Consider the following 57,019-nt stretch of genomic DNA (forward strand, 5'->3'; position numbering starts at 1 on the left):
TTTAACTCGGGATACTAGTTCGCAACCGTTCGTCTGGAGCAAGTCGGCTGACGAGACTCTGGCAGCCTCGAATGGTTTTGTACGCGGGTCCAGAAGACCGTGGAATGAACGCCACGAATATCGATACCGATGCAATCGATGAAGTCGCCCTGGCTCTGCTCTACCTGACACTACATGACCGAGACCGTGCATGGAAGGGCTTCGACCGGGATGTGCTGAACCGCCATGAACGAGGCTTCATCGAAGATCCAGTCAACAAGACGAAATCCGTGATCTTTACCGACGAAGGTCTGCGCGGATCCGAGCGGCTTTCTTGCCAGCAGTTCTTCATTCCGGAAGGAAACGGGCATTGATTCAATTTCTGACTCACGACACAAGCCGCGCGAGAGAATATGCGGCCAGAAGGGGGCGTAGTGTCTTCCGACGCAAATGCAGCCGGGCGATTTCAGCGTGAATATGAGGCGCTGCCGGCCACCCTTGTTGAGAGAGTTCAGATGCCGCCCATACAATAGAACAGCATTCCTTGGACTAGTTGCGATATGAACGGTCCCGTCGATCGAGAAAGCGCAGCATCGCGGGCCATTCCATTTCGCCATAGGGGCGGCGCGTTTCCGGCTTGTAGAGGTGCGCGGTCTTGTCGATCACGTCTTGCGGCGGCAAATGAAGCTCCGTATTGCACGCCATCGCATCGACTTGCGCGCGGCACGCATTTTCCAGCCAGTAAATCGCGTTGAAGGCTTGCGGTATGGACGCGCTTGCAACGAGCAGGCCATGATTGCGCAGAATCATCGCTTCGGCGTTGCCCAGATCTTCAGCGAGCGTCTTGCGTTCTTCAAGGTCGATTGCCACGCCCTGATAGTCGTGATACGCAACAGGACTGAAACGCATCGCCGTTTGCGTGAGCGGCAAGAGCCCGCACGACAGTGCCGACACAGCCAGTCCGCCTCGGCTATGCGTATGGATCACGCAATTCACGTCATGCCTCGCCGAGTGCACCGCGCTGTGAATCACGTAACCGGCTGCATTGACGCCGTAAGTGCCTTCGTTCGGATTGAAGAGCACGTTGCCGTCGATGTCGATCGTGATGAGGCTCGACGCCGTGATCTCCTCGTACATGTAGCCATACGGATTGATCAGCAGGCGCGTGTCGTCGCCGGGAATGCGTGCCGTGATGTGGTTGTACACGAGATCGCTCAAGCCGAAATAGGGCATCAGCCGGTAGCATGCGGCCAGGTCGACTCGCGTATTCCACTCCGCTTCGGAAACCGTCGACTTCACGTCGGACGGCACGTTGTGCTCCATCAGCATGGGTCGTCTCCAGAATTCATCGGATAACACGGCTCATTGCGGGTCGAACCCGTAGAGCGCGACGGGGTTGTCCACGAGGATGCGTTGCTGCGCGTGCAGTGACGGCGCCCAACGCATCAGCGCGTCGAGCAGCTCGCCGTCATCGGGCATCGTACCTTCGAGATTAGGATGAGGCCAATCGGTGCCCCACACGCAACGTTCGGTCGCCACGTGCGCGAAGAGTGTCGCAAGCGCGTCGACATCGCGAAACGGATAGCCCTCGTTCGAGCAACGATACCCGCATAGCTTCAACCATGCACGGCCACCATCGAGCAGCGCACGCAACGCGGTGACGGCGCGATGCGCCGTGCCCCACGTCGCCGGTATCTGCCCCATGTGATCGATGACGACGTCGGTGGGCAGGCGGCGCAGTATCGGCAGCAGATCGGGCAGATCGGCGCCGTTTGCATAGATCTGTGTGTGCCAGCCGAACGGCGCAATCTTCTCCGAAAGTTGCGTCAGATGTTCGATGGGCGGACCGCCCGGCGTTACGAGATTGACCCGCACGCCACGCACGCCGTCTTCGTGCATCTGCCGCAACGCCGCATCGCCGATAGTCGGATCGATCACCACGATTGCGCGGCTGCGGTGCGCGCCGAAGTGCGCCACGGCATCGAGCGTGCAACGGTTGTCGGTGCCGTAGAAGCTGGGCTGCACGATGACGACGCGCTGCACGCCGAGCACCTCCTGCACATGTCCGTACTGGCGCAGCGACGCTTCGGGCGGCGTATAGGCGCGGCCTTCGCTCAATGGAAAGCGTTCGAACGGACCGGCGATATGAATATGGCAGTCGCATGCGCCGGGCGGCGCTTTGTGCCCGGGCGTGCTGATCGTCGTGCGTGGTGCCTGGCAGGTTGCGGACATGAAGGGTATGGGTATCAGGACGGGGTATAGCTCTTGGCCGCGCCGCCTTCGGGCTGCTGGGACGGCTCGACATCGTCGGGCAACGGCCTGCCGAGCGTTTCGGGCAACAGCAGCACGGCGAGGAACATGACGGCATAAGCCGCGATGCCGAACGCCGCGATCGCGTTACCCAGTCCTATCACGCTGGTCAACTTGCCGACGAGAGCCGGAAAGAGCGCGCCGATGCCACGGCCGAAGTTGTAGCAGAAGCCTTGCCCCGCAGCGCGGATGCGCGTCGGAAACAGCTCGGTCATGTACGGTCCCATCGGCGAGAACATCATGAACGCGCAGAGGCCGAGCGGAAAACCGAGCACGAGCATTGCGCGGTTGCTGATCGGCATCAGCATGTAGGCGCCGAGTATCACGGCCGAGCCGATCGCGCTGAGCATGAAAGTCCGCTTGCGCCCGATCGAATCGGCCAGATACGCACCGAGAATGAAGCCGACGAACGCGCCGACGATCATCACCGTCGTATAGCCCGTCGTGCCGATGACGGAGAGTCCGCGAGTCGTCTTGAGGTACGTCGGCAGCCAGATCAGGAACGTGTACGAGCCGCCGATCGATCCCGTTGCCAGCGCGGAGACTCTGAGCGTCGTCGCGAGATAGTCGGTGCGAAAGATGGCGAGCAACTGGCGCAGCATGCCGCGGTTGGGCCGCTCGCGTCGTCCTTTAGTGAAGACGCCCGATTCGGGTACGTGCCGGCGCACCCAGAACACCAGCAGCGCGGGCGCGAGGCCGATCCAGAAGAGCGCGCGCCACGCAAGATGCTCCGGCATGGTCGAGAAGAACAGGCCGAACAGCAGCGCCGCCAGGCCCCAGCCCACAGCCCATCCGCTCTGCACGATGCCGACTGCACGGCCGCGATAGACGCCTCGCACCGTCTCGCCGATCAGCACGGCGCCCGCCGCCCATTCGCCGCCAAAGCCGAAGCCTTGCAGCGCGCGGCAGATGAACAACTGCTCGTAGTTCTGCGTGAAGCCCGACGCGAACGTGAAGATCGCATACCAGAGGATCGTGGCCTGCAGTACCGCAACGCGGCCAAAGCGGTCGGCGGCGAGTCCGCTGAGCCATCCGCCGATGGCCGATGCGAGCAGCGTCACTGTCCCGAGTACGCCGGCTTCGGCTGCCGTGATGTGCCAGCTGATCAGCAACGTCGGAATGACGAAGCTGTAGACCTGCACGTCGAGCGCATCGAGTGTCCAGCCCAGGAAACAGCCGGCCATGGTGCGCCGCTCAGTCTTGTCGAGCTCCGTCATCCACATGTCTGTCTCCTGATCGTGCGCCGGCTTGCGTCGCCTTGAGCATCGCAGAACGTTCGTCATCCGAATCGTTTCGACGGTTTCTGCAACGGGCATGAGATCGGTGCTCCTGCCGCATCGACGCTTGCTTTTCGCTATTTCGAAAGCGCTTTCGAATTTTAGAATGTTTGGATCGAAATATAGGAGCCGGTTTTTGACGTGTCAAGGAACGCTGACGCCGCGCCGGATAGGGCCCAAGTCCTGTCGAAGCGCCTGCCGTAGCGCTTTGCGGGCATCGAGCGACACGCACCAGGGCTTTCCACTAGCTCGCGATGCTGGCATAGGCGGTCAATTTCCCTATACTTGTTTTCGAAATGTCAAATCATTTTTCGAACATACGAAATGAAACCGACCGATCGCGCGCTGGGCATTTTCGAAGCATTCGAGAGCGAAGGGCGTCCGCTGACGCTCAGCGAACTCGCCGAAGCGGCAGGCCTGCCCGTGAGCACGAGTCACGGCATCGTGCGCGTGCTGCTCGAACGCGGCTATCTGTATCTGACGAGCCGAAGGAAGGACCTGTTTCCCACGCGCCGCCTGTACGACATGGCGGCGAAGATCATTGCGAACGATCCGTACCTCGAACGCATCGAGCCGCAGCTTCAGACGCTGCGCGATGCGACGCAGGAAACGGTCATCGTCGGCAAGCGGCAGCACGACGAGATCGTCTATCTGCGCGTGCTGGAAGGGCCGCAGACGATTCGCTACAGCTCGGCGGCGGGCGAACTGAAGCCGCTGCATTCGACTTCGATCGGCAAGGCGATGCTGAGCCGGGTCGACGCAGGCGAACTGCGGCGCTTCCTCGCGCAGGCCGCGCTGTCGAGCGTCACGGACAACACGCTCACCTCGGCCGACGCACTGTTCGACGACATCGCGCAGTCACGCGAGCAGGGCTACTTCGTGACACGGGGCGAGAGCGTCAGCGACGTGTTCGCGGTCGCGGTGCCTATAGACGTGAACCGCGACGTGCTGGGCATCGCCATCGCCGGGCCGCGTCACCGGATGGAAGATCAGATCGAGCGGATCGGCGCCGTGCTGCTCGAAGCGAAGCGCGCGGTCGAAGCGGGCGGGCACTGACGCTAGAGTGCAAATGAACGTGCAAGCGAACACACAACCGAACGTGCTAGCGGACGTGCGCAACGGCGTCCTTCACGTGACGATCAACCGCCCGGACAAACGCAACGCGCTGAACCGGGCGACGCTCGACGCCTTGCGCGACGTCTTTGCCGGTGCCGCGCACGACGCCGCATTGCACGCGGTCGTGCTGACGGCAGCGGGCGAACGCAGCTTTGCGGCGGGCGGCGATTTGCGCGAGTTCGACGCGCTGCGCAGTGAGGCCGATGCGGCCGCGCTGTTCGATCACGCGGCAGCCGCGCTCGACGCGATCCGCGCGGCGCCCGTGCCCGTGATCGCCGCGTTGAATGGCACGGCGCTGGGCGGCGGCGCGGAACTGGCGGTCGCGTGCGACTACCGCGTCGCGGCGGCGCATGCGTGCATCGGCTTCGTGCAGGCGACGCTCGCCATCACGACGGGCTTCAGCGGGTCGGCCGATCTGTTCGCGCTGCTCGGCCCGGCGCGCGCAATGCGTGTGCTCGCCGAGGCGCGTTTGATGGACGCGAAAGAAGCGCTGGCGCTTGGCCTGATCGATGACGTGTGCGAGCGAGAGCAGTCGCTGGACGAACGCGTCGCGCAGTTCGCGCAGCCGTTTGCCGGCCGCGCGCCGCATGTGGTTCGCGCAATGAAGCAGATTGCTGCCGCGCATCGCCATGCATTGGCGCAGGCGATGCGCGACGCGGAGCGCGCAGCCTTCGTGGCGACATGGACTGCGCCCGCGCACTGGGAGCAGGCGCAAAAGTTTCTCGACCGGCAGCGCGCATCGACAACCGACCCAAAGGCGTAGACGGTGCTGCATGCGCCGTTCCGCCATTGCAAAGAAAGGAGCCTCCAAGTATGAAGTCAAGTGCAGCCGAACTCGACGAAGCGATGGCCATGCCGCATCCCGACCGCACGCCATCGGGACTGCATGTGCCCGTCGTGGTCGGTCCCGGCGAAGCGAACGGCACGAACGGCACGAACGGCGCGAACGGCAATGACGGGATCGGCGCGCCGGGACAGTTTCCGTTCACGCGCGGCATTTTCGCGGACGGCTATCGCGGGCGCCTCTGGACGATGCGCCAGTACTCGGGATTCGGCACGGCGGAGGAATCGAACGAACGCTACCGCTTCCTGTTGCAGCAAGGTCAGACGGGGCTCTCAGTCGCGCTCGACCTGCCGACGCAGTGCGGCCTCGACCCCGATGATCCGATGGCGCGCTCCGAGATCGGCAAGGTCGGCGTATCGCTTTCGAACCTCTCCGAGATGGAGCTGCTGTTCCAGGGCATCGACTTGAGCCGCATTTCGACGTCGTTCACGATCAACGGCACGGCGGCGATGATCTACGCGATGTACGTCGCCTGCGCGGACAAGAAGGGCGTGCCGCGCGACAAGCTGACGGGCACGATCCAGAACGACATCCTGAAGGAGTACGTGGCGCGCGGCACGTGGATTTTTCCCGTGCGTCCGTCCATGCGCCTGATCGCCGATTCGATTCTGTACTCGAACGACGTGTCGCCGCGCTTCAATCCGATTTCGATTGCGGGCGCGCACATGCGCGACGCGGGCTGCACGGCCGTCGAGGAAATGGCATACACGCTCGCCAACGGCCTCGCGTACGTGGATGCCGTCGTCGCGCGCAGCGGCGACGTCGCGAAGTTCGCGCGGCGCCTGAGCTTCTTCTTCTATGTGCACATGGATCTCTTCGAAGAGGTCGCGAAGTTTCGCGCGGGGCGCCGGGCGTGGGCGCGGCTCATCAAGGAGCGCTACGGCGTCGATGACGAGAAGGCGCAGATGTTCCGCTTCGGCGTCGTGTGCGGCGGCTCGTCGCTGACGTCCGCGCAGCCGTACAACAACGTCGTGCGCGTCGCGATCGAAACATGTGCGGCCGTGATGGGCGGCGCGCAATCCGTCTTCACCTGCGCCTACGACGAAGCGTTCCAGATTCCAACCGAATTCTCCGCCGAGCTTGCGTTGCGAACGCAACAGATCATCGGCTACGAAAGCGGCATCGCGCGCACGGTCGATCCGCTCGGCGGCTCGTACTTCGTCGAGGAACTCACCGACCGTACGGAAGCGCGCATCGGCGAACTGATGGACGAGATCGACGCCTATGGCGGCGCGGTGAAAGCGATCGAAGACGGCTGGCTGCAACTGCGCATCGCGAAGAGTGCGCTGCAGCGCAAGCGCGAGACGGATGACCGCGAACGGCTCGTCGTCGGCCAGAACTGTTTCCGGCGCGAGAACCAGGTCGAGCAGCCGGGCGAACTGTTTCATCTGAATCCGCAGGCGAGCGCGACCGTCGTCGAGCGTTTCGAGCGGCTGCGCGATACGCGCAACCAGACGGAAGCGCAGAAGTCGCTCGATGCATTGAGCGCGGCGGCCGCGCGCGACGAGGGCAACCTGATGCCATATCTCGTCGATTGCTGTCATGCGTACGCGACTGTCGGCGAAATGGTTGCGCGGTTGAAAGAGCAATGGGGCGAATTCGAGGAGCCGGTCCATCTATGAACAGCACGAGCAGCAGTTCCGCCAACCCGGCTGGCCATGCCGCCGCGACGTCCCGCAGCGCGCACGCGCCACTCAAGGGCAAGCGCATTCTCGTTGCGAAGCCCGGGCTCGATGGACACGATATCGGCGCCAAAGTGATCGCACTCGCGTTTCGGGATGCCGGCGCGAGTGTGATCTACACGGGTCTGCGCAAAAGCCCGGAGTACATCGCGCGGATTGCCGTCGATGAAGACGTCGATGCCGTTGGCCTGTCCATTCTGTCGGGCAGCCACAACGAACTCGTCGCGCGCACGGTCGAACTGCTCTCGGATCGCGGCGCGGGCGAAATTCCCGTGTTCGTCGGCGGCACGATACCCGCCGACGATCGCGCGGCGTTCCTGAAGGCGGGCATTCGCGGCGTGTTCACAAGCGACATGCCGCTCGACACCGTGATCGACGCCGTTGCAAAGGTGCTCGGATGAACGCCCCCGGATTCGCCGTGCCCGGAGACTCGCCGAAGCGCGGCGCGCGCGGTGGGCCGCTCGCAGGCATCCGCGTGATCGAGATCGGGCATATGTTGATGGGCCCGTACTGCGGCATGCTGCTCGCCGATCTCGGCGCCGAAGTGATCAAGATCGAGCCGTCCGATGGCGACATCGGGCGTTCGATCAGTCCGCACGCGATTGGGCCGCACAACGCGTATTTCGCGAGCCTGAACCGCAACAAGCAGAGCGTAGTGCTTGATCTCGCGAGCGAGTGCGGCAAGCAGGCACTCGCAACGATGGTGCGCGACGCACACGCGCTCGTGACGAATCTGCGGCCGTCCGCGATCCGCAAGCTCGGCCTGACCTACGACCGGCTGCGCGAGCATAACGAGCGGATCGTCTGTGTCGCGCTGACAGGCTTCGGCCTCGACAGTCCGAACGCCGAACTGCCCGCCTACGACTACGTGATCCAGGCGCTCACGGGCATCATGCATCTGACGGGCGACCCCGACGGTCCGCCGACCAAGGCCGGCTTCTCCACCGTCGACAACTCGACGGGCATCATGGGCGCCGTGGGTCTGCTCGCAAAGATTGTCGAAGGGCGGGGCGGCCAGGTCGATATCGCGATGTTCGACGTGATGGTCTCGCAGCTCAACTATGTCGCGGGCGCCGTGCTCAACGGCGGCGAACAGCCGGCGCGGCACGCGCTTTCATCGCATCCGTACATCGTGCCGGCGCAACTGTTCAGAACGCGCGACGACTGGCTGATGCTCTTCATCACACACGACAACTTCTGGCGCATCTTTGCGGAACGCGTCGGGCATCCCGAATGGATCACGCAAGCGGGCTTCGCGACGATGGCCGAGCGGCGCGCACATCGCGCAACCGTGATCGATGCGCTATCGGCGATGTTCGCGGGCGAGACCACGCAGCATTGGCTCGACAGGCTGGCGTCGTCGGGCGTGGTGGTGTCGCGGCTCGCGTCGATCGGCGAAGCGCTCGAAAGCGCGCAGGCGCAGGCGCGCGGACTCGTCGTCGAGATCGAATCCGAAACGGGGCCGCTGAAGATGGTCGGCAACCCGATCCATATCGACGGCGTACGCACATGCTACAGCCCGCCGCCGCTGCTCGGCGAGCACACGGCGGCGTGGTGCGGCGAGGTGTCGACATGAGCGGTCGGGATGGCGCATCGGCAGTGAGTGTCGCCGGCAGCGGGCGCCGCCGGTTGGCGCGCGACCTGTCGAAGATCGCGCGCGCGAGCGTCGCCGAGTCGTTACAGATTCTGCGCGAGCGCGGCGCAAGGCCCGCGCGCCGCATCGGCTTCACGGGACCGCCGGGCGCGGGCAAGAGCACGCTGATCGGGCGCGTGGCGAAAGCGCGCGCGGCGCGCGGCGAACCTATCGCGATCATCGCCATCGATCCGAGCAGCCCCGCGACCTCGGGTGCGTTGCTCGGCGACCGCGTGAGGATGGACGCGGTGCTCGCCGACACCGACGTCTTCATCCGTTCGCTGCCGAGCGGCTGGTCCGCCGACGGCCTGTCCGACAATCTCGCCGACGTGCTCGCTGCCGTCGAAGGCGATGGCTTCAGCGAAATCCTGCTGGAGACGGTCGGCGTGGGGCAAGTCGAAAACGGTGCGCGTGCACTTGTCGATACGCTCGTGCTGACGATGGGCCCGCAATCAGGCGATCAGATCCAGGCGATGAAGGCGGGCGTGCTGGAAACAGCCGATATCGTCGTCATCAACAAGTGCGATCTGCCGGGCGCCGAGCGCATGGCGCAGGACATCCGCAACGTGCTCGAACGCAACCGCGCGAACGGACACCGCATCGCGCCTGTACTGTTGACGCGGGCGAACGACGACGCGTCGATCGCGCAACTGTCGTCCGCGATCGACGAACACACGCAATGGCGCACAGCACACGTGGATGCCGCCCACGCCGAAGAGATGCGCAAGCGCTTTCATGTGCGCAGCCTCCTGACGCGCCGCGTGGCGGAGCTCATCGACACATTGCCCGAGGATGCGCGGGCCGCATCGGTTGCGCAGCTTTATGCGTGCATCGCGAAGCAGATAGGCGATACGGAATGATGCCGACGTAGCGGGACATCATTCCGCACAACGACAAACCAACACGGAAGGAGACGCGGATGAAACGACTTCGTTATCTGATGACGACGCTGATGTCTTGTGGATCTGCACGCCGTGGCTCGCAAAGAGCTGCGCGACCCGGCGGTCATCGGCTTTCGCACCTTCGAAAGCGCTCTGTTCGAGGCTCTGCCCCACGTCCGTCATGATCTTCTGCTGCGCGGGCGTCAGCTTGTTCCAGGTCTTCATGCTGATCGCGATCGGCTCGATCGTGTAGTAGATGCTGTATTGCTCCGGCGAATCGTAGTATTTGGCCACCTCATAGAGACGGTACGAGCCGAACGTGCCCGACGACGTCCACAGACCATCGAGCAGCCCCAGTTGCATCGCGTTATACGTCTCCGACGAAGCCATCGATCGTGTTCGCGCGCCGCGAGCTGACCCACGATCTGTCCGTCGACGAACTCGTGCTCGGGAGAGACAAGTGACCCAGCTATTCATCGGCGCCGGCATGTTCGGCGGGCTGCTCGCGGTGTTGTCGTTCGGTGTGCCGATCGCGTTCGCGCTGTTGTTCGTCGCGCTGGTGTCGCTGTTCGTCACGGGCGGCGGCTGGGATGCGCTGAACCTGATTCCGAGCACGTACTGGGGATCGGTGGCGACATTCACGCTGACTTCCGTGCCGATGTTCATGTTCATGGGCGCGATCGTGTCGGCGTCCGGCATGGGCGCGCGGCTTTATAGCGCGCTCGCGACAATCCTCGATGGCGTGCCTGGCGGTCTCGCCGTCGCGACGACACTCGCGTGCGGCGTGATGGCGGCCGTATCGGGGTCGAGTGTCGCGACGGCGGCGGCGATCGGCGGGTTCGCCGTCTCCGAGATGCGGCGGCATGGCCTGCCGGCGTCACAGGCATGCGGTTCGGTGGCGGCAGGCGGAACGCTAGGCATCCTGTTGCCACCGAGCATTCCACTCATCGTCTACAGCGTGATCGCCGAGCAATCGATTGGGCGCCTGTTCGTCGCGACGCTGGTGCCGGGCGCGATCATGGCGGCGGCATTCGGCGTCTATCAGATGGCGCTCGCGCTGCGCCGCAAGTCGCGCGGCGAACGCCGCACGCGCCCGCTCGCGCCGCTCAGCGCGCGCATCGTCGCGCTGAAGGATATCGGGCCGTTCGCGCTGCTGATCCTGATCATTCTTGGCTCGCTGTACCGAGGGCTCGCCACGCCGCAGGAAGCGGCATCGCTGGGCATTATCGCGAGCCTGATTCTGGCGGGCGTCGTCTACCGCGAGCTGAACTGGCGGAAGTTTCACGAGATTCTCATCAACGCGGCGCAAAGCAGCGTGATGATCCTGGCCGTGATTTCATCGGCGATCGTGTTCGGCTATGTGATGACGACGAGCCAGGTGGCCGCGTCGCTGACACAGTCGGTTGCGGGCGCCCACGTCGCGCCGTGGGTGCTGTTCATCAGCATCAACCTGCTGCTGATCTTTCTCGGCTGTTTCATGGAGACCATCGCGATCATCGTCGTGACGATGCCCGTTCTCGTCCCTGTGGTGCAGGCGTATCACTGGAACCTGATCTGGTTCGGCGTCGTCGTCGTGATCAACATGGAGATGGCGCTGATCCATCCGCCCGTCGGGCTCAACCTGTTCGTCGTGCAAAGCGTGGCACCCGACGTGCCGCTGCGGCGCATCGTGCTCGGGACGCTGCCCTATGTGTTCATCATGGCGTGCATGCTTGCGCTGATTGGCGTGTTCCCGCAGCTCACAATGTTTCTGCTCGATGGAACATGATGGCGTAGCCACTCGCTGTCGCGACAGCCGCAGTGGAGACGCACGGCGTCATTGGATGCTGCGTTTACAGTCGAGGACGGGTTCAGGTTGGGCTGAATTCGATACGCGATGAGCCGTATTAGAACGGGTATCGGAATGGCTTATCCGTCATGGTGACCCGTTGAGTCTGCGTAAATTCATGTGCGTTCGCCCTGCTGCAAGGCTTTGCTGAAATAGTTGTGCGCTGTTGTTGGTGTTCGCAATTACTGCTAGCCGTGATCACAGATTATGCTAGCGGCGTGATCCTTCGAAAGCTCCGCCTGGCAAAATCTTTGCGTATGCCGCCATGTCTTGAGAGGATGCAGTCCGGCAGCCAGCGCGTCGCGCACCGTGTCGGGTACGGTGTGCGTCAACTCGGCGCGCCATGCACCTAGCCCATGGCTGCGAAACCCTCTTGCAGCGCGGCGATCTGTTGGGCGAAACGGGTTGCATCGCGTGCCTTTAGTTCGACAGGCTTTTACACCCTGTCTTCAATATCAATACGCTGCCGGTAAGAACACCGCAGATATTGCGTTGGCGCTGGACGCTCTCGAAGCAATGTTTGCCCATCGGGCTGACAAATTTTGTCTCATAACCAGCGACTTCGATTTTGCCTATCTCCGTCGGAAGCTAAGGGAGCGGGGATCGACGGTCTGTATTGTTGGCGAACCAAAGACGCCAGAAGCGCTTCGCAATTCTAGCGATCAATTTTTTGAGTGGGCGCCAGTTTCGACAGCGAATGATGAGATTTCCGTCGGCATGCCAACTCAGCCGAGCGCGGAGCATTCAATGCAGCCGGCAATCAGGCGGCGACCGAAATTTGTGGTCGAAGCGGTGGCGTTGCTTGCGAGTAATACGCCTGAAGGCCGTGTGCACCTGGCTGCGCTAGCGCAATAACCGAGGCCTCGTCGGCCGGTACCAGCTAACAGCGGCGGTCGACCGACATGGACGTATGTCCGTTGGACTTTCAGAAGCAGACGCGGTCACGACGACCCGAAGGGCAACTCAGGGTCCTTCACCTTCCCGTCGTCAAGATCCCGCCGCCGTCCGACTCCGTCTGAGTGTTCGGTGGGCTCTCCACGCGTTCAATCTGCACGTGCATCGACCGTGCGTCTGTCAATCCCAAGGTCTTCGCCGCGGCATAAGAGAGATCGATAATTCGGTTTTTGACGTATGGTCCGCGATCGTTGATGCGCACGACAACCGACTTTCCGGTTGCCAACGATCTGACGCGCACATAGCTGCCGAGCGGCAATGTTCGATGGGCAGCCGTTAATGCGCCGCCATCATAGCGCTCGCCGTTCGCGGTCAGACGCCCCTGGAACGTTGCCGAATACCATGACGCTTCGCCGGATTGCAACATCTCGTGTCGCATGTGACAGGAATCAACTCTGCACGCAGCATGTTGGGACGCAATCTGTCCGCAAGCAGCGAACAAAGCGCAGATTCCCAAAATTCCCAAATAGCGGAGTGCTAGCACCATAGACCACATGTCAGTCAATGAGGCGTGGTTTTAACGTTATAAAAAAGCTCAAGCAAGTCGCGAGCCGGTTCAGGTCGCCGTCGGCCGCGCCGGCGGGCGTTCACCAAAATCAATATTGCCCCACTCCCAGCGGAAGATCACGCTTTTGCTGAAGGATGTGCATAAGCCTGTCGCGCCGCGCTGGGCGCATCGATCTTCTTGTTCGTGAGAAGGGCGTGAACGGAGGCGGTCCCGTGCGGACCGTCCGTGACGGACGCTATTGTAGCTGTCGAGATTCACGTCACTCTGAACTTTGTTCACTCAAGTCTGACGTCAATCGATGTCGCGTCGAACACGAGGGCGAGGCGGCACGGCGGGACGAACAGTTTCGGCTGCTGATCGGCGGGCAAAGGGGAACGGTGGCTTGGCCGGCTCAGTTCGGGCCATGCAGGGTCATCCGCCCGGACCGTCCCACAGACATTGACGCGTCCGGCCCTCATGCATAAGTGGCCGTCAGATTGGCGACGATGCAAATCGCTTCATCGTCCAATGCAGGCGATTGTGCCTTGCCCAATTCCATTTGAACGTGTGCGTGAGAACGTGAACTATCTTAGGGTTTCCGAGCTTGTTGCATCGCACCTGCCTTTACTAGAAAAAAAGAGTCTCGGCACTCAGTGACGGACAGCACTGTCGGGCCGCCTGGCGCCACTTTCGACGAGTGTGCGTGAAGTATGCCCTTCGCTCTGCGGAGGAGGTCATCATGAATCGCAAGCAGCTAATTAGCGCATGCGTGCTCGCGACCCTTGCAGCCGCTCCCGCGCTTGCCACGGGACAGGGCGGCGAAAAGTACGGCACCGTGAGGTTCCCCACTTCATGCAGCGCTGCGGCACAAGTCCAGTTCGAGAAGGCATTGGCGATGCTGCATTCTTTCTTTTACCCTGCGACGCTCAAGGCGTTTGAGGCCGTAATCAAGACCGATCCACAATGTGCGATTGCGTACTGGGGCCTTGCGATGGCCCAGCCTCCAAATCCGCTGGTTCCGCCTTTCGACGAGGCGCAACTTAACCGCGGATCGGACGCAGTAGAGAAGGGCCTGGCGCTGAGACCCGGGACCGAACGGGAGCGTGACTGGCTGCTGGCAGCCGAGGCGTTTTACAAAGACTACGACAAGGTCCCCCAAAGCCAGCGCACGTTGGCATACGAGCACGCCATGGCGCGCTTGGCGCAGAAATATCCCGACGATCCGGAGGCCGCCATTTTCTACGCGCTCGCGCTCAACGAGGCTGCGCAGCCCAGTGACAAAACGTACGCCAACCAACTCAAGGCAGCAGCGATCCTGGAGAAAATTTACCGTGAGCAGCCCGACCATCCCGGTATTGCGCACTACCTGATCCACAGCTACGACTATCCACCGCTCGCGCAGCGTGGATTGCCGTTCGCCAACAAATACGCGCAGATTGCTCCGGCGGCGCCACACGCAGTGCACATGCCCTCGCACATCTACTCGATGCTCGGCATGTGGGACGCGTCCGTTAAATCGAACGAAGCGGCGCTGAAGGTGATGCGCGAAGAAACCGCCAGGAGCTGGCCGGGCGCCACCCACCCGTCGGCGCCCCATTCATGGGACTTCATGGAGTACGCGTATCTGCAGATGGGCCAGGACGCACGAGCAAGACAGGTCCGCGACGACGCCAATGCCGCCACAAAATTTCCGTTCGATCGACTGGGAACCTATACCGGGCTGGAAGCCATCCCGGCACGCTATGCGCTTGAGCGCGGCGCCTGGCAAGAAGCTGCCGCGCTGGAGCCGCGTGGCAGCCGCTGGCCGCAGGCCGAGGCAATCACGTACTTTGCCCGCGCGCTGGGCTGCGCTCGCAGCGGCAGGGCGGACATGGCGCAGACGAATATCGATATGCTCACGCAGTTGCGCGCGAAGCTCGAACAGTCAAACCAGCCTTACTGGGCTGAGCAGGTCCAGATTCAGATCCTGGCCGCTTCGGCGTGGCTGGCTCATGCCCAGGGCAACGACGATGAGGCGCTGAAGCAGATGCGCGCCGCGGCCGACCTGGAGGATGGGAGCGAAAAGAATGTTGCGATGGAGAACCGGCTTTACCCGATGCGCGAACAACTGGGCGAGATGTTGCTCGATCTGAAGCGACCTGCCGATGCGCTGAAGGAGTACGAGGCATCGATGCAAGCGACCCCGAACCGTCTGCGTGGGCTGTACGGCGCCGCGAAGGCGGCAGACATGGCGCAGGATAAACAGAAGGCGCAGCTATACTACGGGAAGCTCGTTGCACTCACGCAAGACGCGGACACGGTCAGGCCGGAAGTCCGCCTGGCGAAGCTGTATCTTGACCAGCATTAAAGTGGCCAGCATTGACCGATGTACCTGGCAAGCTGCTGTTGAGGCAGCGTCGCCTCGAGCGTCAGATACGGGTCGGTAGCGGCGTATGGCGTCGGTTGCAGCGTAGCTTCTCGATTGGCGCCTTGTCACATAAGGCGGAGAGACCTATGCATCACAGGCGAGTGGCCGGCAACGGCGTCGGTTGACAGGGGACTCATAGGTCAGGAATAAAGTTACTTTGGCTACCCGAGTTTACCAGCGGCCCCGACACTCCAGCGGGATCTTCGCCTTTCGGCCATAAAGAGCGTCGTTCGCTTTTTCCCGTGGCTCAGACACTCAGATGTCAGCTCCGTCGCTCATCTCATCGGACAGGGGGGGGCGTGTCAGCTTTCCCACATGCACCTTGAAGCCCGACTCGCCGCTCGCGTTCGCTAGAACACGCATCTGGTTCGGTGGGAGTTGTAATTTCCCCTACACGGACTACGCTACTCGGGCAGGTCACCGACGAATTCGTGATTAAAGGACTCGTTATGCTGACGGCAGAAAGGTGTTGCACATGTTTCCGCCATATGGTCCTCGTCGCAGTCTGTATTCTCGTAGCCTCGCTGGCGCGTGCCGGATATGCGCAGGTCGCGCGCATGGAAGTCATCCCGTTTGAGTCACTCACGTTGACAGACCAGGAATTCCTGGCCCGCCGCGAAGATGGCGAGCACGTCACCATCGCCGGCGAATTGCGCCTGCCACGCTCAGGAAACGAGCGGTTTCCACTTGTCACCCTGCTACACGGCTCGGGTGGCGTCAGTAATTACGTTCTGGATTGGGAGCAGGAATTTCTCGCGTTGGGCGTTGCCACCTTCGTCATCGACAGCGTCACGGCTCGCGGCATTATCAGTGTGAACGACGACCAGTCCCAGCTCGGTCGCCTGGCGCAAACTGAGGATGCGTACCGCGCGCTTGCACTGCTGGCCAAGCATCCGAGGATTGACTCCGCCCGGGTAATGCTGATGGGATTCTCCCGGGGTGGCCAAAACGCCCTTTACGCGAGCCTGACGCGTTTTCAGCGGATGCATGCTGGTGCTCCTGGCGCGCATTTCGCGGCCTATGTTGCTTTCTATCCGGATTGCAGCTACACGTACCGCGACGACGAAGACATTGTGTCTCAACCGGTGCGTGTGTTTCAGGGGACCGCCGACAATTACGCCCCCGTTGCGCCATGCCGGGCATACGTCGAGCGGTTAGAAGCCAAGGGCAAAGACATTCGCCTTCTGGAATATCCCGGCGCCAGTCATGTTTTCGATGGACGCTCGTTCAAGCCGCCGGTGACGTTGCGGCAAGCTCAGACGATGCGCAATTGCCAGTGGGAGGAAGGTGACAACGGCCAGATTTTCAACGCGAAGACCAACCAACCTTTCTCGTACAACGACCCATGTGTCGAACGCGGCGCCACCATCGCGTATGACGAGACGGCAGCGACGGCAGCCAGACAGGCGGTGGCGGAACTTGTTGCGGTCACACTCAAACCTGTACGCTTGCCAAAGTAGTTCCGTGACGATGACTTGGTAGGAGAGCGGACATATCTCCTCCATCTAAGCGAGGTTTGCTTGCGGGGTGCTCACTTAACTGGAGCAGTTAATCATGAGGCGCAAGAATGTACTCGTTCATGCAATGGCGATTGGGGTGCTCTCGTTCTCAGTGCTGCCTGCGAGCGCGGGGACAAAGGTGCTTGAATTCCAGTTGGTGACTAAGCCGATCGATCCAAGAGTGATCGAAGCTCCGAATATTGAAAACCAAACGATCATGCAGTCAAGAGCGTTTGGAGTGGGCGTATTCAAGGACGGCCGCATCGCGGTGAAAGATTTTGTCGTGGTTATCGATCTCAATAAAGGAGTCGGGTCTGGATTCGGATATAGCACCTACACGTTTGACGATGGTTCGTCCGTTACAGCGCGCTTTACGCTAGAAGCGAAACCGAATGCGGTCACGCATGGCGATTACAAGATTATTTCTGGAACAGGTGCATTTGCTGGTGCAACAGGGACAGGTACATTTGATCGCGTTCCCTCAAAATTGAACGTCAACCTTTACAATGTAAAGTTGAATATCGTGACACCCTGAGGCGCTGGTTTGTTGTTCGAAGAACGGTTACACGAACTGGGTCGAGATTATGGAGCCCAGTTCGTCGTTGATCTTGACTGACAGCAACCACTCGCGATCGGCGAGCGACAACTGTCCGAGACGTACACGTGTGTCGTTGCCAGGCTCGACTGAGGAGACCGGCATGGATCGACTTTGGCGAATCGCGGCGAGGGCTTGTGCAATCCTTTGTATCGTTGCCGGATATCCGCCGGCCGCAACGGCGCAAGATTCGGCGAGTCCGGATGTATTGCGCGTCACGCTTCTCGGGACGGGGGCGCCAGACCCGACGGTGGATCGTTTCAGTGTCAGCACGCTCATTGAGGCCGGCCATCAGAAAATACTCATCGATGCCGGGCGTGGCGTCACGATGCGGCTGAGTCAACTGAACATTCCACTTGGCAAAATTGAAGCGCTCTTTCTGACCCAGTACCATTCCGACCACACCGTCGGCGTTCCGGATCTCTGGCTGACCGGGTGGTTGCCGCCCCCCTTCGGGCAGCGCCGGTCACCGTTTCACGTGATTGGACCGACTGGCGCTGCGGAACTGATGACGAATCTCGAACGTGCGTATGCTGCCGACATCAGAATACGGATGGCCGATCAGAAGCTCTCGCGAGAAGGCGTGGATGTCAAAGTCGATGAGTTTTCGAAGGACGGCACCGTTTACGAAAACGATGGGCTTCGCGTCACCGCGTTCGAGGTCAATCAAGGCGAAGCCGTCAAGCCCGCGTACGGATACCGCATCGACTACGCGGGCCATGCTGTTCTCGTCTCGGGCGACACGAAGATGAACGAAAACGTCGTGAAATATGGCACTGGAACCGATCTGCTGGTGCACGAAGTATTCGCCGTCAAGCCCGAATTAATGAGGAGCACGGCGATTCAGCGCATCGCCGCGCATCATGTCACGCCTCAGCAGGCTGGCGTGATTTTCACCCGTGCGCACCCCAGGCTCGCGGTCTATACACACCTTTCGTTAATTGGCTCGCCAACGGTGCCGAGCGTGACGACCGATGAAATCGTGTCGCAAACACGCGAAACGTACGGCGGCCCCTTGGTCATTGGCGAAGATCTCATGGCCTTCGAAATCAGTGCCAAAGGCATCGCGATTTACCGACGTGGCAGCCACTAGTCGTGGCTGGACAGCCGTTACAGCTGTAACCCGATCGGTGCAAAAGCAGGTCATGCTCGAATGGCAGCGCGATGCTGGCTTTAAGATCGCTTGTCGTCCCCGAATCACGAAGCCGACGCTTGGAAGCAGCGAAACGATGTCTAACACGAATCCATGCAAAAGCCGAAAGTCGCGGCGATCGCGTCGGCGGAAGCAACGGCCGACCGCTGCACCTCGCTTGCAGTCCTCGCAACTTGACCAAAACTGCCATTCGAACTCGATGCGGGCCCGACGTCGGTAATGCTGACCATAGCAGCCGTTGGCTGATGGTCGCGTCAGCGGCTGCTTCGGCCGACAACTTCCCCACGAGCGGTCGTACCGAGCGACTGCTCGATCGCCGAAACCTGGCAACGCTCGTGTCGCAGGAAGCGCAAACGAAGATTGAACTGCCCGACATCGTCAACGTGCTGATCGAGGAATTGGTCCGTCGCCGTTACGGGCTTCCGCCACTGGCGCTGCTGCAGCGGGTTGCCGCGCAGGCCCGCAACGAGGTCAATGAAGCGATTTACAGCGCCATCTCAGACGCGCTCGACGAGTCGCTCGTTGCCAAAATTGACGCGCCGCTGGTCGTCCATGCCGGCAAGTCCGGCTGGGATGATTTGAAGCGGATGACGCGATTCCGGAGCGCGGCCGACTGGCCAGAATTCGCGAAGCGCTCGGCGGCGATCCGGCCGCGGCGCTCAGCCGGTGCAACGAGTACATCGCCTATGCCTCCGGTACGGTGGCTATGGCGGCATCGGCTACTATCACGTGTCGGACATGTAAATCGCGCTGTTCAGCCACTTCATCCCGTGCGGCGTTCACGAAGCCGTCTATATTCTCGACGGGCTGATCCGCAACGGCGCCGACATCAAACCCGATTCAATCCACGGCGACACCCAGGCGCAGAGTGGTCCTGTATTCGGCCTGTCCTGGCTGCTCGGGACCAATCTGATGCCTCGCATGCTAAACATCAAGGATCTTGTCATATACAAGGCGGACAGACGCCGCAAGTACGCCCACATCGATAGCCTGTGCCGCAAAACGATTGACTGGGAGCTGACCGAACGACACTATCCCGACATGATGCGCGTCGCGGTCTCGATCAAGGCCGGCAGGTGGTACCTTCGACGATCGTCCACCGTTGCCAGACGGTGAATCGTGCCTTGAGTTCACCGCGAAGGGCGCAAAGGATCGACCCCGATTGATCCCTTGCGTTCGATTTGCGCTTCGCTGAGTTCGCCTGAGTTGAGATAAATCAAGATCGGTGCAGGCAATGAGAATGAGTCGAGTCAAGTACACACCCGTTTTTTATCGTCTTTGGCTTACTGCCTCGCTGCTATCCGCACACGCGCGCCCGATCCGCTGCGCGCCGACGCGATCGACATGCCCAGCCCAAGCAACGTCAGGCAGACGACGGGCACCAGCATAGGGGCGCTCGCGTTGCCCGCGACCTTACCGACGTAGGGCATCAGGTTCTGCGCAAAAAAGCCGCCCAGGTTGCCGATCGAATTGATCGCCGCGATACTCGCCGCAGCGCGGGCACCCGTGAAGTAGCGCGGAGGCAGAGACCAGAAGCACGGATACAGCAGCGGAATGCATGCGCCGCCCAGCACAAGCGCGGCGAACCGCAGCGGCAGGCCCGGCAGCACGAGACTCAGCGCGAAGCCGATTACGCCCACGCCTGCCACCATCGCCATCGCCTTGAGCACCACGCCCTCGCGTTTGAGTTTCGCTGGCAGCCACAGCAGAAGCAGCGCGGAGAGCATCCACGGAATCATGTTGAGCAGGCCGTTGAGCGACGAATGCGAGACGCCGCCGCTTTTAAGCAGCGTCGGCAGCCAGTACGTCACGCCATAGAGCGACGTGGACATCAGCATATAGCCGCACGCGAACATCAGCACGCGCCTGTCGACCAGCGCCCGCCACGGATGCTCCGCGATGGCTTGCGTCGACGCCTCGCGACGCAGCGCCGCGATCACCAGGTTCTTCTCTTCGCTCGACAGGAACGGCGCGCGTTCGACTGACTCCGGCAGGAAACGCAACGCCACCAATGCAACGACGATCGCGGGCGCTCCCGTCGCTATGAATACCCACTGCCAGCCGGCGAAGCCAAGGCTGCCGTCGAGTGACAGCAGCAAGCCGCCAGCGAGCGATCCAAGCATGTTGGCGAGCGCACTGCCGAGTGTGAAGAAGCCGAGCATGCGGGTGCGATGACTCTGCGGAAACCACAGCGTCAGATAGAAGATCACGCCCGGATAGAAGCCGGCTTCCGCGACACCCAGCGCGAACCGGAACACATAGAAGAGCTCCATGGAACGCGTGAATGCCATCGCTACCGTGATGGCGCCCCACGTCACCATGATGCGCGCGAGCCACAGGCGCGCGCCGAAGCGATGCAGCGCAAGCGTGCTCGGTACTTCGAACAGCAGATAGCCGATGAAGAAAAGCGACGCACCCAGGCCATACGACGCTTCCGACATTCCCAGTGCATGCACCATCTGCAGCTTGGCGAATCCGACGTTCTGCCTGTCGATAAAGGCGATAAGGAACATCACGATCAACAGCGGCATGAGCCGCCAGGCGATTTTCTTCACGACGGCCTGCTCAGCGGTCTGGATTTGGCTCACAACAGATCTCCGATATGAATTCATATATATGTTTTGTTGAATGCGATCCATTAGCAATGGGTAGAAACCCCGTCATTGAGGAAGACGTGGGGTTTAAAGGGTTATCCCCGATCCGTCCGGAACGCGATTCATGAAATCATATACATGAATGTGATGGAGAAAATGATGCATGCCGATGACCGGTTGCCGCGCTACCAGCGTTTGCGCGACGAAATGGTTGCCCTGATCGCGGCACGCCACTGGAAGCCCGGCGAAGCGATTCCCACCGAGCAGGCGCTCGCGAAGAGTTATGACGTGGCCGTCGGCACGGTCCGCAAGGCTGTCGATCTGCTCGTCGCGGAAGGCCTGCTCGAGCGCTTCCAGGGCAGAGGGACGTTCGTGCGTCGCGCGAGCTTCGACAGTTCGCTGTTTCGCTTCTTCCGCTTCCAGACGCGGCAGGGCGAACGACGCATTCCGCAGAGCCGCATCTTGCGCCGCGAGGTTGTCGATGCGCCCTCCGCGGTCGCTGCCACGTTGCAGATTTCGAGTAGCGCGCGTGTGATCCAGATGTCGCGCCTGCGTCTGATCGACGATGTGCCGATGCTGGCCGAAGAAATCTGGCTGCCGTACGTCCGTTTTGCCGCGTTTGCGCAGATGGATCTCAACGAAGTCGGTGACCTGCTGTATCCCGTGTACGAGGCACAGTGCAATCAGGTTGTGGCCTCCGCCACGGAAACACTGACCGTCGAAGCGATCGATCCGCTGCATGCGCGGCTGTTGCGCATCGAACCGGGTACGCCCGCTGTCGTGATCGAGCGACTCGCGTATGGCTACGACAGGCAGCCGCTGGAATGGCGCCGCTCGCGCGGGCCCGCCAGCGAATTCATCTACCAGGCCGAGATTCGATAACTATCGGCGGCCATCAGGAACACGTCGTTTTCCATGCAGGAGCGGCGACCCAGGGAGACGGCAATGTTCAAGTGGTTCAGCGAGATTTCAGGCAACGAACGCCGGACGTTTTGGGCGTGTTTCGGCGGATGGGCGCTTGATTCGCTCGACGTGCAGATGTTCAGCCTCGTGATTCCGGCGATCGTCGCCGAATGGTCGATCAGTCGCGCGCAAGCGGGGCTCGTCAGCGGCGTCACGCTGGTCGCGTCCGCGTTGGGCGGCTGGATCGCGGGCATGCTGTCGGACCGGCTGGGTCGCGTAAAGACGCTGCAATGGACGGTCGCGTTCTTTTCCGTGTTCACATTCCTGTGCGCGTTCGCGCAAAACTATCCGCAGTTCCTCGTGCTCAAGACGCTGCAGGGGTTCGGCTTCGGCGGGGAATGGGCGGCCGGCGCAGTGCTGATGGCGGAGACGATCCGCAACGAGCATCGCGGCAAGGCAATGGGCAGCGTGCAGAGCGCATGGGCCGTCGGCTGGGGCGCGGCGGTGCTGCTCTATGCAGTGATGTTCTCGCTGTTGCCCGCCGAAACCGCGTGGCGCGCGATGTTCGGGATCGGCATCGTTCCCGCGCTGCTGATCCTTTACGTTCGACGCGGCGTGCACGAACCCGACGTGCCGGGTCGCACGGCGCGCGATGCGCGAGTGCCCCAGGACGAACCGGCACCCGGTGCGATCGTCGGCATCTTTTCTCCGCAAGTGCTGCGTATGACGCTGATCGGCGCGTTGCTCGGCGTCGGCGCGCATGGCGGCTACTATGCGCTGATGACCTGGCTGCCCACGTTTCTGAAGAGCGAGCGCCACCTGTCGGTGCTGGGCACGGGAGGCTACCTCGCTGTCGTAATCGTCGCGTTCTTTTGCGGGTGCATCGCGAGCGCGCAACTGCTGGACCGTATCGGACGCCGCAAAACCATTCTCACGTTTGCAATCTGCTGCGTGATAACGGTGATCGCCTATCTGTTTCTTCCGCTCGGCAATACCGCAATGCTGTTCTTCGGCTTTCCACTGGGCTTTTTTGCGGCGGGTATTCCCGCGAGCATGGGCGCGCTGTTCAACGAACTGTATCCGCGTGGGATGCGCGGCACGGGTGTCGGGTTCTGCTACAACTTCGGCCGTGTTGCATCGGCAGGCTTTCCGGTGCTTGTCGGACAGATGTCCGCGAATATGTCGCTCGGATCGGCGATCGGCATCGATGCAGGACTCGCCTACGCAATCGTGGTGCTGTCCGTGCTGATGCTGCCGGAGACGCGCGGCCGCGCACTAGGCGATGCCGCTCTCGATACGCAACATCCGGGCGCGCTTTCTCAAGCACAAAGGCATTGACGCGCGGCGCATTCGCGCGTAGCCGCACAAGACTGGTAATGAAGGAATGTTCACGATGGAGAAGTTGGAGACAGACGCGAGCCTTCGGCGGGATGCGCGTCGTCCCGCCAGCGTCGGATCTGTCGATACGCATGCGCATGTATTCGAGCGCGGCCTGCCGCTCACCCGGCAGCGGCGCTATGCGCCCGACTACGATGCGCCGCTCGACACGTACCTGGCACAGCTGGACGCGCACGGCATATCGCACGGCGTGCTCGTACAGCCCAGCTTTCTTGGCACGGATTGCAGCTATCTGCTCGATGCGTTGCGCCGCGCGCCCGAAAGACTACGTGGCGTCGCCGTAATCGGGCGCGAGTGCGCAAAAGACACACTGACGGAGATGGCGGACGCGGGCGTCGCTGGAATTCGCCTGAACCTGATCGGTCATGCCGATCTGCCACTCGACCACTGGGTGAGCGGGCAAACGCTCGCGCATGTCCGAGAACTGCGATGGCATGTCGAGGTGCATGCGGAAGCTGCGCGGCTGCAGGGCATCGTCGAGCCGCTTCTTGAAGCGGGCCTGAACGTGGTCGTCGATCATTTCGGCAGGCCCGATCCTGATCTCGGTGTCCGTGACGCGGGCTTTCGCCGTCTGCTCGAACTGGCGCATACGCAGCGCGTGTGGGTGAAGATATCTGCGGCGTACCGGAACTGGTGCGGCCTTCGCACGGGTGACGATGACATGCACGAAGCGGTTCGTCTTTTGAAGGCGGCGTTCGGCCTGAGTCGCCTGATGTGGGGCAGCGACTGGCCGCATACACAGTACGAAGCCCAAGAGCATTTTGCCCACACGCTCGAGTTGCTTTGCGCGCTGCTTCCGGATGGTGAAGAGCGCAATGCGGTCCTCGCGGACACGGCCGCGAGACTTTACATGTTCGACGATGGGCATCAAGTATCTGCATGACCGGCAGCGCATCGTGACCGTGATGCTGCGCGGGCACGGCACACTCGCGAACGATCATCCGGTGCCGGAGTGGCATCCGTACTTCATGAAGGACTTGCCGCGGCGCGCCTACGATCCGGACAAGACGTAAACGTCGACCCCGTCGATGTTCACGCGCAAATCACCACAACGCCTGGCTCGTCAGCGCGAACTGCGTGAGTGTGTCGTCGGGGGATGGCGTGCCGTTCAACGCCATCTGCTCGATGGTATCGACGAGCGGCAGACCGAGCCCTTCGAGCCACGAAGAGAGACCGTAGCGCAGCGGCGTATCCACGCGCACGAACATGCCCGCGTTCAACGCGAGCCAATAGCTGATCAACGCCTTGGCGCGGCTCTGGTCCGGCGATTCGGGCGCGATCACCGGGCCGATCACATGTCCGTCGCCGAAGCGCCGGAAGAGCGCGAAGCCGGTCAGCTCGCCATCGCGATCGAGTGCAATGCCGCTCGCCACGTCGAGCAATGGCGGCATCAGTTCGGTGCGATCCATGCCGGTCGCGCGCGAGGCGAGTTCCGCGAGACGCGGCGTATCCTTCGCGCCGATGGGACGAAGCCGTTCACCCGGCGGGAGCGAAACGAGCGGTGGCTGAAACGCCGCGCCCTGATGCTGGCGAATCGTGTCGATACGCGTGAAGCCGCGTTCCTCGCACAACGGCTTGCCTTCGTTCGATGCATGAATCAGCAGCATGCGCGAGGGCAGCTCCGCCATCAACCGGTCGAGCAGTCCGCGCCCGATGCCGCGCCGCTGATGTTCCGGCGACACGATGAACATGCCGAGCGTCGCGGCACTTGCGCCGAACTGCCACGCGAGCGCAGTGCCGACGAGCGCGGCTTGCTCATCGACGGCGGCGAAGCCGCTGCCGAGACGTGCCGCGAAGCGCCAGTCGTCCGCACGATGACGCCATTTGACGGACATCGACAGCGCATGCGCGGCGGGGATGTCGTCGAGTGTGAAAGCCCGGTATTGGACCACATCGTTATTGCTTGAGTCGGGCACGCCGGCCTCCTCGCGTGAAGACATTTACCGTCACTGTGACACCGCGCAGCGCGCATGGCTAGGACGATCTTCCTGTTCCGCGCCGAACAAGGAGCGGCGCGCGTGGTGCAACGCAAAACCGCGGGTTATCGCGGCAAGAACGCGCGCGCCGTGCTGAATCGGCAATTTTGTCGGTGAAATATGCCGGGGCGCTGGTCCTACGATGAAGTCATGCCAACGCAGCAGCCCGAAGGAGGACTCGCGCACATGGACCGTTTCGATCCCGCCAGCATCGACATCAGGAGCGGGCACTTCATTGGCGGCGAACTGATCGATGCGGGCGCCTCGCGCATCGACGTGTCGCGGCCGTCGGACGGCGTCACGTATGCATCGGTGCCTCTCGCCGATGACGCGATGATCGACTATGCCGTGCAGAACGCATGGAGCGCGTTCAAGAAGAGCGACTGGGCGCGCCGCGCGCCGCGCGAGCGTGCACGCGTGCTGCGCAAGTTCGCCGATCTCGTCGCCGCCGATGCGCTGAGCCTCGCGCCACTCGAAGCACTCGGCTCGACGCGTCCCGTACGCGATGCCTCTAACTGGGACGTGCCATTTACGGCCGAGAGCATCCGCTTTTATGCGGAGCTTGCGGACAAGATCGGCGGTGATGTCGCGGCGACAGATCATCGTCATCTCGGCATGACCATCGCCGAGCCGTATGGCGTGATCGGCGCGATCGCACCGTGGAATTTTCCGCTCGTGATGGGCATTTGGAAGACTGCGCCCGCGCTGGCGGCGGGCAACGCGGTCGTGCTGAAGCCTTCGGAGATGACGCCGTTTTCCGCATTGCGTCTTGCCGAACTCGCGCTCGACGCGGGCGTGCCGCCTGGCATCTTCAACGTCGTCCAGGGCGACGGCAGCACGACGGGCGATGCGCTCGTGCGTCATCCGCGCATCGGCAAGGTCACCTTCACCGGATCGACGCGCACCGGCGCCGCGATCATGGCCGCGTGCGCGGAGACGGGCACGAAGCCCGTCACGCTCGAACTCGGCGGCAAGAGCCCGCAGATTGTGTTCGCGGATGCCCCGCGCATCGACGAAGTGGCAAGGCGAATTGCCGGCTCGATCGCGGCAAACGCGGGACAAGTGTGCGTCGCGGGATCGCGCCTGCTCGTGCAGCGCGCCATCGCCGATGAACTGATCGAGCGCATCGTGCAGGCATTCAGCGAACTCAAGGCCGGTCCGACATGGGCAGCGGGCACGACCTTGCCGCCGATCATCTCCGAGCCGCAGGCGCAGCGCATCGACGCGATCGTCCAGCGCAGCATCGCAAGCGGCGCGACCTTGCGTTGCGGCGGCGAGCGCGCGGATGCGGCGACGCCCGGCGCGTTCTATTCACCCACGTTGCTGTCCGATGTCACACAGGAAAGCGACGCGGTGCGCAACGAAATCTTTGGCCCGGTGCTCACCGTGCAGTCCTTCGACAGCGAGGAAGAAGCGCTCGAACTCGCTGCGCATCCCGAATACGGACTCGCGGCGGGCGTGCATACCGCGGATATCGGCCGCGCGTTGCGCATGGTGCGCGGCATCGAAGCGGGCACGGTTTGGGTGAATCGCTATGGGCGCACGAGCGACTTTGTGATCCCGACGGGCGGCTACAAGCGTTCTGGCATTGGCAAGGATCTCGGGCGGCAGGCGTATGAGGCGAATCTGCGCTTCAAGAGCGTGCTCATCGATATTGAAGGCTGATGCGTACGATCGTGCGAAACAGGCGGCGCATTTTCTGCTGTAACGGAACCTCAAAACGCATGACTTATGTCGTCGCGGGGCACACATTCAACGCCATCAGTCATTTTTGCCTTGTTTAAATTTTTCTCAACGATTCGCTGTTCCTCGTTTTCACCACTGAACTCCCGAACGGGTTCATCACACGACAGGACTGAAACCATGATCAATTTCGAGCCGAAGTACATCACCTTCGACTGCTACGGCACGCTGACGAAATTCCGCATGGCCGATATGGCTCGCGAGATGTACGCCGACCGCCTGCAAGGCGATGCACTGGAGCAGTTCGTGAAGTTTTTCGCGGGCTATCGTCGCGACGAAGTGCTCGGCGCATGGAAGCCGTATCGCGACGTGATCGTCAATTCGGTGCGCCGCGCCTGCGAGCGTATGAACGTCGAATTCAACGAAGCGGAAGCCGAAAAGTTCTACCTCGCCGTGCCGACCTGGGGCCCGCATCCGGACGTGCCGGAAGGGCTCTCGCGTCTCGCGAAGAAATACAGGCTCGTGATTCTGTCGAATGCATCGAACGATCAGATTCAAAGCAATGTCGACAAGCTCGGCGCGCCGTTCCATCGCGTGTTCACCGCGCAACAGGCGCAGTCGTACAAGCCGCGCATGCAAGGCTTCGAGTACATGTTCGACCAGCTCGACTGCAACCCGGAAGACGTGCTGCACGTGTCGTCGAGCCTGCGCTATGACCTCATGACCGCGCATGACATGGGCATCAGGCACAAGGCGTTCGTCAAGCGCGGCCACGAGCCGGGCACGCCGTACTACGAGTATTACGAAGTGGACACGATCGGCGATCTCGCCACGCAACTCGGTCTTTGACCCACGTTAGACACGCTACTTCACGCGAGCAATGCCGATGAAACTCGACTCCTACTGGCTCGATACTGCGCCCGCTTTGACCTCGACGTGCGAAGGCCCGGCGGATGGTCGGGTCGATGTCGCCGTGATCGGCGGCGGGTTCACGGGTTTGTCGGCGGCGCTCGCGTTGGGCAAGCGCGGCGCGTCCGTCGCGGTGCTCGATGCCGGGCGCGTGGGCGGCGGCGCGTCGGGCCGCAATGGTGGCCAGTGCAATACGGGTGTCGCGCAAGACTACGCGGCGCTGCGTTCACAACTCGGCGTCGAGCGCGCGCAGCGTTGTTATCGCGCGTATGCGGATGCCGTGAACACCGTCGAGCGTTTGATTCGCGAAGAGAACATCGATTGCGACTATCTCGCGTCCGGCAAGTTGAAGCTCGCCGCGAAGCCGCACCATCTGGAATACATCGCGAAGACGGCCGAACTGATCCGGCGGGAAGTCGATCCGGACATCGATCTGCTCGATCGCGAGCGGATCCGCACTGAAGTGCAATCTGATGCCTTCCACGGCGGCTTGCTGCAGCGTCACGGCGGGCAGATGCATATGGGCAAGTTCGCCGTGGGGCTCGCGCGAGCCGCGGTGAAGCAGGGCGCGCGCCTCTATGAACATGCCGAAGTCACGAACATCGTGAAGGAAAGTGGTGCATATCGCGTCGATTCGAAGCGCGGTTCGCTGCACGCTAAGCAGGTTCTGATCGCAACGGGCCCTTCGAAGCACGGTCCGTTCTCGTGGTATCGGCGCAGGATGGCGCCTGTCGGTTCGTTCATCATCGTGACCGAGCCGTTGCCCACGGAGCAACTGCAGCAACTGTTGCCGAACCGGCGCTCGTACACGACGAGCCGCCTCATGCATAACTACTTTCGTGTGACGCACGACTCGCGCCTGCTGCTGGGCGGCCGCGCGCGTTTCACGGCATCGGAGCGTCCTTCGGATTCGAAGAGCGGGCGCATCCTGCAAGCCAATCTCGCATCGATTTTCCCGAGCCTCGCCGGCGTGCGCATCGACTATTGCTGGGGCGGTCTCGTCGATATCACGGCTGACCGCCTGCCGCGCGCGGGCCAGCACGACGGCATCTATTTCTCGATGGGCTACAGCGGCCACGGTACGCAGATGTCGACGCACATGGGCCAGGTCATGGCCGACGTGATGAACGGCAACACGGAAGCGAACCCGTGGCGCGATTTCGACTGGCCCGCGATTCCGGGGCATACGGGCAAGCCCTGGTTTCTGCCGCTGGTCGGCGCGTATTACTCGATCAAAGACGTTTTCTACTGAAGCATCGAAGCACCGAAGCATCGGAAGCAAGGACAGGCGGCCCACATACAACGATCAAGCCGTCGAACATTTACAGCCCCTATCGCGGAGAAGTTCATGAGCATCGACAAATCGCCTGAAGCACTCGCCCATGCCGATGCCGGCACACGGCTCGAAGAACTGACGCGACGTGGTGCGTCGCGGCGCAACGTCCTGCGCGCGATGGCTGCGGGCGGATTGCTGTCGGTGACGGGCACGGGGCTCCTCACCGCGAGCGGCGCCGCCTTCGCGCAGGACAAGCCGAAGCAGGGCGGTCGCATCCGCGTGGCGACGCAATCATCGTCCGCTGCCGATACGCTCGATCCAGCCAAGGGCGCCCTCGGCACCGACTACGCGCGCGCATTCATGTTCTACAGCGGCCTGACCGAGCTGGATGGTCATCTCGGCGCGAAGATGGCGCTGGCGGAATCGCTCGAAACGAAAGACGCGACCGTGTGGGTCGTCAAGCTCCGCAACGGCGTGCAGTTCCACGATGGCAAGTCGCTCGCGCCGCAGGACGTAATCTATTCCCTGATGCGCCATAAGGACCCGGCTGTCGGCTCGAAGGCGAAGACGCTCGCCGACCAGTTCAAGGAAATCAAGGCGACCGGCCCGAACGAACTGACCATCACGTTGACGGGCGCGAACGCCGACCTGCCGGTGATTCTCGCGGATTCGCACTTCCTCATCATCAAGGACGGCACGACAGACTTCAAGACGGCCGTCGGCACGGGCCCGTTCAAGCTGAAGGAGTTTTCGCCGGGCGTGCGCACCGTGGGTGTGCGCAACGAGAAGTACTGGAAGCCGGGCATGCCGCATCTGGACGAAGTGGAGCTGATCGGCATCGCCGACGAGCCGGCGCGCGTGAACGCGCTCATATCGGGCGACGTGCAGCTCATCAACGCAGTGAGCGCGCGCTCGACGGAACGCATCAAGGGTACGCCGGGCTTCGCGGTGCTGGAAACGAAGACGGGCCAGTACACCGATCTCATCACGCGCGACGATGGCGGCATCACCGGCAACGCGGATTTCCGCCGCGGCATGATGTACCTGATGGACCGCGATCAGATGCGCAAGACCATCTTCCGCGGCTATGGCGCGATCGGCAACGATCAGCCGATTGATCCGAGCAACAAGTATTTTATGTCGGGCCTGCCGCAGCGCGGCTTCGATCCCGACAAGGCGAAGTTCCACTTCCAGAAGGCGAAGATCGGCAACACGCCGCTTCAGCTCTATGCATCGCCGGCGGCGGAAGGCTCCGTCGAGATGGCTGTGCTGATGCAGCAGGTCGCGCCACAGGCAGGCATCAATCTCCAGGTCGTGCGCGTGCCGTCCGATGGCTACTGGTCGAATCACTGGATGAAGCATCCGCTCGGCTTCGGCAACATCAATGCGCGTCCGAGCGCGGACGTGATTTTCACGCAGTTCTTCAAGTCCGACGCGCCGTGGAACGAAGCGAACTGGAAGAGCACGCAGTTCGACCAGATGCTGGTCGCGGCGCGCGGCGAGCCGGACGACGCGAAGCGCAAGAAGATTTACGGGGACATGCAGGAGCTTGTGCACAAGGACGGCGGCATTGGCATTCCGATGTTCCAGAGCTCGCTCGATGCGCATACGTCAAAGCTGAAGGGCCTGGGCAGCATTCCGCTCGCGGGCCTGATGGGCTGGATGTTCGCGGAGAACGTGTGGCTGGAGGCGTGAGCGTGCTTTGACAGCGGACGTGCGCCGTCGTTTGCAGGAGCGTCGGCGCGCGATATCAACCCTTGAAAACGAGAGACGATATCCGATGAAAGTTCACGCGCAACGACTCGTCGCCGCGCGCCTCGGGCTCGCGCTGCTCACGCTGTGGATCGTGTCGATGGTTGTGTTCGGCATCACCGGTCTTTTGCCCGGCGATGCCGCGCAGCAGGCGCTCGGCCAGGCCGCCACGCCCGAGCAGGTGGCGGCGCTGCGTCATCAGTTCGGCCTCGATCAACCCGCGATCACGCGTTATGTGCAATGGCTCGCGCATGCGGTGACGGGCAACTTCGGCACATCGCTGTCCAACAATCTGCCCGTCAGTGAATTGATCTCCACGCGTCTGCCGAATTCGCTGGTGCTCGCGGGGTTGACGACACTCGTGTCCGTGCCCCTCGCGCTCGTGATCGGCATTCTATCGGCGATGTATCGCGGCTCGCTGCTCGATCGCGTGCTCAATGTGCTCACGCTTTCGACCGTTGCCGTGCCGGAGTTTCTCGTCGCGACCATTGCCGTGCTGATCTTCGCGGTGAAGCTGCGCTGGCTGCCGGCGCTGTCGTATCTGTCGGATGTGTCGTCGTTCGGCGCACTCGTGCGCACGTACGCGATGCCGGTGATGACGCTTTGCTGCGTGATCGTCGCACAGATGGCGCGCATGACGCGCGCGGCGGTGCTCGATCAGCTGAACGCGTCGTATGTCGAGATGGCCGTGCTGAAGGGCGCTTCGCCAATGCGCGTCGTGTTACGGCACGTGTTGCCGAACACCATCGGTCCGATTGCCAACGCGGTTGCGCTTTCGCTGTCGTATCTGTTCGGCGGCGTGGTGATCGTCGAATCGATCTTCAACTATCCCGGTCTCGCGAGCCTGATGGTCGATGCCGTCACCAACCGCGACATGCCGCTCGTGCAGGGCTGCGTGATGGTGTTTTGCGCGGCGTATCTCGCGCTCGTGCTCATCGCGGACCTGTGTCAGATCGTATCCAACCCGAGGCTGCGTCAACGATGAACCGACACGCTCCTTCTCATGCCACGACCGTGCTATACGAGCAACCTTCCGCCCAACCTTCCGCCGATACGCGGCAAGAACCTGCGTCCGTCGTCAGGCGGGGCATGTTGAGCCGCGTCGTCAGCCGCTTCTCGGTGCTCGGGCTGATCGGTCTGCTTATCGTCGTGTTCTGGCTCGCGGTGGCGTTCATCGGGCCGGTCATCGCACCGTACAAAGGCGGCGCGTTCACGTCGACGGAAATCTTCGGCTCGTACAGCGCGGCGCATCTGTTAGGCACCGACTATCTCGGCCGCGACATGCTAAGCCGCGTTCTGTACGGCACGCAATACACGGTGGGGCTTGCGCTCGCGTCGACGGTGGCGGCGAGCGTCATCGGCACGTTCTTCGGCCTCGTTGCCGCGGTGTCGGGACGCTGGGTCGATGAAGTCCTGAGCCGCCTCTTCGATGCGCTCATCTCCATCCCAAGCAAGATTCTCGCGCTCGTCGTGATCGCGGCATTCGGCTCGTCCATTCCGATGCTCATGATGGTCGCCGCGCTCGCGTATATCCCCGGCGCGTTCCGCATCTCGCGCTCGCTCGCGGTGAACATCATGACGCTCGAATACGTGCAGGTCGCGAAGGCGCGTGGCGAGAAGCTGTTCTATATCGCGCGCGTTGAAGTGCTGCCCAACATGATTCATCCGATGCTCGCGGACTTCGGCCTGCGCTTCGTGTTCATCGTGCTTCTGCTTTCGGGTCTGAGCTTTCTGGGCCTCGGCGTGCAACCGCCGAACGCGGACTGGGGCTCGCTCGTGCGCGAGAACATCGGCGGTCTCGCGGAAGGCGCGCCAGCGGTGCTGATGCCAGCCGTCGCGATTGCGACGCTCACAGTCGGCGTGAATCTGCTCATCGACAGCCTGCGTCGTCATGGCGCGCGTTCGCACGGAGGCAGGCAGTGAATACGACAACGAGCACGAACATGATCGAAGTAAAGGGCTTGCGTGTTGTCGCGGGCGTAGCGCCCGATCCCGTCGTCGAGATCGTAAACGGCGTCGATTTCACGGTGAAGAAAGGCGAAGTGCTCGCGTTGATCGGCGAGTCGGGCTCGGGCAAGACGACCATTGCGTTGTCCCTGCTCGGGCATGCGCGCGGCGGGTGTTCGATTGCGGGCGGGTCCGTGAAGATCGGCGATATCGATGTGCTCGCACTCGATGAAAAAGGCCGCCGCGCATTGCGCGCGCGCACGATCGCATATGTCGCGCAGAGCGCATCGGCGGGCTTCAATCCGGCGCGCACGATCATGGATCAGGTGACCGAGCCCGCGCTGCTGCACAAGTTGATGACGCCCGCTGCCGCGCGTCAGAAAGCGATCGGTCTGTTCCGTTCGCTGGCGTTGCCGAATCCGGACACCATCGGCGATCGCTATCCGCATCAGGTATCGGGCGGTCAGTTGCAGCGCCTGATGGCGGCGATGGCGTTGATCACCGGTCCCGCAGTCGTCGTGTTCGATGAGCCGACGACCGCGCTCGACGTGACCACGCAGATCGAAGTGCTCGCGGCGTTCAAGGGTGTGGTGCGGGAGCTGGGCACGACGGCGGTGTACGTATCGCACGATCTGGCCGTGGTCGCGCAGATGGCGGACCGCATCGTCGTGTTGAACGGCGGACGTGTGCGCGAGAACGGCACGACCGCGCAGGTGCTCGATGCGCCCGCTGACGAATACACGCGTCAGCTGCTCGCGGCGACACGGCGCCCGGAAGTCGAACTCAGCGCGGCCGATGACGCAAAGGAAACGCCGCTGCTCGAGATTCGCAATCTTAGCGCGGGTTATGGCCGCGTCGACGCGAACGGCGTGCCCGCCGTGCGCGTGCTCGATGACGTGAGCCTCAAGATTCCGCGCGGCACCACGCTCGGCGTGATCGGCGAATCGGGCTCGGGCAAGACGACGCTTGCGCGCGTGATTGCCGGTCTCGTCGATCGTGCGCGCGGCGACGTGCTGCTCGACGGCAAACCCTTGCCGGCGAAGCTGTCGGAGCGCACACTGGACCAGTATCGCCGTGTGCAGATCGTGTTCCAGAACGCCGATACCGCGTTGAACCCGAGCCGCACCATCGCCGATATCCTCGCCAGGCCGATGAACTTCTATCACGGCTTGCGCGGCGCGCCCGCGCAAAAGCGCATGCTAGAACTGCTCGATCTCGTGAAGCTGCCCGCATCGATCGCAAAGCGCCAGCCGGGCGGCTTGTCAGGCGGACAGAAGCAGCGCGTGAATCTCGCGCGCGCGCTCGCGGCGAATCCCGAACTCATTCTCTGCGATGAAGTGACGTCCGCACTCGACACGGTCGTCGGCGCCGCGATCCTCGATCTGCTCGCGGAACTGCGCCGCGAGCTGAACGTGTCGTACATGTTCATCAGCCATGACATTTCGACGGTGCGCGCCATCTGCGATGAAGTCATCGTGCTGTATGCGGGCCAGTGCGTCGAAGCCGGCCAGCGCGATGCGCTTTCGCACCCGCCGTATCACCCGTACACGGGCTTGCTCGTCGATTCGGTGCCTGCGCTGCGTCCGGGCTGGCTCGATTCGCGGCGCGCGATGGCGCTCGCCGCACTGCCCGCGCTCGGCCCTGAAAGCAATGCGTCCGAGCTGTGCTGCTTCCGCTCGCGCTGCGCGGCGCGCATCGACGGCAAGTGCAACGTCACCCCGCCTGCGAAGAAAACCTTGCCTTCGGGTGCGCAGATTCTCTGTCACCACAGCGCCGATGATCTCGCGCGCATGCAGTCGATGGAAACGGTGACGGCATGAGCGGACGCTTCGTCAGAGTCGCGGAGAAGGGCCGCAGGACTTTCGAAATTGTCATCGACGGCAGGCGCGCGCGCGCTGCCGAAGGCGACACGTTGATGGTCGCGCTGCTGACTTCACAGGAAGACCTGCGCGACTCCGAGTTCGGCGATGGCCGCCGCGCGGGCTTCTGCGTGATGGGCGCGTGCCAGGACTGCTGGGTATGGACCGCGGACGGCGACCGTGTGCGCGCGTGCACGACGCAGGCGGTCGAAGGCATGTCGATTGTCACGCGGCTCGCGGTTTCCGGGGAGGACGTATGGCCGCGACTGTGATCGTGATCGGCGCGGGACCGGCCGGCGTGCGCGCGGCGCAGGCGCTTGTCGAGGCGGGCTTGCGTCCTGTGGTCATCGACGAAGGCCGGCGCGATGGCGGGCAGATTTATCGTCGTCAGCCGGAAGGCTTCACGCGCACGTATGAGACGTTGTACGGCACCGAAGCGCAACGTGCGCGTGCATTGCATCGCGATTTCGATGCGTTGCGCGCAAAGATCGACTATGTGCCCGACACGCTCGTGTGGAACGTCGAGCCTGACGCCGTCCATGTGGTGAGCGGCACGCATCATCGCAAGATCGCGTTCGATGCGCTCATCATCTGCAGCGGCGCGACGGATCGCCTGATGCCCGTTCCCGGCTGGCATCTCGCGGGCACGTATAGCCTTGGCGGCGCACAGGTCGCACTGAAATCGCAGGGCTGCGCGATCGGCGCGCGCGTCGCGATGATGGGCACGGGACCGCTGCTGTATCTGGTCGCCGCGCAATATGTGAAGGCGGGCGCGACAGTGAGCGTGGTGCTGGATACCTCGACATTCGCACAGCGCCTGCGCGCATTGCCGCAATTGCTCGCGATTCCATCGGCGCTCAAAAAGGGCATCGCGTTGCTGGGCGTGCTCAAGGATGCGCGCGTGCCGATTCATCGCGGCATTACGCCGGTTGGGATCGAAGGCACGCCGCAGGATGGTGTGCAAGGCGTGCGCGTGAAGCAGGCCAACGGCGCGATGCTGCAAGTTGAATGCGATGCCGTCGCGCTCGGCTATCACTTGCGCTCCGAAACCCAACTGGCCGATCTCGCGGGCTGCGAATTCCGTTTCGATCGGGCATTGCAGCAATGGCTTCCCGTCGCGGATGAGGACGGCCGCAGCAATGTGAAAGGCGTCTATCTTGCAGGCGATGGCGCGCGCGTGCGCGGCGCGGATGCGGCTGAGCGCGCCGGACGGCTCGCGGCTTTGGCTGCATTGAAGGACATCGGCCTGAGGCACGATGATACCGAAGCCGGCATGTTACGCATGCAACTAGCACGCTTTACGCGCTTTGCCGCGGGCTTGCGCACGGCGTTTCCGTGGCCCGCGCGATTCGCCGCGACGTTGCCGGATGAAACCATCGTTTGCCGATGCGAAGCGATCACGGCAGGCGAGCTGCGACGCGTCGTGAATGAGATGGGCGCCAACGAAGCGAATCGCGCGAAGGCATTCTCACGCGTCGCCATGGGCCGATGCCAGGGCCGCTTCTGCGCGCATGCGGGCGCGGAAGTCATCGCTGCGCAAGCGCGCGTGCCGCTGGAAGCGGTCGGCCGCCTGCGTGGCCAGGCACCGGTCAAACCTTTGCCAATGGCGCTCGCGCCGCACCAGGACATGGAGACGAGCAAATGAACGGGCGCGCCGATGTGATCGTGATCGGCGGCGGCATCGTCGGAACGACGACTGCGTTTTTTCTGCGCCGCCGCCAGCGCTCGGTGATTCTGCTCGAACGGGGTTTGACGGGGCAGCAGGCGAGCGGCGTGAATTTCGGCGGCGTGCGCCGGCAAGGACGCGCACTCGAACAGCTCGCCATGTCGAACCGCGCATTGGAAACATGGCGGCGTTCACGCGAATTGCTCGGCGAGGATATCGAATTCCTGCCATCGGGCCATACGCGCGTGTGCTATCACGCGCATGACGCCGAATACTTTCATCGCTATGCCGCCGATGCGCGCGCCTATGGCCTCGATCTCGAAGTGCTCGACGGCGCGGCGATGTTCAGGCGCTTTCCGTTTCTCGGCCGCGATGTACTTGCCGCATCCGTCTCGCCGCTCGATGGTCACGCGAACCCGCGCCTTGCCGCGCCCGCGTTCGGACGCGCGGCGGCGCGGCTCGGCGCGCACATCGTTGAGAACACAGAGGTGGTGCGCGTAGAAAAGGACGCAGGCGGCTTTCGTGTGGAAAGCGCAACGGGCGATGAGTATCGCGCGGAGCAAGTACTCATTTGCGTGGGCGCATGGGCCAATGCGCTGTCGACGCAATTTGGCGAGCCCGTGCCGCTCGTCGCGCGTGGCCCGCAAATGGCGGTGACGGAACCCGTGCCTTACGTGTTCAAATGCTCGATGGGCGTGTACACGTCGATCAAGGAAGAGAGCGTGTATTTCCGGCAGGTAGCGCGCGGAAATATCGTGCTGGGCGGCGGTCTGTCCGTCCCGGTGGATGCAACGACCCGCCGCGCGGGCGTGGTGCCTGACAACACCGTTGCGCAGATGGCGCAGTTCCTCCGCATGGTCCCCGCGATGCGTCCGCTGCATGTGATTCGCGTGTGGAGTGGCGTGGAAAGTTATCTGCCGGATTCGGAGCCTGTGATCGGCCCGAGCTCGAAAGCAGATGGTTTGTTCTATGCATTTGGCTTTTCTGGCTCCGGTTTCCAGATTGGCCCGGGCGTCGGCGAAACGCTCGCCGAGTTGCTCGATACGGGCAGCACGCCCATCGATCTCGCTTCGTTTTCCATCAGACGATTTCAGCGCGCTTCGTCGACGCACGCCGAATCGGTTACTTCCGAGACTTCATCATGAGCCAAGCCAATCTGGTCGACGCGCTTGCCTATATCGAAGCCAATTTCGACAAGACCGTGAGCCTCGCGCAGCTCGCGGATCTCTCGGCGCTGAGCGTATCGCGCTTCGCGACGGTGTTTCGCGAGCAATTCGGGCTCTCGCCGTACAGGTATCTGTGCGCGTTGCGCGTGCGCCGCGCACAGACCTTATTGCTGGCGGGCGTGCCCGGATCGGTCGTCGCGACGGAGGTGGGCTTTTTCGATCAAAGCCATCTCGCGCGGCATTTCAAGCGCTTGTGCGGCATGACGCCGAGTGCCTTTGTGGAGCGCACGCGCCAGAAGGCGCGTTCAGCCGAGCTTGATGCCTGTTTGAAGAAGCGCGTCGCGCAAGCCGAGACACGGGTATTTGCTCTCGACGACGCGCATGCCGTCTAGCGCTTCCCGTATGATCCACTCGCGCACGCATGAGCGCACTTCAGAAGATGACATAGACCTTGCGGATGGTTTCATCGACTTCCCATGTGCCTTCGGTGTTCGCCGCGAAGAAGAGCGTGTCGCCGCCCATGAAGTGGATCGTGTCTTCGCCATCGGGTGTGAAGCGGCCGCTGCCCGCCAGAAAATGCATCACTTCCGCCTCCTTGACCGCGCGGCGATAGATGCCGGGCGTGCATTCGAATACGCCCGTATCGATCGCCTCGCGGCCCGGAATGACCTTCTGCACGCCGGATACCCTGATTTCCCGCGTGCCCGGTGATCCGGCCGTGCCCCAGTCTTCGAGTCCTTTTAGCGCGATGCTCTGCCTGATCTGCTGAACTTTCATGGTCTCGCCCTTAGGTGGATTGAATGCGCCGTTCGATCTCGCCGAGCCGCACAACCGTTACGCCTGGCCGCAACTGACGCAGCGAGGGCATGACGAGCATGCAGTCGTCGTAGGGTGTCTTCACGGGATCGCCATTGTTCCAGCCGATCACGCTGCCGGCTTTGGGAAATACTTCGAGGCCGGTGTAGTCGCCCGCGAAGCGGAAGTCCATGCTCTTCGCGACGACGGGCGCAGTCACGCGCACGACGAGCATTTCCTTCGGCGATGCCTGAATCCAGGCGCCAGGCACGTCTTCCCTGGCGACCACGCCGGACAGGACGAGAAAGCGCGCCGTCACATCGCGCGCGACCGTAACGGCGCTCGCTTCCCAATGCTGTCCGCATTCGATGAGCAACGCGTTCTTCCTGCTCGATGGATCACCGAAGCCTTCGTAGTCGCGCATGCGCCGGCCTTCGGGATGTCCTTCATCGCAAATGACGGTCTCGGGCGTGCCGAGCTTCGCCGATAACTCGATGCCTTTGTCGAGCGGCCCCGCGACGATCAAGGGCTTGCTCTTCTCATGCATCGAGTGCAAGTCGAGCAGCAGATCGACGGTGTCGATGACAGGCCGCATCGCGCGGGCACGGCGCAACTCGCTCGAATCGGCCGAGGCGTCGTCGAGCGTGTGCGCGGTCCATACGCGGTTGAAGTCCTGATCGACGAAGCGCGATGTATCGGGCTTGTCCGCATCGAAGCGCGCGTAGGCATCGACGTTGGCGAACGCGAGCGTGAGCTTGCCGCGACGCGGCCGCAGCTTCGCGCGCAGCAGTTCGTCGACGACGATCGCGCCGCACACTTCGTTGCCGTGCGTGAGCGCGTTGATCATCACATGAGGGCCGTCGATGCCCGAATCGAACGTATGCACATACGGCACGCCCGCGCTGCCCGACGCATGCGCACTGATATCGGGAAACGTGATCTCGATCGGATAAGCGTTCATTCGAGGCCACCCTGGCAGAGATACTTGATCGAGAGGTAATCGTCGAGACCGTACTTCGAGCCTTCGCGTCCATAGCCCGATTCCTTCACGCCGCCGAACGGCGCGGCCTCGCTCGAAATCGCGCCTTCGTTGATACCGACGAGACCTGCTTCGAGCAGACGCGACACGCGGTCGATGCGCCGCAGATCCTGGCTGTAGAAATACGATGCGAGGCCGAAGGGCGTATTGTTCGCGGCGTGGATGGCTTCGGCTTCATCGTCGAAACGGAAAAGCGGCACGACCGGGCCGAAGGTTTCCTCGCAGCTGAGCTGCATGTCGGGCGTGGCGTCGGCGAGGACCGTGGGCGCGTAATAGTTCGCACCAAGTTCGGAGCGGCGCTTGCCGCCGGTGAGCACGCGCGCGCCGCGCTTCACCGCGTCGTTCACATGACGCTCGATCTTCTCAACCGCGCGCGCGTTGATCATCGGGCCGATTTGCGCGTCTAGGTCCGTCGCGGGCGCGACCTTCAATGCGCAGACGCGCTTCGCCAGCAAGTCCGCGAACCTGTCATAGATCGACGACTGCACGTACACGCGATTCGGGCACACGCACGTCTGTCCGCCGTTGCGGAACTTCGATGCCATGAGGCCGGCGACGGCGGCATCGAGATCGGCGTCGTCGAACACGATGAAGGGCGCGTTGCCGCCGAGCTCCAGCGACACCTTCTTCAACGTGCCCGCGGATTCGCGCGCGAGATACTTGCCGACGGGTGTCGAGCCCGTGAAGGTGATCTTGCGCACGCGGCCGTCTTCGAGCCAGTCGGCGACGGCTTCCTGCGCGTTATCGCGCGATGCGCTGATGAGATTCAACGCGCCCGCCGGAACGCATGCGTCGTTCGCGAGCATCACCAGCGCGAGCGCGGTGAGCGGCGTATCTTCCGCCGGCTTGCCGATGACGGTGCAGCCCGCCGCGAGCGCGGGGGCGATCTTGCGCGCGATCATCGCGAGAGGGAAATTCCACGGCGTGATCGCCGCGACGATGCCCACCGGCTCCTTCACGGCGCTCATGCGCTTGCCGCGTTGCTGCTGCGGAATGATATCGCCATAGATGCGCGTGGCTTCATCCGCGAACCATTTGACATACGACGCCCCGTACATCACTTCGCCACGACCTTCGGCGAATGGCTTGCCTTGTTCGAGCGAGATGAGACGCCCGAGCGCGTCCGCGTTTTCGACGATCGACGCATGCCAGCGATGCAGCACGGCCGCGCGATCCTTCGGCAGGGTATCGCGCCAGGCGGGGAAGGCGCGGGCGGCGGCGTCGGTAGCGGCGCGTGCATCGGCGGGGCCGCTGTCGGCGACTCGCGCGATGACTTCGCCCGTCGCGGGATCGGTGACGGCGAAGCGCTTGCCGCTCGCGGCGGGCATCCATTTGCCGTCGATGAAGTTGTCGGTGCGAATCAGGTCGCTCAACTCATATCGTTGCGTCATGATGGTCTCCAGAAAGATCAGGCGAGCAGTTGCGCAATCGCTGCTCCGACTTCCGTCGTCTTTGCCGTGCCGCCCAGATCGCCCGTGCGCGGGCCTTCCTTCAATACCGCCGAGATCGCGGCAAGCATCGCATCGTGGGCTTCGCGCTCGCCGAGGAAATCGAGCATCATGGCGGCGGACCAGATCATCGCGATCGGATTGGCAATGCCCTTGCCCGCAATATCCGGCGCGGACCCATGCACGGGCTCGAACAGCGACGGGAAAGTCCGCTCGGGATTCATGTTCGCCGATGGCGCGATGCCGATCGTGCCCGTGCACGCCGGGCCGAGGTCCGAGAGAATGTCGCCGAAAAGATTCGTGGCAACGACCACGTCGAAGCGATCCGGATTCAGGACGAAGCGCGCGCACAGGATGTCGATGTGCTGCTTGTCCCATGCGACGTCCGGATATTGCGCGGCGATTTCAGCGGCGCGTGAATCCCACCACGGCATGCTGATCGAGATACCGTTGCTCTTCGTCGCCACGGTGATTTTCTTCTCGCGCTTCTGCGCCAGATCGAACGCGAACTTCAACACACGCTCCGCGCCTTTGCGCGTGAAGGTGGAAGTCTGCGACACGAACTCGCGCTCGGTGCCTTCGAACGATACGCCGCCGACCGAGGAGTACTCGCCTTCGGTGTTCTCGCGCACGATCATGAAATCGATATCGCCCGCCTTGCGGTTCGCGAGCGGCGAGGGCACGCCATCGAACAAACGCGCGGGCCTCAGATTGATGTACTGGTCGAACTCGCGGCGGAACTTGAGCAGCGAGCCCCACAGCGAAATATGGTCCGGCACCGTCTGCGGCCAGCCCACCGCGCCGAACAGAATCGCATCGGCGTCTTGCAACTGGGCTTTCCAGTCGTCGGGCATCATCTGGCCGTGCTGCGCGCAGTAGTCGCAGCTCGCCCACTCGATGTGCCGGTATTCCAGCGCGATGTTGAATCGCTTGCTTACGGCATCGAGCGCGCGCAAAGCTTCGGGCATCACTTCCTTGCCGATGCCGTCGCCCGGAATCACGGCAATGCGATAGATGCTGGACATGAATTACTCCGCGTGAAGTTGATAGACGAGAAAAAGCACGCACGTGCATAAAGCGCGTGCGTGCTTTCGATAAAGAGAGTAAGAGGCGCGCGCCTCAGTGATGGTGCTGCGAAAAGAGTGTTTCGAGCGGGTAATGCGACTTCACGAATGCCGTCTTGATGATGACGTAGCTGAAGTACTTTTCGATGCCGATGCCGCGCTCCAGCAGCCCCTCGATGATGCTTTGATAGTGGCTCACGCTGCGCGTGACGAACTTGAGCAGGTAGTCGTAACCGCCGCTCGCGAGATGACATTCGACGATCTCGTCGACATCCCTCACCGCATTGACGAAGTTGATGAAGTCCTCGCGGCGATGATCGGCGAGCGTGACTTCGGTGAAGACCACCTGCACGTCGCCGAGTTTCTCCAGTTGAATCTGCGCACCATAGCCGACGATATAACCCGCCTTCTCCAGCCGCTTCACGCGAATCAGGCAAGGGCTGGGCGACAGTCCAACTGCATCGGCGAGCTCCACGTTCGTGATGCGCCCGCGTTTCTGCAATTGCGAAAGGATACGCAGATCGATTCGGTCCAGCTTGCTGTCGTTGCTCATCGTGGCGGGTTTGGTCTTGCATGTCGGCGGTCGGTCGATGTTATCACGCGGCCGCGCGAGAACCACATCCGGAAACGCCCTTCAATGTGGCGCGCACGTCGCTTTGTGCGAGCACGTCGTCGAGCGTTTTGGCGAGACGCTCGAACATCATGTCGAAGTTCGCTTCCGTATAGCACAGCGCTGGCGCGAAGCCGAGAATGTTGTCGCCGAACGCGCGGAACACGAGGCCATTGCGATACGCCGCCGCGGCGACGCGGTCTGGAAGCTTCAGTGATACATCGAAGCCACGCTTGCTGTCCTTGTCGGCGACCAGTTCGAGCGCGCCGAGCAGGCCACGATGACGCGCATCGCCCACGAGCGGATGGTCGAGCAGCGCATCGAGTCCCTGCGCGAAACGCGGTGCCCGCGCCTGGCCGTTCGCGAGCAGACCGCCTTCGTGATAGAGCCGCATGACTTCGAGACCGATGGCCGCGCTCACCGGATGCGCGGAGTACGTGTGGCCGTGACCGATCGCGGCCGATACATCGCCGCCATCGGCGATGCCCTGATACACCGCATCGGACATGAGCACTGCGCCCATGGGCGCGTAGCCCGCGGTGAGGCCCTTCGCGACCGTCATCAGATCGGGCTCGACGCCTTCGCCGTCGCATGCGAAGAGCGGGCCGGTGCGACCGAAGCCCGTGATGACTTCATCGGCGACGAAGAGGATCTCCAGCTTGCGGCATGCTTCGCGCATCGCCTTCAGCCAGCCGGCGGGCGGCACGATCACGCCGCCCGAGCCTTGAATCGGCTCGCAGAAGAATGCGGCGACGTTGTCCGCGCCGAGCTCCGCGACCTTCGCTTCGAGCGCTTTCACCGATGCGTCGATGAGCGCGGCGTCATCGGCGTAGTCATTACGATAGGCATACGGCGACGGAATGTGATGCTGCGTCGAAAGCGGCAGATCGAAGTTGCGATGAAACGCGGGCAACGCGGTCAGGCCCGCACCGAACGACGACGATCCGTGATAACCGCGTTGCAGCGCGATGCAGTGCTTCTTCGACGGACGGCCCGTCGCGTTGTAGTAGTGCGTGATGAAGCGCAGGGCGGAATCGACCGCATCCGACCCGCCGAGCGTGAAGTACACGTGTTGCAGCGATGCAGGCGCGAGTTCCACGAGCTTCGCGGCCAGTTCGATCGCGGGCTCGGAGCCGAAATGGAAGTAGCCGGTCGCGTAAGGCAGCTTCGTCATCTGCTTCGCGGCGGCCTCGACGATGCTCGCTTGCCCATAGCCCGTGTTCACGCACCACAGGCCGGAGAACGCGTCCAGTAGCTGATTGCCTTCTATATCGCGCAGGAACACGCCATCGGCGGAATCGAGCACGGTGACGCCGCGCGCCTCATGCGCACGGTAGCTGACGACGGGATGAATCAGATGCTTACGGTCGGACTCGACAAGCGACTTGATCGACATGATGCGGCTCTCTCTTTGTGCGGACAGTGTTCGAATTGGCTCGTGACCGTTTCATACTATCGGCAGAGCCGCATCGCGCGCATCGCCAAAAAAGTCCCCAAAAAGCGCAAATGCGGCGTTTTGCAGGGGGCTTGCAGCATTTTGTGCTACGCGCTTCGCGCAGCGGTTTCAGTAGCCGCGCGTGCGGTCGATCTCACCGATCATGCGCTCTCCCGCGCGATGGCGGCGCAGATTTTCCAGCACCACGTCAACGGCGGTCTCGGGGCGCGTCGCGCTCGCGATATGCGGCGTCAGGCGAACCCGCGGGTGCGTCCAGAACGGATGCGTCGGCGGCAACGGTTCGGGCTCGGTTACGTCGAGAATTGCGGCGTGAAGATGGTCGCTGTCGAGCGCATCGAGCAAGTCCTGCTGAATCACGTGCGGGCCGCGCCCCACGTTGATGAAAGACGCACCTTCGGGCAGCGCCCCGAACACGCGCTTGCCGATGAGACCGCGCGTGGCATCCGTGAGCGGCAGCAGGCACACGAGGATATCGGTGCGCGCGAGGAAGGCATCGAGCGATTCGGTGCCCGCATAACATTCGACGCCTTCTATTTCGTGCGGCGAACGGCTCCAGCCTGCGCAAGGAAAGCCGAAAAGACGCAGCGTGTTCAGCACCGCCGTGCCGAGCATGCCGAGTCCCAACACGCCGATTCGCCGCGTCGACGCCGCGCGTACTGGCCTTTCGCGCCATACTCGCTCGCGCTGCTGCATGGCGTAATCGAAGAGGTCGCGATGAATCGTGAGTACCGCCTGCGTCACATATTCCACCATGCTTTCGGCGATGCCCGACTCGGTCATGCGCACAACCGCGACGTGCGGCGGCACGCTCGACAGATCGAACTGATCGATACCCGCGCCCACCGAGAAGATCACTTTGAGATTGGGCAAAGTCTGCATGATATCGGCGGGCGGCTGCCACGCGGCGAGATAGCGCACGGCAGCGGGATCGCCAATATCCGGCCACAAACGGAACGGCATGTCCGGCGCTTTTTGCGCGAAGCGTCGCGCCCATTGCCTGCCGCGTTCGGGATCGGCCTTATAGAGGATGGTCATGAATCAGCCCAGCGCCTGGTTGATGATCGCGAATTGCGCGACGGATGCATCGTGCTGCAGCGTGCCGTTGCGCGCCATCTTGATGACCGTATCGACGCGTTTGAGGCCGGCGCCTTCGAGCCAGTCCGACAGACCGCTTTCGTCCGGCGTGTCGATGCGGGTGAACTTGCCTTCGTTATGCGCGAGCCAGTGGGCGATGAGCGCCTGCGCGCGGCGCACGTGTTGCTGGTCGGCGGTGATGGAAACGACCGGGCCGATCGCGTGGCCGCGCCCGAAGTCGCGAATGAGCGCGAAGCCCACTGTTTCGCCATCCCGTTCGAGCAGAACGCCTTGGGCGACGTTCAGGAGCGAAGGCAGCAGCGCGCTTCGGTCAAGCCCGCTCGCGCGCGATGCGAACGCGACGAGCGCTGGCGTATCGCGCGGCTCGATTGCGCGCACGCTTTCGCCTGTCTGCAACTCGACGCGAGGCGCAGTGAAATCGGCGGATTGATGCTGATGAATCGCACCGATGCGCCTGAAACCGAGCTTTGCATACAGCGGCTCGCCCGCGGGCGTCGCGTGCAAAACGGTGATGCGATTGCCGAGCGCTTCGAGCAGCAGGTCCATCAGCTTGCGGCCGATGCCCTTGCCCTGTTGATCGGGTGCGACGATCACCATGCCGAGCGAGCCGCCGTCGCCGCCATACTTCCAGCACAGCGCGGTGCCGACCACACGCTCGCCATCCTGCGCGACGAAACCCGCGCCGGCATCCAGCACGAAGCGCCAGTCATCGGCGCGATGCGGCCATTTGACGTGGAGTGACAGCGCATGTGCGGCGGCGATGTCATCGACGGTGAAGGGGCGGTAGAGAAGGGTGGATGCTTCGGTGGCGGACATGGGATGCTCCACGATAGAGGCTCCTCGCTACTCTGACATGCCACGAAGGCGGCAGGATAGGATGATCCTGTTGTCGTCGATTGCGCGGATGCGCGGCCTCACTCGAAAGCACGCGCAGACCTCATCTGCGCCGAGGTGAGGGGTTCATGATTAGCAGTTTTCTTGACGATCGAGTCGAGGGCCGCAGGCAACGGGTCGAAAATATGCGACCAGCCACGGGTAGAGCTGACATTCGCGGTCGTTGAGGGACGATGCCGGCGAAAAGCCAGGCGAACCACAACCACGCCGATCGCGGACACTAAACGACAATATTGACAGGCGCACCGCGCATAAAGCCGCCGATGTTATCCATCAACTGATCGGCGAGCGCCTGCTGCGCCTCATCCGACGCCCACGCGACATGCGGTGTCACAATCACATTCGGCCGATTCGCAATGCGCATCAGCGGATTGTCGTCGCCGGGCGGTTCGCTCGACAGCACATCGAAGCCTATGCCGCTGATCAGCCCTTCGTCGAGCGCGCGCACCAACGCGTCTTCATCGACGAGCCCGCCGCGCGCCGTATTGATCACAAGCGGCGTGCGCTGCATCGCGCGAAACTCGGGCATCGCGAGCATGCCGCGCGTTTGTGGCGTCAGCGGACTGTGTATCGTGATGACGTCGCTCGTCGCGAGCACTTCGTCCCATGGCGTGTAGAGCGGTCCGAGTCCTTCGCGGCCCTTGTGCGCAGCGAACAGCGGGCGCATACCGAACGCCTTCGCAATCTCGGCCACGCGCTGACCAAGCACGCCTTCGCCGATGATGCCGAGCGTCATGCCGCCGAGATCATGTATCGCGTGATTGAAGAAGCAGAACTGGCCAGACTTCTGCCACTCGCCGTTCAGCACGTCGTCGCGATACGCGATCAAGTTGCGGCGCAGCGCGAGCATCAACGCGAACGTATGCTCGGGCACGGTGTTCAGTGCATAGCCGCGAATGTTCGACACCTTGATGCCGTGACGTTCGCACGCTTCCTTGTCGACGCAATCGGTGCCCGTCGCGGCGACGGCGACGAGCTTCAACGACGGCAATTGCGCGATCACATCGGCGGTCAGCGGCACCTTATTGGTAATGGCGATGGTTGCGCCGTCAAGACGCGCGGCGACCTGATCGGCCTGCGTGTGCCCGTATTCGACGAGCTCGTGTTCGAATGCCGGCCGTGCGAGCTTTATCTGTGGCGCGAGTGTCGCGCGGTCGAGGAAGACGATTTTCTGCATGCTGGTTCCTGTTGGAGTGGCTCGATGAGGGCGGATCAAAGATGACGCTTTGCTTCAGCGACGATATGCGCTGGCGTGATGCCGAAGTGTTCGTACAGCGCTTCGGCAGGGCCTGACGCACCGAATCCCGTCATACCGACAAAGCCGCCGCGTTCGCCGAGATAGCGGTCCCAGCCGAAGCGCACGGCGGCTTCGACACCGATGCGCACGGTGTTCGCGCCGAGCACAGCTTTGCGATATTCGCGGTCCTGCGCGTCGAACAGTTCCCAGCAGGGGAGCGAGACGACGGCGGTGGGAATGCCTTCCTGTTGCAGACGTTCGCGCGCCGCGACGGCCACCGCGACTTCCGAGCCCGTCGCTAGCAGCGTGACCAGGCGCTTGCCGCCTTCGGACTCGGCGAGGACATACCCGCCGCGCGCGCACAGGTTGTCGGTGCTCAGGCGCGTGCGCACGAGCGGCAGCGTCTGACGCGCGAACACCATCGTGCTCGGTCCGCTGCGATGCTTGTACGCAAGTGCCCAGCATTCGGCAGCTTCGACGGCATCGGCGGGACGGAACACTTGCATGTTCGGCATCGCGCGCAGCGAAGCGAGTATCTCCACCGGCTGATGCGTCGGTCCATTCTTGCCGACACCTATCGAATCGTGACTGAACACGAACTTCACGGGCAGGCCCATCAGCGCGGCCATGCGCATCGCGGGGCGTTCATAGTCGGAGAACGCGAGGTACGTGACGGCAAGTGGTATCACGCCGCCGTGCGCGGCCATGCCGTTCGCCATCGCGCCCATCACGTGTTCGCGCACGCCGCAATGCACGTAGGCGCCGCTGCGGTCTTCCGAAGTGAACGCATGCAGGCTGCGCTTGTGGCTCGTCGGCGCTTCGAGGTCTGCGCAACCGACCATGCGTTCCGGCAACTGTGCAAGCAGATCGTTGATCTCAGCGGAAATCATGATGCCCGCCTGGGCTTCGCCTTTGTCCACCGCCCGCTTCTTGTAGTCTTCGAGGACTCGCTGCCAGCCTTCGGGCAAACGGCCTGCCTGAATGCGCTCGAACTCGGCGCGCGCGTCGTCGGGCAATGCGGCGAGGCGCTCATGCCACGCGAGATATTCGCTTTCGCTGCGCCTTCCCGCGGCACGCCAGGCTTGCAGCACGTCATGCGGAATCTCGAACGGCGCATGCGGCCAGCCCAGTTCGTCGCGTGCCGCATCGGCATCGGCTGCGAACAGCTTGCCGCTGTGACCGCCGCGCTGTCCCTGCAAGCGTGCGATGCCGCGCGCGATAACCGTGCGACACGCAAGCATCGACGGACGCGGATCGCGCTTCGCTTGCGCGAACGCTGCGGCGACGGCATCGAGATCGTGCCCGTCGACTTCGATCACGTGCCAGCCCGCGACGCGGAACCGTTCGCTCACGTCTTCGCTGATCGACAGCGACGTGCTGCCGTCGTCGGTGATGCGGTTGTCGTCCCAGCAGAGAATCAGCTTGCCGAGCTTCAGGTGTCCCGCGAGCGAAATCATCTCCTGGCCGACGCCTTCCTGCAGACAGCCATCGCCGACGAACGCATACGTGTAGTGATTCACGATCTCGTCTCCGAACTTCGCGTTCAGATAAGCCTCGGCGACAGCCATGCCGAACGCGTTCGCAATGCCTTGTCCGAGCGGCCCCGTCGTGACTTCGATTCCGGCTGCGGGATCGAACTCTGGATGGCCTTCGCAATGCGAGCCCATCTCGCGGAAGGTCTTGATCTGATCGATGCCGAACTCCGCATAGCCCGTCAAATGCAGCAGTGCGTACAGCAGCATCGAGCCGTGTCCGTTGGACAGCACGAAGCGATCGCGATCGGGCCATTGCGGATCGGCTGGGTTGAACTTCATATGCTGCGTGAACAGCGCCGTCGCGATTTCGGCCATGCCGAGCGGCACGCCCTGATGGCCTTCGCCGGCACGCACGATGGCATCGATGGCCAGGAAGCGGATCGCGTTGGCGAGCGGCCGCGTTGCGTGCAACGGCATGATGTCGGACATGACTTCTCCTTGCCGCTGCGCCTCGTGGGCGGCGGCTATCGCAAGTGTTGAAAGAAGGAAGAGGGCGCTGCGTCTTCGGGGGAAGACAGAGACGCAGCGCAATGCGTCAGTGCAGGAAGCCGATCGAGATCCACGGCACGGCCGCGACGACGATCAGGCCGATCACGAGCGCGATGATGTAGCCGATGATCGGCTTCATGCCTTCGTCGGGATGGATGCGGCTCACGGCGCACGCGGAATAGTAGCCAACGCCGAATGGCGGCGCGAACAGGCCCACGCCCATCGACAGGATCACGACCATCGCGTAATGCACGTCGTGAATGCCCATCTGCCGAGCGATGGGGAACATCAGCGGGCCGAACAGCACGATCGCGGGAATGCCTTCGAGCACGCTGCCGAGCACGATGAACACGAGCATCGACGCGGCCATGAACATCGCGGCGCCGCCGGGCAGTTTGGCCATCGCCTGCGCAAGCTGGCCCGAGAAGCCGGACTGCGTGAGTGCCCATGCCATGCCCGTCGCCGCGCCGATGATCAGCAGGATCGCACCGGAGAGCGCGGCCGTGTCGATCAGCATCGGCTTCAGGCGCGACCATTCGAAGCGGCGATAGATCAACAGGCCCGCAAGCACCGCATACGCAATGCCGATCGTCGAGACTTCCGTCGCCGTCGCGACGCCTTCGACGACCGCGAGGCGAATCACGAACGGCAGCGCAAGCGCGGGGAAGGCGATCGCGAGCTTGCGCAGCACTTCGCCACGCGCCGCGCGCCGCACATTCGACAGATCGTCGCCGCGATAGCGCCACCACACGACGGAGCACAGCGTGATCGCGAGCACGATGCCGGGCAGCATGCCGCCCGTGAAGAGCGCGGAGATCGACACGCCCGTCACGGAGCCGAGCGTGATCAGCACGAGGCTCGGCGGGATGGTCTCCGTCTGCGCACCCGTGGCGGCGAGCAGCGCGACGAGGTCGCCCGGCTTCGCGCCGCGCGCCTTCATCTCGGGGAACAGCACGGGCGCGATGGCGGCCATGTCGGCCGCCTTCGAGCCGGAGATGCCCGACACGAGATACATCGCGCCGACCAGCACATACGACAGACCGCCGCGCACGTGGCCGAGCAGGCTCGCGAGAAACGCGATCATCGCGTTGGCCATGCCCGTCATCTCGATCAGTTGCCCGAGGAACACGAAGAGCGGCACCGAGAGCAGGATCAGATGCGACATGCCTTCGTCCATCCGTCCGACGACGACGCTCAGCGGCGTGCTCGTCGTCAGCGCGAGATAGCCGAACGTCGCAAGGCCGAACGAGAACGCGATAGGCACGCCCGACAGCACGCACAGCGCGACGAGACCCACGAAGAAGATCAGCAGGTTCACGTTGCCCAGATCGTGCAGCACGGGACTCATCGCGACGAAAGCGCCCGCGATCGCGGCCACCGCCGCGAGCGCTGCGAGCGTCATGTGCCAGTTGGCCACGCGAATGAGGCGCAGGCACGCGACGACGAGCATCAGCACGCAGCCGATGGGCAGCGCCGCCGCGCGCCACGTGTTCGAGATTTCCAGCGCGGGCGTCGTGATGATGCCTTCGTCCTGCGCGAACTCGACAGCGGGTCCGATCACGAGCAGCAGGAACGCAAGGGGAGCGCCGATCGCGACGAGCTCGAGAAACGCGCGCACGGACGGCGATGCCTTGCCGACGAGTGCCGTCATCCGCATATGCTCGCCCCGCCGCAGCGCGACCACGGCGCCGAGCATCGCGAGCCAGAGGAACAGCATCGACGCGAGTTCATCGGACCAGACGAGCGGCATACGCAGCACATAACGGCTCGTCACGCCCGCCAGCAGCACGAAGATTTCGGCGACGACCAGCAGCGCGGCCGGAATCTCCACCATGTACCCGAGCACCGTGTCGATCGTATTGACGATGCGACGCGGCGACGGTTGAGGGAAAGTTGCGGTGTGCATGGTGTTCATACCAGTTTTCCGACGTACTTTTCGAGCGTGCTCCAGCCCTGGTCTCCATACTTCGCTTTCCAGTCGCTATAGAAGCTCGTTTTGCGCAATGCGTCGCGGAACGCCTGGCGGTCCACATCGACGACATTGATGCCCTTGGCCTTCAGATCGTTGCGCAGCGACCCGTTCAGGCTCGCGATATCCGCGCGTTCCAGCATGCCTGCCGCTTCGAATTCGCGCGTGACGATGGCGCGCATGTCGGCGGGCAGCTTTTCCCATGCGCGCTTGTTGCCGAGAATCCAGTAGCCGTCCCACACGTGCGACGTGAGGCTGATCGACTTCTGCACTTCGTAGAGCTTGGCCGTCGCGATGATGGGCAGCGGGTTCTCCTGTCCTTCGACGACGCCCGTTTGCAGCGCCGAATACAGCTCGTTGAAGTTGATCGGGGCAGGGCCGGCATCGAGCGCCTTGAAGAGTGACGTGAGCATCGGCGCTTGCGGCACGCGGATCTTGAAGCCCTTGAGATCGCCCGGCTTCTTGATGACGCGCGTCGAAGAGCTGATCTGGCGAAAGCCGTTGTCCCACACCTTCGACACCGTGACGATGCCCGTCTTCTCGATCTGCGCGCGGATGTACGCGCCGAGATCGCCGTCCATCGCTTTCCAGACGGTGCCGTAGTCGGGGAACGCAAAGCCCGTGTTGACGATGCCGGCGGCGGGCGCGAGCGTCGCGAGAATCGACGACGCCTGGTTGAAGAACTCGACGCCGCCGCTTCGCACCTGCGACAGCAGGTCGGTATCCGAGCCGAGCTGATTCGCCGGGAAGACCTTGATGTCTAGCTTGCCGTTGGTCGCGGCGCGAATCTTGTCGCAAGCCTGCTGCGCGCGGATGTTGACCGGGTGCGTCGGGTCCTGGCCCGTCGCGAGCTTGTACGAGAAGTCGGCCGCCGATGCGCGTCGGATCGACAGGCCCCAGAGCGGTGCTGCTGCGGCGACGCTTGCGCCCGCTTTCAGAAACGTGCGTCGGTCGATGCCGGTGCGGATGGTCGAGCGGTTGCTCATGATGTGCTCCTCCAATACGGATTTGTGATGTATCGGTGTAGTTGTCTAACCCGGACAACACGCTCTGCGGCGCGTTTGTCTGCGTCCGGCTACTGCTGCTTGCTTCGCGCGCGGCTGGCCGGACCCGGCCGCGCGCCTCTGGCGTTATCCGCGCATCAGCCGTGAATCAGCATGCCGCCGTTCACGTCGATGACAGCGCCCGTGATGTACGACGAAATCGGCGACGCGAGAAACAGGAACGCGCCGGCCACGTCGTCCGGCACGCCGAGACGATTCAGCGGAATGCCTGCAAGAATCTCGCCGCGCTTGTCGTCGCTGATCTTGCCCGCGTTGATGTCGGTTTGAATCAGGCCGGGCGTCACGCAGTTCACGCGGATGCCATCGGTGCCGAGCTCACGCGCCATCGCTTTCGCGAGACCGAGCACGCCCGCTTTCGCCGCCGAATAGTGCGGACCGCCGAGAATGCCGCCGCCGCGCTGCGCGGACACCGATGACATGCAGCCGATCGAACCGCTCTTCTGTTTCTTCATCTGCGGCACGACGGCTTGCGACAGATACAGCACGCCGCGCAGGTTCACATCGAGAATACGGTCCCAGCTTTCCGAGTCGATATCGAGCAGCTTCACGGCTTGCGTGATGCCCGCGTTATTGATGAGCACATCGATTGCGCCGAAGTCGGCGACGATCTGTTCGACGGCGGCCTGGCACGCCTGCTTGTCGGTGACGTTGCACGCATAGCCGCGATGCTCGGGGCCAATCGATGCCGCGGCGTCGCGTGCCGCCGATGCGTCGAGATCGAGGATCGCGACTTTCGCGCCGTGCTTCGCGAACATGCGTGCGGTGGCCATGCCGATACCACGCGGCGATGCTGCACCGGAAATGACGGCGACCTTGCCGTCGAGAAGACGCGACTCTGACATGATGCTGTTCTCCTGATAATGAATTCTTGAATAAGTGGGGTAATGCGGCTATCGCGTGCTAGTCGGGTACTAGCCCAGCCAGCCTTTGATTGTGTCGCACATCGTTTCGGTCGAGATGCCGTAGCGGTCATGCAGCGTGGGCAGCGCGCCCGCGTCGAGGAACGCGTCGGGCAGCGCGATCTGCCGGAACGGCGGCGTGACGCCCGCGACGAGCAGCGCGCGGGCCACCGCCTCGCCAAGCCCGCCGATCACCGTATGGTTTTCCGCGACGATCACCATGCGGCCCGTGCGCTTCGCTTCGCGCAGGATGGTTGCCGTATCGAGCGGCTTGATGGTCGGCACATGCAGCACGCCGACGCCGATGTTGTCGGCTTCCAGCGCCTTCGCGACTTCGAGCGAGCGCATCGTCATGATCCCGGAGGAGATCAGCAGTACGTCGTTGCCGTCGCGCAAGAGCTTGGCCTTGCCGAGTTCGAAGCGATAGTCGTATTCGTCGAGCACGACGGGCACGTTGCCGCGCAAGAGGCGAGCATAGACGGGGCCTTTGTGCGCGGCGATTGCGGGCACCATCTGCTCGATGTCGAGCGCGTCGCACGGATCGATCACCGTCATGTTCGGCATCGCGCGCATCAGCGCGAGATCTTCTGCCGCCTGGTGGCTCGGGCCGTAGCCCGTCGTGAGCCCCGGCAATGCGCAGACGATCTTCACGTCGAGGTTGTCTTCGGCGATCGTCTGATGGATGAAATCGTACGCGCGGCGCGTCGCGAACACGGCATAGGTCGTGACGAACGGCTGCGCGCCTTCGTGCGCGAAGCCTGCCGCAGCGCCGAACAGGAGCTGCTCGGCCATGCCCATCTGGTAATAACGCGCGGGAAATTCATTCGCGAAGATGTGCAGGTCGGTGTATTTGCCGAGGTCGGCCGTCATGCCGATCACGCTGGTCTTCGTGCGTGCCAATCTGGAGAGCGCGTGGCCGAACGGCGCGGAACGTGTGGCCTGGCCTTCGCCCGCGATCGACGCGATCATCGCAGAGGTTTTCAGGCGCTTCTTGGCGACGGTGCTCATGCTTGCCTCCCGGCATCGAGTGCTTCGAGCGCGAGCTTCCACTCGTGCGCATCGACGCGGATGAAGTGATTCTTTTCGCGCTCTTCGAGGAACGGCACGCCGCAGCCCATCTTCGTATCGCAGACGATGATGCGTGGTTGCGCCTTATCGTGATTGCGGGCGTTGTCGAAGGCCTGCTTGACGGCGTCGATGTCGTTGCCGTTCACGCGCTGCGTGTACCAGCCGAACGCTTCGAGCTTTTCGACGAGCGGCTCGAAGGCCATGATCTGCGTCGATGGGCCGTCGGCCTGCTGGTTGTTCACGTCGACGATCGCGATCAGGTTGTCGAGCTTCCAGTGCGCGGCGGACATGATGCCTTCCCAGATCGCGCCTTCGTCGAGCTCGCCGTCGGAAAAGAGCGTGTAGACGAACGCATCCGAGCGCTTGCGTTTCAGACCCAGGCAGCGGCCGACGGCGATCGTCAGGCCCTGGCCGAGCGAGCCGCCCGACATCTCCATGCCGGGCGTGTAGCTGGCCATGCCGGACATCGGCAGGCGGCTGTCGTCGCTGCCGTAGGTTTCGAGTTCGTCGGCGGGCAGGATGCCGGCTTCGAAGAGGGCCGCGTATAGCGCGATCGCGTAGTGACCATTCGACAGCAGGAAGCGGTCGCGGCCTTCCCATTCGGGATCTTCGGGGCTGTAACGCATGGCGCCGAAGTAGGCGACGGCCAGTACATCGGCAATGTCGAGCGCCTGGCCAATATAGCCCTGGCCCTGTACTTCGCCCATCAGCAGCGCGTTGCGGCGGATGCGGTAGGCGTGTTCCGCGAGTTGGGCGGTGCGCCCGGCTTCGCTCGTATTCACGCGTGTCTCCTTCTTGCGGCGCCTGGCTCGGTGAGGGCCAGGCGCGGAGTGATTCGTGGCGGGATGCTTCGTCGTGCTCGCAGATTCGGGTAATCCCTTGCTTCGAAAGCGCTGCGAGTGATTGAAAGCGTATCTGCTTGAACACATTGGCTCAAACGAATTAAAGTGGCTCATCAGTGAATTGAATTCAACCGAGCGCTGCAATGCACAATCGCGTCACACTCAAGTCTATTCAGGCGTTTGAGGCTGCTGCGCGGCTTTCGTCCTTCGCAGTCGCAGCAGACGAACTGTTCGTGACACCCTCTGCGATCAGTCACCAGATCAAACTGCTGGAGGATCAATTGGGCGTGCGGCTCTTCCACCGCGTGCATCGCGCGGTGATCCTCACGGATACGGGACGGCTATATGCAGAGGAAATCGGCGCGGCGTTCGCACGCATCGACAAGGCCACGCGCGATATCGGCCGCGTCGAGAAGAGCGACATCCTCACTGTGCACGCGACGCCGAGCATCGCGACGCAATGGCTGATGCCGCGGCTCGCGCGGTTCAGTGCGATGCATCCGGATATCGATGTGCGGTTGAATGCGTCATCCGCGCCTGTCGATCTGATCAAGGAGGCTGTCGATATCGATATCCGCTATGGCGCGCGGCGGCTCCAACCGGCAGGGACAATGGTGCTCGACTTGCCGCTCGAAACGATCGTGCCGTTATGCTCGCCGCGGCTTGCGAACGGCGAGCATCCGATCCGCACGGTCGCGGATCTGAAAAATCACACACTGATTCACAGCGAAGGGTGTCTCGTCGGTTGGCGCGACTGGATGCGGCTGCATCGCAAGGTTGTGCTCGATATCACGCGCGGTCCGCGCTTCGATCGCTCGTTCATGGCGATCAGCGCGGCGGCCGATGGCATGGGCGTGTGTCTCGAGAGCCTGCTGCTCGTGCAGCGTGAACTGGAGACAGGCACGCTGGTGGCGCCGTTGGGACTCGAAGGATTGAGGGTGAATGGCTACACGCTGAACCTGCTCAAATCGCGCGCGGATTTGCCAAAGCTGAAGAGCTTTCAGGACTGGCTGTTTGCGGAACTCGAGACGGGCTGAGGCGCGGTTGAACAGATTGGGCCGCTTGTTCGGCTGGTCAAATCCCGACTTCGCTTTTTTGCAAGAGCCCGTTCCTCCTGACAGCTCGACGGTAGTGAGCGCCGATGTGCTGCAGTTGCAGCGCACGACTGCGGCGTTCGAGGACGCGCGCGTGAGGGTCCGTCGGCGAGAGAAGGAAATGGGGTGAACTGCGCCGTAGAGTTTGGCGCCGCACAGGCCGCGCGCGATCTCGCGGGTGAACACGTCAACGCGATGCTCGGGGACCTGCGTCAGGCAATTGCGGCCTCGGGTCGTGACGCGGAGTCGCTCGCTCGGGCGGTCGAGCGGCTCGCCGGTACAGAAAAATTCCTCAAGTCGCAGAACGATGCCGTGCGGCTGCGGGCGTCGTCAGAGGCGGACATGCTGCGGACGCAGAACCCGCAACTGCGCGAACGGATCGATCACCTGATGCTGGATAACGACCAGTACCGCTGAACGTTGGGGAATCGCGCGAACGCGGAGCGCGGTATGCCACCGAAGCCGCTTCGATATGGAACGCTCTCCTTGCTTGCTGCTTCGGGAGGCGCTGGTAAGACAACACTCCTCCGCAGCCCCTCTGCCGAAATCAACGCATCACGGCATTCGAAGGTGATGCTTATTGAGGCGGACACGCTCAAAAGCTCTCGAAGGACCAGTTGAGGCGTTCCCACGTCTCATGCCCGTTG

52 protein-coding genes and 2 pseudogenes are annotated in these 57,019 nt (G+C 62.8%); 32 read left to right on the plus strand and 22 right to left on the minus strand.

All coding sequences use genetic code 11. The annotated features are described in order from the left end of the window. Positions 1-104 precede the first annotated feature (104 nt). On the plus strand, positions 105-353 hold the full coding sequence (locus BN2476_RS29480) for a DUF6429 family protein (protein ID WP_087737753.1): 249 nt from the start codon (positions 105-107) through the stop codon (positions 351-353). A 175-nt stretch (positions 354-528) separates the two neighbouring features. On the opposite strand, the gene BN2476_RS29485 is transcribed toward BN2476_RS29480, so the two are convergent. From BN2476_RS29485 to BN2476_RS29495, 3 genes are read right to left on the minus strand one after another with little or no spacing between them, the layout of a single operon-like run. Next, positions 529-1,308 carry a class II aldolase/adducin family protein gene (locus tag BN2476_RS29485; RefSeq protein ID WP_087737754.1) on the minus strand — a complete coding sequence of 260 codons (780 nt, stop codon included), beginning with the start codon at positions 1,306-1,308 and terminating at the stop codon, positions 529-531. A gap of 33 nt (positions 1,309-1,341) precedes the next feature. Then, positions 1,342-2,211, minus strand: a complete 870-nt coding sequence (locus tag BN2476_RS29490; protein WP_087737755.1) for an amidohydrolase family protein — start codon at positions 2,209-2,211, stop codon at positions 1,342-1,344. Between the two features lie 14 nt (positions 2,212-2,225). After that, complete coding sequence (locus tag BN2476_RS29495) at positions 2,226-3,512, minus strand: MFS transporter (RefSeq protein WP_087737795.1); 1,287 nt, start codon at positions 3,510-3,512, stop codon at positions 2,226-2,228. A 378-nt stretch (positions 3,513-3,890) separates the two neighbouring features. Between BN2476_RS29495 and BN2476_RS29500 the strand changes: the two genes are divergently transcribed. The 6 genes from BN2476_RS29500 to BN2476_RS29525 are packed head-to-tail and all read left to right on the plus strand — an operon-like array spanning position 3,891 to position 9,701. Next, entirely contained in the window at positions 3,891-4,622 is a 732-nt protein-coding gene (locus BN2476_RS29500; protein ID WP_087737756.1) for an IclR family transcriptional regulator, read from the plus strand. Between the two features lie 13 nt (positions 4,623-4,635). Next, positions 4,636-5,445, plus strand: a complete 810-nt coding sequence (locus BN2476_RS29505) for an enoyl-CoA hydratase/isomerase family protein (RefSeq protein ID WP_087737757.1) — start codon at positions 4,636-4,638, stop codon at positions 5,443-5,445. A 50-nt stretch (positions 5,446-5,495) separates the two neighbouring features. Then, positions 5,496-7,148: an acyl-CoA mutase large subunit family protein gene (locus BN2476_RS29510; RefSeq protein WP_087737758.1), complete on the plus strand. Its 1,653-nt coding sequence runs from the start codon at positions 5,496-5,498 to the stop codon at positions 7,146-7,148. Further along, positions 7,145-7,609, plus strand: coding sequence for a cobalamin B12-binding domain-containing protein (locus tag BN2476_RS29515; RefSeq protein ID WP_087737759.1), 465 nt, complete (start codon positions 7,145-7,147; stop codon positions 7,607-7,609). The genes BN2476_RS29510 and BN2476_RS29515 overlap by 4 nt, the downstream gene beginning before the upstream one ends. Further along, entirely contained in the window at positions 7,606-8,784 is a 1,179-nt protein-coding gene (locus BN2476_RS29520) for a CaiB/BaiF CoA transferase family protein (RefSeq protein WP_087737760.1), read from the plus strand. The genes BN2476_RS29515 and BN2476_RS29520 overlap by 4 nt, the downstream gene beginning before the upstream one ends. Beyond that, on the plus strand, positions 8,781-9,701 hold the full coding sequence (locus tag BN2476_RS29525; RefSeq protein ID WP_087737761.1) for a GTP-binding protein: 921 nt from the start codon (positions 8,781-8,783) through the stop codon (positions 9,699-9,701). Before BN2476_RS29520 ends, BN2476_RS29525 begins: the two co-directional genes overlap by 4 nt. 18 nt (positions 9,702-9,719) lie before the next feature. On the opposite strand, the gene BN2476_RS29530 is transcribed toward BN2476_RS29525, so the two are convergent. After that, entirely contained in the window at positions 9,720-10,112 is a 393-nt protein-coding gene (locus BN2476_RS29530) for a TRAP transporter substrate-binding protein (protein ID WP_235851017.1), read from the minus strand. Positions 10,113-10,182: 70 nt separating this feature from the next. On the opposite strand from BN2476_RS29530, the gene BN2476_RS29535 reads away from it, so the two are divergent. Together BN2476_RS29535 and BN2476_RS29540 are read left to right on the plus strand one after the other, a co-directional pair. Then, entirely contained in the window at positions 10,183-11,490 is a 1,308-nt protein-coding gene (locus tag BN2476_RS29535) for a TRAP transporter large permease (protein WP_087737762.1), read from the plus strand. 480 nt (positions 11,491-11,970) lie between these two features. Beyond that, positions 11,971-12,396 (plus strand): annotated as a pseudogene (locus BN2476_RS29540) (NYN domain-containing protein); the annotation flags it as partial. 127 nt (positions 12,397-12,523) lie between these two features. Here the strand turns inward: BN2476_RS29540 and BN2476_RS29545 are convergent. Further along, the gene (locus tag BN2476_RS29545) at positions 12,524-12,871 is read right to left on the minus strand and encodes a septal ring lytic transglycosylase RlpA family protein (RefSeq protein WP_235851018.1); all 348 of its coding nucleotides are present in this window, start codon (positions 12,869-12,871) and stop codon (positions 12,524-12,526) included. Between the two features lie 859 nt (positions 12,872-13,730). On the opposite strand from BN2476_RS29545, the gene BN2476_RS29550 reads away from it, so the two are divergent. The 5 genes and pseudogenes from BN2476_RS29550 to BN2476_RS29575 all read left to right on the plus strand — a co-directional run. Further along, positions 13,731-15,338 (plus strand): tetratricopeptide repeat protein, encoded by a 1,608-nt coding sequence (locus tag BN2476_RS29550; protein WP_235851019.1) that lies wholly within the window; start codon positions 13,731-13,733, stop codon positions 15,336-15,338. Positions 15,339-15,955: 617 nt separating this feature from the next. Beyond that, positions 15,956-16,858: a dienelactone hydrolase family protein gene (locus BN2476_RS29555; protein WP_235851020.1), complete on the plus strand. Its 903-nt coding sequence runs from the start codon at positions 15,956-15,958 to the stop codon at positions 16,856-16,858. 94 nt (positions 16,859-16,952) lie between these two features. Continuing rightward, positions 16,953-17,432: a hypothetical protein gene (locus BN2476_RS29560; RefSeq protein WP_218274553.1), complete on the plus strand. Its 480-nt coding sequence runs from the start codon at positions 16,953-16,955 to the stop codon at positions 17,430-17,432. 163 nt (positions 17,433-17,595) lie between these two features. Beyond that, complete coding sequence (locus BN2476_RS29565) at positions 17,596-18,585, plus strand: MBL fold metallo-hydrolase (protein ID WP_087737767.1); 990 nt, start codon at positions 17,596-17,598, stop codon at positions 18,583-18,585. A 750-nt stretch (positions 18,586-19,335) separates the two neighbouring features. After that, a pseudogene (locus BN2476_RS29575) lies at positions 19,336-19,758 on the plus strand (Tn3 family transposase); the annotation flags it as partial. 170 nt (positions 19,759-19,928) lie between these two features. On the opposite strand, the gene BN2476_RS29580 reads toward BN2476_RS29575, so the two are convergent. After that, entirely contained in the window at positions 19,929-21,257 is a 1,329-nt protein-coding gene (locus BN2476_RS29580) for an MFS transporter (RefSeq protein WP_173819684.1), read from the minus strand. Between the two features lie 141 nt (positions 21,258-21,398). Between BN2476_RS29580 and BN2476_RS29585 the strand changes: the two genes are divergently transcribed. The 4 genes from BN2476_RS29585 to BN2476_RS46660 all read left to right on the plus strand — a co-directional run bounded on the left by BN2476_RS29585 (position 21,399) and on the right by BN2476_RS46660 (position 24,553). Next, positions 21,399-22,121 (plus strand): GntR family transcriptional regulator, encoded by a 723-nt coding sequence (locus BN2476_RS29585; protein ID WP_087737797.1) that lies wholly within the window; start codon positions 21,399-21,401, stop codon positions 22,119-22,121. Positions 22,122-22,184: 63 nt separating this feature from the next. Then, positions 22,185-23,480 (plus strand): MFS transporter, encoded by a 1,296-nt coding sequence (locus BN2476_RS29590; protein ID WP_087737769.1) that lies wholly within the window; start codon positions 22,185-22,187, stop codon positions 23,478-23,480. Positions 23,481-23,535: 55 nt separating this feature from the next. Next, entirely contained in the window at positions 23,536-24,423 is an 888-nt protein-coding gene (locus BN2476_RS29595; protein WP_087737798.1) for an amidohydrolase family protein, read from the plus strand. Continuing rightward, positions 24,401-24,553 (plus strand): hypothetical protein, encoded by a 153-nt coding sequence (locus BN2476_RS46660; RefSeq protein ID WP_160111778.1) that lies wholly within the window; start codon positions 24,401-24,403, stop codon positions 24,551-24,553. The genes BN2476_RS29595 and BN2476_RS46660 overlap by 23 nt, the downstream gene beginning before the upstream one ends. 30 nt (positions 24,554-24,583) lie before the next feature. On the opposite strand, the gene BN2476_RS29600 is transcribed toward BN2476_RS46660, so the two are convergent. Beyond that, on the minus strand, positions 24,584-25,456 hold the full coding sequence (locus BN2476_RS29600; RefSeq protein ID WP_438942908.1) for a GNAT family N-acetyltransferase: 873 nt from the start codon (positions 25,454-25,456) through the stop codon (positions 24,584-24,586). A gap of 246 nt (positions 25,457-25,702) precedes the next feature. Here BN2476_RS29600 and BN2476_RS29605 point away from each other — a divergent pair, with 246 nt between their 5' ends. From BN2476_RS29605 to BN2476_RS29655, 11 genes are all read left to right on the plus strand, one after another. Further along, positions 25,703-27,181 (plus strand): aldehyde dehydrogenase family protein, encoded by a 1,479-nt coding sequence (locus tag BN2476_RS29605; RefSeq protein ID WP_087737799.1) that lies wholly within the window; start codon positions 25,703-25,705, stop codon positions 27,179-27,181. 198 nt (positions 27,182-27,379) lie between these two features. After that, entirely contained in the window at positions 27,380-28,048 is a 669-nt protein-coding gene (locus BN2476_RS29610) for a haloacid dehalogenase type II (RefSeq protein ID WP_087737771.1), read from the plus strand. A 37-nt stretch (positions 28,049-28,085) separates the two neighbouring features. Beyond that, complete coding sequence (locus BN2476_RS29615) at positions 28,086-29,360, plus strand: NAD(P)/FAD-dependent oxidoreductase (RefSeq protein WP_087737800.1); 1,275 nt, start codon at positions 28,086-28,088, stop codon at positions 29,358-29,360. 96 nt (positions 29,361-29,456) lie between these two features. Beyond that, positions 29,457-31,079: an ABC transporter substrate-binding protein gene (locus BN2476_RS29620; protein ID WP_087737772.1), complete on the plus strand. Its 1,623-nt coding sequence runs from the start codon at positions 29,457-29,459 to the stop codon at positions 31,077-31,079. 85 nt (positions 31,080-31,164) lie between these two features. Continuing rightward, positions 31,165-32,121 (plus strand): ABC transporter permease, encoded by a 957-nt coding sequence (locus tag BN2476_RS29625; protein ID WP_087737773.1) that lies wholly within the window; start codon positions 31,165-31,167, stop codon positions 32,119-32,121. After that, positions 32,118-33,059, plus strand: coding sequence for an ABC transporter permease (locus tag BN2476_RS29630; RefSeq protein ID WP_087737774.1), 942 nt, complete (start codon positions 32,118-32,120; stop codon positions 33,057-33,059). The genes BN2476_RS29625 and BN2476_RS29630 overlap by 4 nt, the downstream gene beginning before the upstream one ends. A gap of 20 nt (positions 33,060-33,079) precedes the next feature. After that, a complete protein-coding gene (locus tag BN2476_RS29635; protein WP_087737801.1) occupies positions 33,080-34,903 on the plus strand; it encodes an ABC transporter ATP-binding protein in 1,824 nt (607 codons plus the stop codon). Then, positions 34,900-35,214 (plus strand): (2Fe-2S)-binding protein, encoded by a 315-nt coding sequence (locus tag BN2476_RS29640; protein ID WP_087737775.1) that lies wholly within the window; start codon positions 34,900-34,902, stop codon positions 35,212-35,214. Before BN2476_RS29635 ends, BN2476_RS29640 begins: the two co-directional genes overlap by 4 nt. Next, positions 35,199-36,587 carry an FAD/NAD(P)-dependent oxidoreductase gene (locus tag BN2476_RS29645; RefSeq protein ID WP_087737776.1) on the plus strand — a complete coding sequence of 463 codons (1,389 nt, stop codon included), beginning with the start codon at positions 35,199-35,201 and terminating at the stop codon, positions 36,585-36,587. Before BN2476_RS29640 ends, BN2476_RS29645 begins: the two co-directional genes overlap by 16 nt. Continuing rightward, the gene (locus BN2476_RS29650; protein WP_087737777.1) at positions 36,584-37,753 is read left to right on the plus strand and encodes an NAD(P)/FAD-dependent oxidoreductase; all 1,170 of its coding nucleotides are present in this window, start codon (positions 36,584-36,586) and stop codon (positions 37,751-37,753) included. The genes BN2476_RS29645 and BN2476_RS29650 overlap by 4 nt, the downstream gene beginning before the upstream one ends. Continuing rightward, positions 37,750-38,166, plus strand: coding sequence for a helix-turn-helix domain-containing protein (locus BN2476_RS29655; RefSeq protein ID WP_087737778.1), 417 nt, complete (start codon positions 37,750-37,752; stop codon positions 38,164-38,166). Before BN2476_RS29650 ends, BN2476_RS29655 begins: the two co-directional genes overlap by 4 nt. 40 nt (positions 38,167-38,206) lie before the next feature. Here the strand turns inward: BN2476_RS29655 and BN2476_RS29660 are convergent, their stop codons facing one another. The 15 genes from BN2476_RS29660 to BN2476_RS29730 all read right to left on the minus strand — a co-directional run bounded on the left by BN2476_RS29660 (position 38,207) and on the right by BN2476_RS29730 (position 55,218). Then, complete coding sequence (locus BN2476_RS29660) at positions 38,207-38,551, minus strand: cupin domain-containing protein (protein ID WP_087737779.1); 345 nt, start codon at positions 38,549-38,551, stop codon at positions 38,207-38,209. A gap of 10 nt (positions 38,552-38,561) precedes the next feature. Further along, positions 38,562-39,530: a M14 family metallopeptidase gene (locus BN2476_RS29665; RefSeq protein WP_087737780.1), complete on the minus strand. Its 969-nt coding sequence runs from the start codon at positions 39,528-39,530 to the stop codon at positions 38,562-38,564. Continuing rightward, on the minus strand, positions 39,527-40,999 hold the full coding sequence (locus BN2476_RS29670) for an NAD-dependent succinate-semialdehyde dehydrogenase (RefSeq protein WP_087737781.1): 1,473 nt from the start codon (positions 40,997-40,999) through the stop codon (positions 39,527-39,529). Before BN2476_RS29670 ends, BN2476_RS29665 begins: the two co-directional genes overlap by 4 nt. A gap of 17 nt (positions 41,000-41,016) precedes the next feature. Then, on the minus strand, positions 41,017-42,081 hold the full coding sequence (locus BN2476_RS29675) for a tartrate dehydrogenase (protein WP_087737782.1): 1,065 nt from the start codon (positions 42,079-42,081) through the stop codon (positions 41,017-41,019). Positions 42,082-42,175: 94 nt separating this feature from the next. Next, entirely contained in the window at positions 42,176-42,673 is a 498-nt protein-coding gene (locus BN2476_RS29680; RefSeq protein ID WP_087737802.1) for an Lrp/AsnC family transcriptional regulator, read from the minus strand. Between the two features lie 43 nt (positions 42,674-42,716). After that, positions 42,717-44,126: an aspartate aminotransferase family protein gene (locus tag BN2476_RS29685; protein WP_087737783.1), complete on the minus strand. Its 1,410-nt coding sequence runs from the start codon at positions 44,124-44,126 to the stop codon at positions 42,717-42,719. A gap of 168 nt (positions 44,127-44,294) precedes the next feature. Continuing rightward, positions 44,295-45,221, minus strand: a complete 927-nt coding sequence (locus tag BN2476_RS29690) for a 2-hydroxyacid dehydrogenase (RefSeq protein ID WP_087737784.1) — start codon at positions 45,219-45,221, stop codon at positions 44,295-44,297. Between the two features lie 3 nt (positions 45,222-45,224). Next, complete coding sequence (locus BN2476_RS29695; protein ID WP_087737785.1) at positions 45,225-46,097, minus strand: GNAT family N-acetyltransferase; 873 nt, start codon at positions 46,095-46,097, stop codon at positions 45,225-45,227. A gap of 298 nt (positions 46,098-46,395) precedes the next feature. Beyond that, on the minus strand, positions 46,396-47,352 hold the full coding sequence (locus BN2476_RS29700) for a D-2-hydroxyacid dehydrogenase (RefSeq protein WP_087737786.1): 957 nt from the start codon (positions 47,350-47,352) through the stop codon (positions 46,396-46,398). 35 nt (positions 47,353-47,387) lie between these two features. After that, positions 47,388-49,364, minus strand: a complete 1,977-nt coding sequence (gene tkt / locus BN2476_RS29705) for a transketolase (RefSeq protein ID WP_087737803.1) — start codon at positions 49,362-49,364, stop codon at positions 47,388-47,390. Positions 49,365-49,482: 118 nt separating this feature from the next. Continuing rightward, positions 49,483-51,342, minus strand: coding sequence for a TRAP transporter large permease (locus BN2476_RS29710; RefSeq protein ID WP_438942909.1), 1,860 nt, complete (start codon positions 51,340-51,342; stop codon positions 49,483-49,485). A 5-nt stretch (positions 51,343-51,347) separates the two neighbouring features. After that, positions 51,348-52,391: a TRAP transporter substrate-binding protein gene (locus BN2476_RS29715; RefSeq protein ID WP_087737788.1), complete on the minus strand. Its 1,044-nt coding sequence runs from the start codon at positions 52,389-52,391 to the stop codon at positions 51,348-51,350. A gap of 155 nt (positions 52,392-52,546) precedes the next feature. Next, a complete protein-coding gene (locus BN2476_RS29720; protein ID WP_087737789.1) occupies positions 52,547-53,311 on the minus strand; it encodes an SDR family NAD(P)-dependent oxidoreductase in 765 nt (254 codons plus the stop codon). A gap of 69 nt (positions 53,312-53,380) precedes the next feature. Then, complete coding sequence (locus BN2476_RS29725) at positions 53,381-54,376, minus strand: transketolase family protein (protein WP_087737790.1); 996 nt, start codon at positions 54,374-54,376, stop codon at positions 53,381-53,383. Then, on the minus strand, positions 54,373-55,218 hold the full coding sequence (locus BN2476_RS29730; RefSeq protein WP_087737791.1) for a transketolase: 846 nt from the start codon (positions 55,216-55,218) through the stop codon (positions 54,373-54,375). The genes BN2476_RS29725 and BN2476_RS29730 overlap by 4 nt, the downstream gene beginning before the upstream one ends. A 203-nt stretch (positions 55,219-55,421) precedes the next feature. Here BN2476_RS29730 and gcvA point away from each other — a divergent pair, with 203 nt between their 5' ends. From gcvA to BN2476_RS49745, 3 genes are all read left to right on the plus strand, one after another. Continuing rightward, positions 55,422-56,315 carry a transcriptional regulator GcvA gene (gene gcvA, locus BN2476_RS29735; protein ID WP_087737792.1) on the plus strand — a complete coding sequence of 298 codons (894 nt, stop codon included), beginning with the start codon at positions 55,422-55,424 and terminating at the stop codon, positions 56,313-56,315. A 183-nt stretch (positions 56,316-56,498) separates the two neighbouring features. Next, positions 56,499-56,789, plus strand: a complete 291-nt coding sequence (locus BN2476_RS29740) for a hypothetical protein (RefSeq protein WP_175607939.1) — start codon at positions 56,499-56,501, stop codon at positions 56,787-56,789. Between the two features lie 33 nt (positions 56,790-56,822). After that, positions 56,823-56,993 (plus strand): zeta toxin family protein, encoded by a 171-nt coding sequence (locus BN2476_RS49745; RefSeq protein ID WP_369122655.1) that lies wholly within the window; start codon positions 56,823-56,825, stop codon positions 56,991-56,993. Positions 56,994-57,019: the final 26 nt, after the last annotated feature.

Origin of the sequence: Paraburkholderia piptadeniae (assembly GCF_900007165.1) — a bacterium.
In the GTDB taxonomy this organism is placed as follows: domain Bacteria; phylum Pseudomonadota; class Gammaproteobacteria; order Burkholderiales; family Burkholderiaceae; genus Paraburkholderia; species Paraburkholderia piptadeniae.

What these genes read in the sequence shown, in the direction of transcription:
- BN2476_RS29650 (WP_087737777.1), top strand. Translation starts at nt 36,584, where the DNA reads ATGAACGGGCGCGCCGATGTGATCGTGATCGGCGGCGGCATCGTCGGA.
- BN2476_RS29490 (WP_087737755.1), bottom strand. Translation starts at nt 2,211, where the DNA reads ATGTCCGCAACCTGCCAGGCACCACGCACGACGATCAGCACGCCCGGG.
- BN2476_RS29715 (WP_087737788.1), bottom strand. Translation starts at nt 52,391, where the DNA reads ATGAGCAACCGCTCGACCATCCGCACCGGCATCGACCGACGCACGTTT.
- BN2476_RS29640 (WP_087737775.1), top strand. Translation starts at nt 34,900, where the DNA reads ATGAGCGGACGCTTCGTCAGAGTCGCGGAGAAGGGCCGCAGGACTTTC.
- BN2476_RS29720 (WP_087737789.1), bottom strand. Translation starts at nt 53,311, where the DNA reads ATGTCAGAGTCGCGTCTTCTCGACGGCAAGGTCGCCGTCATTTCCGGT.
- BN2476_RS29615 (WP_087737800.1), top strand. Translation starts at nt 28,086, where the DNA reads ATGAAACTCGACTCCTACTGGCTCGATACTGCGCCCGCTTTGACCTCG.
- BN2476_RS29685 (WP_087737783.1), bottom strand. Translation starts at nt 44,126, where the DNA reads ATGTCGATCAAGTCGCTTGTCGAGTCCGACCGTAAGCATCTGATTCAT.
- BN2476_RS29585 (WP_087737797.1), top strand. Translation starts at nt 21,399, where the DNA reads ATGCATGCCGATGACCGGTTGCCGCGCTACCAGCGTTTGCGCGACGAA.
- BN2476_RS46660 (WP_160111778.1), top strand. Translation starts at nt 24,401, where the DNA reads ATGGGCATCAAGTATCTGCATGACCGGCAGCGCATCGTGACCGTGATG.
- BN2476_RS29645 (WP_087737776.1), top strand. Translation starts at nt 35,199, where the DNA reads ATGGCCGCGACTGTGATCGTGATCGGCGCGGGACCGGCCGGCGTGCGC.
- BN2476_RS29505 (WP_087737757.1), top strand. Translation starts at nt 4,636, where the DNA reads ATGAACGTGCAAGCGAACACACAACCGAACGTGCTAGCGGACGTGCGC.
- BN2476_RS29670 (WP_087737781.1), bottom strand. Translation starts at nt 40,999, where the DNA reads ATGACGCAACGATATGAGTTGAGCGACCTGATTCGCACCGACAACTTC.
- BN2476_RS29625 (WP_087737773.1), top strand. Translation starts at nt 31,165, where the DNA reads ATGAAAGTTCACGCGCAACGACTCGTCGCCGCGCGCCTCGGGCTCGCG.
- BN2476_RS29665 (WP_087737780.1), bottom strand. Translation starts at nt 39,530, where the DNA reads ATGAACGCTTATCCGATCGAGATCACGTTTCCCGATATCAGTGCGCAT.
- BN2476_RS29565 (WP_087737767.1), top strand. Translation starts at nt 17,596, where the DNA reads ATGGATCGACTTTGGCGAATCGCGGCGAGGGCTTGTGCAATCCTTTGT.
- BN2476_RS29710 (WP_438942909.1), bottom strand. Translation starts at nt 51,342, where the DNA reads ATGCACACCGCAACTTTCCCTCAACCGTCGCCGCGTCGCATCGTCAAT.
- BN2476_RS29525 (WP_087737761.1), top strand. Translation starts at nt 8,781, where the DNA reads ATGAGCGGTCGGGATGGCGCATCGGCAGTGAGTGTCGCCGGCAGCGGG.
- BN2476_RS29515 (WP_087737759.1), top strand. Translation starts at nt 7,145, where the DNA reads ATGAACAGCACGAGCAGCAGTTCCGCCAACCCGGCTGGCCATGCCGCC.
- BN2476_RS29660 (WP_087737779.1), bottom strand. Translation starts at nt 38,551, where the DNA reads ATGAAAGTTCAGCAGATCAGGCAGAGCATCGCGCTAAAAGGACTCGAA.
- BN2476_RS29560 (WP_218274553.1), top strand. Translation starts at nt 16,953, where the DNA reads ATGAGGCGCAAGAATGTACTCGTTCATGCAATGGCGATTGGGGTGCTC.
- BN2476_RS29530 (WP_235851017.1), bottom strand. Translation starts at nt 10,112, where the DNA reads ATGGCTTCGTCGGAGACGTATAACGCGATGCAACTGGGGCTGCTCGAT.
- BN2476_RS29700 (WP_087737786.1), bottom strand. Translation starts at nt 47,352, where the DNA reads ATGCAGAAAATCGTCTTCCTCGACCGCGCGACACTCGCGCCACAGATA.
- BN2476_RS29495 (WP_087737795.1), bottom strand. Translation starts at nt 3,512, where the DNA reads ATGTGGATGACGGAGCTCGACAAGACTGAGCGGCGCACCATGGCCGGC.
- BN2476_RS29520 (WP_087737760.1), top strand. Translation starts at nt 7,606, where the DNA reads ATGAACGCCCCCGGATTCGCCGTGCCCGGAGACTCGCCGAAGCGCGGC.
- BN2476_RS29690 (WP_087737784.1), bottom strand. Translation starts at nt 45,221, where the DNA reads ATGACCATCCTCTATAAGGCCGATCCCGAACGCGGCAGGCAATGGGCG.
- BN2476_RS29655 (WP_087737778.1), top strand. Translation starts at nt 37,750, where the DNA reads ATGAGCCAAGCCAATCTGGTCGACGCGCTTGCCTATATCGAAGCCAAT.
- BN2476_RS29620 (WP_087737772.1), top strand. Translation starts at nt 29,457, where the DNA reads ATGAGCATCGACAAATCGCCTGAAGCACTCGCCCATGCCGATGCCGGC.
- BN2476_RS29480 (WP_087737753.1), top strand. Translation starts at nt 105, where the DNA reads ATGAACGCCACGAATATCGATACCGATGCAATCGATGAAGTCGCCCTG.
- BN2476_RS29500 (WP_087737756.1), top strand. Translation starts at nt 3,891, where the DNA reads ATGAAACCGACCGATCGCGCGCTGGGCATTTTCGAAGCATTCGAGAGC.
- BN2476_RS29680 (WP_087737802.1), bottom strand. Translation starts at nt 42,673, where the DNA reads ATGAGCAACGACAGCAAGCTGGACCGAATCGATCTGCGTATCCTTTCG.
- BN2476_RS29630 (WP_087737774.1), top strand. Translation starts at nt 32,118, where the DNA reads ATGAACCGACACGCTCCTTCTCATGCCACGACCGTGCTATACGAGCAA.
- BN2476_RS29675 (WP_087737782.1), bottom strand. Translation starts at nt 42,081, where the DNA reads ATGTCCAGCATCTATCGCATTGCCGTGATTCCGGGCGACGGCATCGGC.
- gcvA (WP_087737792.1), top strand. Translation starts at nt 55,422, where the DNA reads ATGCACAATCGCGTCACACTCAAGTCTATTCAGGCGTTTGAGGCTGCT.
- BN2476_RS49745 (WP_369122655.1), top strand. Translation starts at nt 56,823, where the DNA reads ATGCCACCGAAGCCGCTTCGATATGGAACGCTCTCCTTGCTTGCTGCT.
- tkt (WP_087737803.1), bottom strand. Translation starts at nt 49,364, where the DNA reads ATGCCGTTGCACGCAACGCGGCCGCTCGCCAACGCGATCCGCTTCCTG.
- BN2476_RS29550 (WP_235851019.1), top strand. Translation starts at nt 13,731, where the DNA reads ATGAATCGCAAGCAGCTAATTAGCGCATGCGTGCTCGCGACCCTTGCA.
- BN2476_RS29545 (WP_235851018.1), bottom strand. Translation starts at nt 12,871, where the DNA reads ATGTTGCAATCCGGCGAAGCGTCATGGTATTCGGCAACGTTCCAGGGG.
- BN2476_RS29595 (WP_087737798.1), top strand. Translation starts at nt 23,536, where the DNA reads ATGGAGAAGTTGGAGACAGACGCGAGCCTTCGGCGGGATGCGCGTCGT.
- BN2476_RS29725 (WP_087737790.1), bottom strand. Translation starts at nt 54,376, where the DNA reads ATGAGCACCGTCGCCAAGAAGCGCCTGAAAACCTCTGCGATGATCGCG.
- BN2476_RS29485 (WP_087737754.1), bottom strand. Translation starts at nt 1,308, where the DNA reads ATGCTGATGGAGCACAACGTGCCGTCCGACGTGAAGTCGACGGTTTCC.
- BN2476_RS29510 (WP_087737758.1), top strand. Translation starts at nt 5,496, where the DNA reads ATGAAGTCAAGTGCAGCCGAACTCGACGAAGCGATGGCCATGCCGCAT.
- BN2476_RS29555 (WP_235851020.1), top strand. Translation starts at nt 15,956, where the DNA reads ATGGAAGTCATCCCGTTTGAGTCACTCACGTTGACAGACCAGGAATTC.
- BN2476_RS29590 (WP_087737769.1), top strand. Translation starts at nt 22,185, where the DNA reads ATGTTCAAGTGGTTCAGCGAGATTTCAGGCAACGAACGCCGGACGTTT.
- BN2476_RS29610 (WP_087737771.1), top strand. Translation starts at nt 27,380, where the DNA reads ATGATCAATTTCGAGCCGAAGTACATCACCTTCGACTGCTACGGCACG.
- BN2476_RS29580 (WP_173819684.1), bottom strand. Translation starts at nt 21,257, where the DNA reads ATGAATTCATATCGGAGATCTGTTGTGAGCCAAATCCAGACCGCTGAG.
- BN2476_RS29605 (WP_087737799.1), top strand. Translation starts at nt 25,703, where the DNA reads ATGGACCGTTTCGATCCCGCCAGCATCGACATCAGGAGCGGGCACTTC.
- BN2476_RS29635 (WP_087737801.1), top strand. Translation starts at nt 33,080, where the DNA reads ATGATCGAAGTAAAGGGCTTGCGTGTTGTCGCGGGCGTAGCGCCCGAT.
- BN2476_RS29695 (WP_087737785.1), bottom strand. Translation starts at nt 46,097, where the DNA reads ATGTCCGCCACCGAAGCATCCACCCTTCTCTACCGCCCCTTCACCGTC.